Consider the following 56,889-nt stretch of genomic DNA (forward strand, 5'->3'; position numbering starts at 1 on the left):
CAGGTAGCACGTTCGCGTTGGCATCGATTTAAGTTGTCTTGGTGTGGCGTTGTGTGTGACGGATGGCTCCGGGGTGCTGGAGCATCCGTAAATTCTGAAAATCTGAGTTTTTGCGCCAACTTTCGTTAGCGAGGTAGTGTCCTGCTGGCAAAATTCCCACTCATGTTCTGATGCGCTCTCCCCCCGGAGCGCAATGACTGTCGATGAAGCGGGCGAGTATGACTCGGTCGTGATCGGTACATACAAAGGGGGAATTTTGGCTCAGAAGTACACAAACCTTAGGCTTACCGGCGAGCAAAAGAGCGCCCTCCGGCCGCTGTATAAGAGAAGCAATCTGCGTGGTTTATTTTCGATTGTTGTCGATTACTTGTGGATAGGCATGGCTTGTGCGCTAACGCTTTGCGTGCACCCGCTGCTGTACCCATTGTCACTACTGATTATTGGCGCCAGACAGCGTGCATTGGCCAGTCTATTTCACGACGCGGCGCATCGAACATTATTCAAAACGAAGTCGTTAAACAGCAGTCTGAGCAGGGTGCTCTGCGGATGGCCGATCCTACAATCCCTGTCGGCATACCATCAGTCTCATGTGCGTGAGCATCATCCGTGTCTGGGAGACCCCCGTCGCGACCCCGATCTCAGAGAAATGAAGAATGCGGGCGTGTATGAGATACCTCAAGGCCGTGACTTCTTCCGAAAATTCGTTTTAGGCTCACTTTGCGGTCATTGGACTCTGCGCTATGCCAGATCCTTAATTCTTAACCGCCTGTCGATTTCGCCTCGAAGGGGCGACCTCAAGGTCGAATCATGGTGCCTTCTGAGCTTTCATGCCGCGCTCATAACCCTTTGTTTCCTGTTTGACAGTCTCGGGATCCTCGTCTTGTTTTGGTGGCTCCCGTTACTAGTAGTGTTTCCGGTAATTGGGTGGCTTAGCGAATTGTCAGAGCACTACCCGTTCATGGACGCTGGTAGCAAATGGCGTTTCAGCGCACGAAATCGATATGCCGGGTGGCTGGAATGCCTGTTTATCGGCATGCATGGCGATTCGCTTCACCTCACTCACCATTTGCTGCCAGGCATTCCTCATTGGAACTTGGCTACTGCGACTGAGATTCTTCGAATGGACGGGGCGTTTGCCGAGTGGGATGACCAATGGGGCGGTATTTTTTCCTCTGACCGACCCGGCCGGGTGACCTTTGTAAGTTTTGTCGGCGAAGCGAGGAGAGCCTGATGATGGCAGGACTCAAACATTCGTCTACAAAGTGGTTCGCCTCGGATGCAAAGGGCTTCGGATGCGAGGTTTTCGCGTTGACGGCCGCCGTTCTCAACGGGACGATCGGCGTACTCACGCGAACGGCGTTCGAACAGGGGGCGACGACGGCGTCGGTGGCATTCTGGAAGTGCTTCGGCGCGTTCGTGCTGGTGTCGGCGTATTGCGCTTGCCGACCTGAACATCGCACCCGCACCGTCAGGCTCGCGTCGCGTTGGCCGCAGCTTGCATGCCTCGCGTTTCTCGGGATCTTTTGTCTTTATTTCTTCGAGACGAAGGCGTTTTCCCAGGCGTCGATTCCGCTCGTCTCTTTCCTGACCTATGCCGCTGGCGGCGCAACCGTCGTACTTGCCGGACGTTATCTCGGCGAGCGACTCACCCGTCGAAAGATCGTTGCGTTCGCAGCGATCGTTGCCGGTGTTGGCGTCATGAGTTTTTCCGAGAGCGATGTTAATGGTACGGCGTCCGGCATCGGACTGGCACTGGTCGGTGGCTGCGGCTACGCCCTGTTCATCTTCTTTTCGAAATGGTTTCGTACCGGTGCGGGCCTGCCGCAATTGGTGTGGCTATTTGGGTTTGGAAGCGTGTTCCTGCTTCTGCCGCTGATTCAGGAGGGCTTCACGATGCCGGACGGCATGCAGTGGGCGACACTCGGTGCGCTTGTTCTGCTGCCGACGATCGGCGGCTTTTACTTCACGACGCGTGCAGTCGAGTGCGGGCAAGCCAGCAAAGTGCAGATTATCGAGACAAGCGATCCGCTGTTCGCCACCGTGTTCGGCTTTCTTCTCTTTGGGGATGAGCTTACCTACGCGGGCGCAGTCGGTGCGGCATGCATCGCCATCGGACTCCTGACCGCTGTCCGGCAACAAACGAAAACCGCCGCCCGGGGGTGAACCTCGGGCGGCGGTTTTGGTTTGTCCGGGCACGCGTCCGTGACGCGAGGTGCGGCTATCATGCCGCCCTGCGTTAAGGGGACGTCACCGGTGTCGTGCGATCAGGCGTCGTCGTCGAGCCAGGGCACTTCGACGTCGGTCAGGAAGGCGACCATCGCGAGCGGACGCGCTTCGTGGCGGCCCATCTTGCCGTCGGCACGATGCCACACGACCTGGAACGTCTCGGGATGTTTGTCTGCGATCAGTTGCACGGTGCGCAACTCTTCTTCGTCTGCGTCTTCGATGGGGCCGTCGAACGACAGCACGAGCGCCTGCGGCCACACGCCGTCTTCCGGATCGTAGACCTTGTCGCCGTTCGGCACGTCTACCACCGCCTCGACGCCGATCGTCGCCGACGCCGCCACGATCATCTCGCCAAGTGCACGCAGCAGCGCTGTCGCTCGGGCGGAGTTGATCTGGCGCATGGCGAGATCGCCGCGCGTCAGGGCCTGTTCCAGCTTGGGGTCGGTTTTTTGTTTGGACATGCGGTTCCTCGGTAAAACGTTAGCCACCTCGCGGCGGCCGTGCCATGTCACTGCGACATCGGCCCACACGCGGGGTTCCGATGCTACCACCGTCGCGCTCGCCGGGGGCGCATTACAATGCGGGTTTTTGTTTCGTCCCGAAGCCCGCCGTCATGGATTCTTCCAAACCCACCGATTCCGCCACGCCCGCCAACACCGATCAAACCGCACAGGCCAGCGAGGTCTACCTGCGCCTGCTCGGCGAAACCGCCAAGATCGACTGGAAGGATCTGGAATCGTTCTTCGCGCGCGGTGTCCTGCTGTTCGTCTCGCCCGGCGTCGATCTGGTCTCGGTCGCCGAAGCCGTCGCCAATGACGACAAGACAACCGTCACGCAATGGCTGACGTCCGGCATGGTGCAGCGCATGCAAGCCGAACAAGCCGCCGATTTCGCCGCGCGTACGCCGGAATTGTGGGCCGTCGTCGTGGCGCCGTGGGTGCTCGTGCAAGAGCGCGGCACCGCCGCCTGATCCTTCCAGACGTAGCAACCGCAGGCAATGCGCGTCGATTTCCAAGACGCGCGCGCCGCCGCGTTGTGATGCGTCCGCGCGGCGCATCCATCCGTGTCGTTTTACTCGGTGATGCCCGCCTCGACGAGGCGTCGCGTGCAATCCTCCAGCAGATCCTGCGCCACGACCGACGCGTAGGCATAGTCCGCGTCGAGCGATTCCGTCATTTCATGTGCGGTGTACAGGCCGGCTTCCCGCGAAAGCGTACCGGCCAGTTCGCGCGCGAAGTCGTCGCTCAGCGACGAAAGCAGACGCCGCTCGTCGAGCGGCAGTTGCAGCTTCGAGCGCGACAGCCACATCTGCGCCAGCGTGGCCCCCTGCTTGTCAGTCATCCATTGCCCATGCTCGTAGAACGCTGACAAGCGCTCGGCCGTCAGCGCGAACAGCAGCGCGCGGCGGGTGTTGAAATTCAGACGAATCGGTTGATTAGGTGTGGCTTCCGGCATGACGGCACCCGCAATTAGCGGACTTAAAAAGGGGGATGAAATGGGGGATGAGATCAGCGGCAAAGGTATCACGCGAAGAGCCGCAGCAGCGCGTTGCGCGCATGTCGGATCAGGTCGGTTTCGTCGGCGCGCCCCGGCAGCAGGTGGAATTCCGCGCGCGGCAACGGCGGCAGGCCGAGCGACGGCGGGCACACGATCAGGTCCGGCGTGAGTGCCGATTCGTTCAGGCATGAGATGCCCAGACCCGCGCCGAGCGCCAACTGCATGCCGGCCACGCCCGCCGCCGAGTGCGAAACGCGATATGCTACCTTGTGCCGCTCCAGCACGTTGACGACGAGCGTTTGCAGCGCACAGGGGCGCGGCAGCGTCACCAGCGGAAGCGGCGCGTCGACCGGCTGGGCCAGTGTCGACGACATGGCCCACACGAGACGCTCGCGCCGCACCAGCGTGGCCGATGTGCCCGGCGTTGCCGCGTCGCCCGTGACGTCGTCACCCTGACTCACATCCTCATTGAGCAGACGCAACGCCAGCCCCACGTCGAAATGCTCCCCGGTCAGCGCGGTGCGCTCGATCTGCGAGCTTTGCATCGCGCTGACGTGGAGCCGCAAACGTGGGTAGAGATTCGTGAAGCGCTTGAGCACGCGGCCAACGTCGTGCGGACGGTAGTAGTCGGTGATGGCGATGCGCAATTCGCCGTCGAGCAACACACCCTGAAGGTCTTCGAACGCCGCTTCGGACAGCGCCGCGATCTGACGCGCATAGCCGACCAGCCGCGTGCCCGCAGGGGTCGGACGCATGCCCTTGCGCGAACGCACCAGCAACGGTTGCCCGGCCCGTTCCTCAAGCTTCTTGAGTTGCTCGCTCACGGTCGACTGGGACAGGTAGACCTGCTCTGCCGCCGCTGAAATGCTGCCGGCATCGTGAATGGCGATAAACGTGCGTAACTGTGTCAGATCGAAGGCGCGGGCATTCATGGCGGCTCTCTGGAAATAGGGCATCGACGCTCAGGCGGGACGCCGGGACAAGCGGTGCCGGACATGACATCGGGGACGACCCCGCGGGCGGTGTCATCCTCAACGGATCGTGCGCCGGCCGAGGGACGAAGCGTGGCGATCCGTGCCCTTCTGAGTTAATCCGGAAAACACGATATAAGTCATCGAATTTTCCCGCTTTTCCGATGAATTGTACCTCCGTACGATGCGGAGCATGGCGTCCCGATCCCATGCATAGGTGTGAGGGGGGATGCCGCTGACTTCCTCCTCCTGAGTCGCGACTTCACCGCCGCGCATCGTGTCACACATGAACGAACGTCTATGTACTGCGCCCGCCGCGTCGGCCAACGCAGCGGCGAACCACCGTCCCGCGGCTGCGGCCCCGGAAGCTACCCCTCACCCTCCGCACGTCAGCCAGGGCCTCGGACGTAACCATCGCTGGAAGGTGCTCGGCGTGGGCGTCGCGGCCAATGGCAGTTTCGCGGCCGCCATGGGTGGCATTCCCGCCACCGCCGTGCAGATGCGAAGCGATTACGCGCTGGCGACCGGTGATCTCGGCCTCGTGCTGGGCATGATCGGCCTCGGGATCGCCGTCTCAGAACTGCCGTGGGGCATGCTGACCGACCGCTGGGGCGACCGGCGGGTATTGCTCGTCGGATTGCTGGTGACGGCGGCGGCGCTGCTGGGACTCGGCCTGTGGGGGGTGCCGACGGCGCATTTCATCCCGTCGATGCCGACGCTCGCGGTCGGCATGCTGGCCATCGGGGTGCTCGGCGGCAGCGTGAACGGGTCGAGCGGGCGCGCCGTCATGCGCTGGTTCCACGACAGTGAGCGCGGACTGGCGATGAGCGTGCGGCAGTGCGCCGTGCCCATGGGGAGCGGCATCGGCGCGCTGATCCTGCCGGGCACCGCGTTGCACTTTGGCTTCGGCGCGGTGTTCGTCGGGCTTGCCGTGGCCTGCGTTGCGGCGGCGGGAATGGCATGGCTGTGGTTGCTCGAACCGCCGGAGGAGCCGCATGAGACGGCGCGAGCCGTCGGCACCGCAGCGGGCGCGTCAGGCACATATCGCGCCGCCAACTACTCGCCCCTGCGCGACGCCCGTCTGCTGAGCACTGCGCTGGGCATGGCCGTGCTGTGCATGCCGCAGGTCGCCGTGGTGACGTTCGGGACGGTGTTTCTCCATGACTTTGCCCACGTGAACGTGCTGACCATCTCGCTCACGCTCGGGGCGGTGCAGACGGGCGCCGCGATCACTCGCGTATGGAGCGGACGCTTCACCGATAAGCGTCGCAATCGTCCCGCCTATCTGCGTGCGTGTACGGTGGCCGTGGGCGTCGTGTTCGCGATGCTGGGGTTGCTCGTGGCGCTGCTTTCGATGCGTCCGGACTGGCTGGCCCACGGCACGCCGTTGATGATCGCGCTGCTGATTGCGGGCGGCGTGGTGGCGTCGGCGTGGCATGGCGTGGCCTTCACGGAGCTGGCGACGCTGGCCGGCGCATCCCGTGCCGGGACGGCGCTGGGCATCGGCAACACGGGCGTCTTCATGACGATGTTCCTCACGCCGCTATCGATTCCGGTGCTGCTCTCGATTGGCGGCTGGGGGCTCGTCTGGGCGGGTGGTCTGATCTGCGCCGCGCTGGCCTGGCCGCTCTTCGTCTGGTCGCATCGCGAGCGTAAGCCCGCCTGAGTGTCCCGCCGCTGGTTGGTGTCGACCAACGGCGGCGATGTCTCAACAGGACAGGTGCACGTTGTCCACGAGGAAATCGAGAAACGCGCGAACGCGCGCGGGCAAGTGACCGCCCTGTCCGACATAGACCGCGTGTACCGGCTCGAGATCGCCGGGGTCGTAGTCTTCGAGCACGGTGACGAGGCGGCCGTCGCGCAGATCGGCGTCGACGTGATAACGCGAATGGCGCGCCACGCCAACGCCCTGAAGCGCGAGCTTGCGCATGGTTTCACCGTCGCTCACGAGCAGATTGCCGGCAGGCGGGTACAACGTGACACCGCCCGCGCCGTCGCGAAACGGCAACCCTTCGATGTGACGCTCGAAATTGAACGCCATGACGTTGTGAGCCTGACGCGACACGGCGTCGGGCGATCTTCCGATGGGTTTCAGGCCATCACGCCGATGATGACGCTGACGGCGGCGAACGCGGCGGTTGCGCCGACACCGACCGTCAGGCCCCGCGCGGTGAGCGTCTCCTGCGGCATGACGGCGGCGAGCCGGGTGCCGCCGGGCAGCGCGAGTATCACTTCGGCCTGCCCCGCGTCGTCGGCAATGGCGTCTACCGTCCCGGACAGACGATTGGCCGTCGGCAGCCCGGCGAGGTCGGCCCCGCGTGCGACCTCGATCCAGGGCGCCTTGATGAGGGCGAACGCCTGTCCGCCCGTCGCCAGCCCGAGCGATTGGGCGCTGTGGTGCGTGAGCGATGCGGTAATCGCTTCGCCGCCGGGCAGTGTCAGCGTGACTTCGTCGTTCACACCGCAGCGCCGGATCCCGGTGATCGTTCCGTGCAATTGGTTGCGCGCACTGGTCTGAAGCCCGAGCCGTGCGATGACCGGCCACTGCTCGTCGAAATGCTCCAGATCGTTGGCTACCCGCGCGAGAAACTGCTGCTGGGCGGCTTCCACGGCCCGAAACGCGGCCACCAGCTTCGCGCCGCGCGCGGTGAGGCGCGTGCCGCCACCGCCGCGTCCGCCGGTGCTGCGCGCGACCAGCGGCTCGCCCGCGAGCTGGTTCATGGCGTCCACGGCATCCCATGCGGCCTTGTAACTCATACCGGCGGCCTTTGCGGCAGCGGTGATCGACCCATGCGAGGCAATGTGTTCGAGCAACGCGATCCGGGCTTGTCCGCCAAGCGACGATGCACCGCGATGCAGCCACAGCGATCCGCTGACTTGCAGGGCGTCGCTCGTCTCGTTGCGCAAAAAATTATCCGGTGTTGAAGACGGTTCGGAAACCATAATGATTTTTTCGATCAAACACAGCAGGTGGCCGCATTGTAGAGGGTGGGCGAACCAGTCGGAACGACGGCTGGCCGGGGAACTGTTGCGGCGCACCAACGAAGCGCGCTTCGAACGTCCGTTTGGGGGACGAATGGGGGACGTTTCTCCTCTACATTGAATTTGCCGCATGCCCCCCCAATGCCGGTTCGTATTGCTTCAGGCGCCGAAGTATTCAGGCCTGACGCGGGATGACCGGGAATGCGACGTTTACCGAAGTGCCCACTCACCTGACACAACAGAAACGGGGTGAAATGATGCGCGTCAGGAATATCAAGGAAACGGTTGACGGGGCTCGATACTATCGTCTGGTTCGCACGCTGCCGAACGGCAAGCGACATCAGATGCAAATCTCTTTCTCCGCGGGTGAAATGCGCTTCAGAAGTTTCGTCGCGCAGCGATTGTGGCTGCTGCGCGCCGAAATGCGAGACAGCACACGGGCGGCTGCTGCGCCCGCGCCACGCAGCAACATGCCGCAGTTAGTCTTCTGATCCGACTGTGGTATCGCCGGACAAAGCGCCGGGCCGGTGTTTTCACGGGTCTGGCGCTTTCGTCGTGTCTGCATTCCCTGCATTTCTCTAGCCTGCCTTACGTGGCGTAAGCGGCGTGACGGGCGACGTCGCCTTTGTCGCCGAACCGTGCTTCACCGCCCTGAGTCCCGTGCCTGCGTGAGCGATCGCGTATTGCACCAGTTCATCGAACGCAATCGGACGGGCGAACAGATACCCCTGTGCATAAGTGACGTTACGGGTACGCAGGTAACTCGCTTGCATCTCGTTCTCGACCCCTTCCGCCACGATCGTCATGTCCAGCCGCTCGGCCAGATGGATGATGGAGTCGCAGATGTTGCGCGTGACCACGTCGTCTTCCGTCACGGGCAGGAATTCCTTGTCGATCTTCAGATAGTTGAAGTCGTAACGCTTCAGATACCCGATGGAATTGTTCTCGGCGCCGAAGTCGTCCAGTGCGGTTTCGATGCCGCGCCGCTGAAGCTCGGCCATCACGTTGCGCGCGGCGGCCGTGTCGCGAATCACATACCGCTCGGTGATTTCGGCGACCATCGGATACGTGTTGTTCAGCGAGCCGTAATAGCGCTCGATATCGTGAAGGATGGTGGTGTCGCGCAGGTGCCGCTCGGCGAGATTGATGCCGATGTGAAAGCCTTGCGGCAGCGCCCCCTTCGCGACGTCGTTGCGAATCTGGCGCAATAGCGAACGTGTGAGCTCGACGATCAGGCCGTTGTCTTCGGCAATGGGGATGAAGGCGTCCGGGCGCACCAGTCCGGCCACGGGGTGATGCCAGCGCATGAGTGCTTCGGCGCCTGCGCAACGCCCGGAGGCCAGCTCCATGACCGGCTGGTAATACACCTTGAATTCGTTGCGCTTGATGCCGTGCGCGATCTGCCGCTTCATGAACTGCGCCGGACCGAGATGGCGGAACGTCAGGATCCCCAGCAAGAACGCCACGATGCCGCCGAATGCCAGGAAGATGGGCACTTGCTGCGTTGCCAGCGATTGCATCAGCGACGGGCTGCCCGCCAGCGACGTCGTAAAGTGTTCGGACACCAGCGAGACCTGCGCCCCGCGCGTCGCAATCCCCGCCGATTCCAGGTGCGGGCCTTCCGAGGTGAGCGCGACGTTGCCCACGGTCATGGCCGTCCAGGCCAGATCGCTGTTCTTGACGCTGTGCAGCGTCTCGGTGAGATAGATGCCGTCGACAAAGCCGAGCACGCCGTCGGTGGCGGACGTCGGCACATAGAGCGCCAGCGCAGGTGTGTCGCGCACGTAGGGCGAACCGCCCACGAGCAGCGTTCGCGTACCGGTGAGCATCGGCACGAGATCCGCCGGCAGGGGCATATTCAGGGCGGCGTCGGTACGAATGACAGACGAGCAATAGAGCTGCCCGCGCGAGACGAGCCAGATGGAGCGGAAATAGGGACTGAGGGTGCCGGCGGCCTGAAGCGACGTGCTGACCTCGCTGCACGAGCGCCCTACCCAGGGCGTGGCGCCGCGCAACGTGTTTTCGGCTTGGGAGACGATGCGTTCGAGGGCGTCGCGCTGACGCTCCGCTTCCTCCTGAAGGATCGACTGCGACATGTGATAGATGCGCAGCCAGCCCAGAAACAGGACGACAGCCAGCGTGACCGCCACGACAAGTCCGGTCACCAGCCACTGCACGACTCTGGAGTGTTGAATCATGTTTGCTGCCAACCAAGGGAGGAGTGGGGCCCTACGTGTACTGCGGTGCATTGCGATGCACGGCGTGTTGCACGGCACAACTCGTCATTTGACTCTACACGAATCCCTGACGGTGTCCGACCCCCGATAAACCCGCACAACGCCCGGCAGACGTGCGTGAACGGCGCGCGCCAGGCATGCGTGAGATGGCCTTCCGGCGGCCATCCGCCGCCCTGCAACGTGGCGTTGATGCCGCATTTCGCGTGGCACTCGGATGGCGTAATCGCGACAAAACTTGGCGTAACGGCGATTTACGCATGCTCTACACTTCACTCATTAACTTTCCGGCAGAAATTGGGATCAATCCCAACTTTCCTGCATAGATTGGTCGACGCGCCCGGCATTGAGCGGCGCAGACCAGCGTAGACCGGAGAGCACACGTTTTCCCAAGCCTTTGACGTCAATTCATCCATCCCATGTCGAGTCAACCTGCCACGTCCCTCCCCGGCGCCAGCGCGTCGGCCGTGCAGGGCACCGCGTTTCGCGTGCTGTCTGCCATCAGCTTCTCCCACTTGCTCAACGACATGATCCAGTCGTTGATCCTTGCCATCTACCCGCTGCTCAAGTCCGGCTTCCATCTGAGCTTCGGACAGGTGGGGTTGATTACGTTGACGTACCAGATCACGGCGTCGCTGCTGCAACCGCTCGTCGGTCTGTACACGGACAAGCACCCCAAGCCTTACTCGCTGCCGGTCGGCATGGGCTTCACGCTCGTGGGGCTGTTGCTGCTGGCGGTGGCGCCGAACTTCGGCATGCTGCTCGTGGCGGCCGCGCTCGTGGGCATGGGCTCGTCGGTGTTCCATCCGGAGTCGTCGCGTGTGGCGCGCATGGCCTCGGGCGGACGTCACGGCATGGCGCAGTCGTTCTTCCAGGTCGGCGGTAACGTCGGCTCGTCGCTCGGCCCGTTACTGGCAGCGCTGATCATCGTGCCGAACGGCCGTGGCAGCGTGGCGTGGTTCTCGGTGGCGGCGCTCGTCGCGATCTTCGTGCTGTATCACGTGAGCCGCTGGTACGCGGTGCAACGCGCAGCGAGCAAGGGCAAGCCGGCGGCGCGCCGGGGCGGCACCGTGCATCTGTCGCAGGGCAAGGTGCTGTTTGCCATCGGCATTCTGCTGGTGCTGATCTTCTCGAAGTACTTCTACCTCGCGAGCATCAGCAGCTACTTCACGTTCTATCTGATCAGCAAGTTCCACGTGTCGGTGCAGAGCGCGCAGGTGCATCTGTTCGTCTTCCTGTTCGCCGTGGCGGCCGGCACGATGATCGGCGGTCCGCTGGGCGACAAGATCGGCCGCAAGTATGTGATCTGGGGCTCGATCCTCGGCGCGGCGCCGTTCACGCTGATGCTGCCGTACGCCAATCTGTTCTGGACCGGCATTCTGACGGTGCTCATCGGCCTGATTCTCGCCTCGGCGTTCTCGGCGATTCTGGTCTACGCGCAGGAGCTGATGCCGGGCAAGGTCGGCACCGTGTCGGGGCTGTTCTTCGGCTTCGCGTTCGGGATGGGGGGCGTGGGCGCCGCCGTGCTCGGCCAGTTGGCCGACTCCACGAGCATCGACTTCGTTTATCACGTGTGCGCATTCCTGCCGCTGCTGGGGATCGTGACGGTGCTCCTGCCGGACGTCGAAGGACACAAGAAGACGGCCGCCGCTTAAGCGAACGGCATGACCTGACTTCACGTCGGTCGTGTCAGAACACGGCAACGAAAAACGCCGGCCCGAAAACTCGGAGCCGGCGTTTTTTGTCTGGACAGACGTGTCGCCGTAGACCGGCGAGCCGTCCTGAATTACGGCGTGCCGCGCTTTTGCAGTTCCCAGCGGGCTTTCTCGTTCGCCTTGCACGCGGGCAGCTTGAGCGTGACTTCCTGACCCTTGGCCGTGAGCAGCACGACCAGATCGCGACACGTCCTGTCGCCGTCTTTCTGGGTGTTGGTCGGCGTGATTTGTGCGGCGATGGCAACCGGGTTGCGCGTGCCCTGGTTGGTCCACTCGGTGGTGTCGTTGTCCTGCTTTTCTTCGAGCACGACGCGGGCGGCCTTGGCGAACGACTCGTTGTCCGCCTTGCGCAGGTAGGCCAGCGGCGAGTTGCTCATGAAGGAGAGGTTCGACGCGGCGAACGCGGGCGCGGCCACGCCGGCGCCAATGGCGAGCGCGGTGCCGAGCACCAGCGAGCGGGCGCGAGAGGAGCGGATAAGCGACATTCGGAGTCCTTGGTATTGTCGACGGGGACGAAGCCTGCGCGATGCCGTGCCGGATGATGCCTTGGATCGGTTCGTCGGGCACGGCCGCAGGGAGCACGTCGATCATAAAAGAATCTGACGACGGCGTCATCTCAGCAGGATGGCGCTACTGCCTGCCATCGGGTGGCATCGACGCCCCGCGGCAGGCATTTCGCAGACATCGCCCGGACCGATCACGCGCGGTGGCGCCCCGAGACGACATCGGCCACCTGGATCAGCGCGGCTTGCAGTGTGGCGTCGGTGTCCGGCGAGCCCAGGGCAACGCGAATGGCCGACGGCGCGGTTTGCCCTGGCGCGGCGAAGGCATCGACGGGCGTCACGGCGACGCCTCGCGTCTGAAGGGCCGCCACGACGTCGTCGCAGCGCATCGGTGCCGGCACCGGTAGCAGCCTGTGAAACGCCCCGGCATAGCCCGCCGACCCCAACCCGGTGAGGCATTGCAGGGCGATGGTCTGACGTTGTGCGGCCAGCGCTCGCTTGCGTACGATCCAGTCGTCGAGCGTGCCGTCGTTCAGCCAGCGCGACGCCAACTGCGCCATGAACGGCGCGGCACTCCAGACGCTGGCCCGCATCGCGGCATGCACGCGGGCGCGCCACTCGACCGGTGCGATGAGATAGGCGATGCGCAGCCCCGGCGCGGCGGGCTTGGAGAGACTGCATACCTCGAAGGTGCGCTCGGGCGCGAGCAGGCGCAGCGGCGGCGGGGCATCTGCCACGAGAAAGCCATAGGCGCTGTCGTCGATCAGGAGCAGGTCGTGACGGCGTGCGACCTCCACCAATGCCATGCGTTGTGCGAGCGGCATCACGCCGCCGAGCGGGTTGTGCAGTGTCGGCATCGTGTAGACGATGCGCAGGCGTCCCGCATGCGAGCGGCACAGCTTGTCCAGCGCGAGCGGGTCCAGACCGTCCGGTGTCATCGATACCGCGACGAGCGGCACGTCGCGCATGGCCGCCAGCGCTTTCCAGCCGGGGTACGTCAGGGCTTCGACGGCGACCGGTTCGCCCGCGCGGCACAACGCGAGCTGCAACACGTCGAGCGCGTGCTGGCCGCCCGCACAGACGACCAGCGCATCGGGGGAGACGGCGACGCCGTCGCGCCGCGAGAGCCACTGCGCGGCGGCGCGACGGTCGGACAGATGACCGTCGTGCGGCGTGTGGGCGAGCCATGCGCTCAGATCTCCGCCGGATGCCATCTCGCGCAGCGCCTGCCGGAGCGCCTCGGCCTGCTCGGGCAGCACGGGATAGTTGAACGCCAGATCGACACCTTTGAGCACGCCCGGCGACGGTGCCCATTGTGCGAAAGCGGCGGCGGCACCCACCGCCGGTGAACGCACGAAGGTGCCCCGTCCGACCTCGCCCACCGCCAGACCGCGCCGCGCGAGTTCGGCGTAAATGCGGGTGACGGTGGAGGTGGCGAGGCCGTGCGTGTCGGCGTAATCGCGTTGCGGGGGCAGGCGCGTGCCGGAGGCGAGATCGCCGGTGGCGATGGCTTCGGTGAGACGCTCGACGTGATCGAGATAGCGGGCGGGCGCGGGCATGGCAAAGGTGTGTTGAAAGACGCGATGCGCGAGATACGGAAATTGATTTCAGGACAATTCAATAATTGCACTGGATTGATGAGGCCGCAATACTGGCTTCGGTGCGGCCTGCTCGGCCTCATCTCCCCCGGCGTCTCCCGCGTCTGTGCCGTTTGCGCTGTTTGGGCCGTCCGCAATTTCATTCGCACGCCCGGCTGAACGGGTCGCACCCTCGCTTCGATACCTCTTCGGTTGACCTCATGCCTCATCACGCTGCCTCCACGACATCGCCGGATCGCCAGTCGTCGAATCCGTCCCGCTGGCCCGTCGCGCTGCTTGCGCTGCAACTGTTTCTCGTGACGTTCGCCGTCAATCTGCAAGCGCCGCTGGTGCCGCATTACGCGGCGGCGAGCGGCCACGGTGCGGGTGCGCAGGCGTTGGCCTTCGCGTGTTACGTGGGCGCACTCGTGCCCGCGTTGCTGTTTCTCGCGGGACTGTCGGATCGTGTGGGACGCCAGTTGCCGCTGGCGGCGGCGTTGCTGCTGGGCCTCGTGGGCACCTGGCTGACGTTGCGCTGGCCGACGCTCGTCGCCCTGGGCGGCGCCCGTGCCTGTTATGGGCTGGCGACGGGGCTGGTCGCGGGCAGCGGCACGGCCTACATGACTGAGTTGTACGGCGAACGGGACGATGCCGCCACGCGCGGCGCGGCGCTGGTGGCCGCAGCGACGTCGCTCGGCTTCGGCACGGGGGCGCTGGCGACGGGGGTATGCCTGATCGTTGCGCCGTCGATGTTGCCGCCCGCGAGTCTGTGGGCGTATCTGCCGTTCGCGTTCGTCGCGGCGCTCGCGGTGGCGGGGCTCCCCGCCCCTGCCCGTCACCCGAACGTGCCGTGGCTGCGCTGGCCGGTGTTGGCCCCCGGCACGGTGCCGTTGGGGGTGGCGATTCTGCTGGCGTGGGCGGCAGTGGGGGTTGTCATCGGGGTGGTGCCGTCGGCGCTGGCCGCGCACGGTCATGCGGCATGGGCCGGTTTTGCCACATTCTTCGTCGTCTCGACAGGATTGCTGTTTCAGCCGGCCGCGCGCGGTATGGCGCCGGTGCGGGCGGTGCGCGCCGGTCTGATACTGGTGCCGCTCGGCTTCGTGGTGCTGGCGCTGGGCGTGGTGTACGTCAATCTGCCGGCACTACTCGTCGGCGCGATCATCGCGAGTTCGGCATGCTATGGATTCACGTATCTCGGCGGCCTGGCGGCGGTCAATGCAGCGGTCGCACCGGCATTGCGGGCGCGCGCGGCAGCGGGGTATTTCCTGTTCGCCTACTTCGGCTTCTCGGTGCCTGTCGTGACCAGCGGATGGCTCGCCGATCACTTCGGCATGCCCGTGGCGCTCGCCCTGTTCACTGCCGCGTTGATCGCGGGGAGTATGGCGTTGGCGATATCGCTGCGCCGCGAGGGCGCCGCGTCCGCAACGCTCAGGCGTCCGGTTTGACGCGCGGCATGCCGCCGCCCGCTGCGGGGCTTCCCGTCGGGCTGACGTAAGCCCCGGTGCCGTGCAACTGATCTTCGGCCAGTTCCAGTGCGCGCACTGCGCCGCGCCCCTTGCGGGCGAGCAGCATTTCGACGAGCGTCTCCACCACGGCAATGCCTGCCGTGATCGACGGGAAGAACGACGGGCTTTCATGCGAGAACAGCACCGTGACGTCGGCGTCGAGGGCAAGCGGCGAGACGGTCGAGTCCGTGAGGGCGAGCACGCGCGCGCCGGCCGCGTGCGCCGCCCGGGCGACGATCAGCGCCTCGTTCGAATACGGTGCGAAGCTGATGACGACCACCACATCGCGCGCCGATAGCGCCCGCAATTCCATCTCCAGCGTGCCCGCCTCGCCACGAATCAGATGCACCGTCGGCCGGAACAGACGATAGACGTACTGAAACGTGAAGGCGATGGGAAAGCACGCGCGAAAGCCCGCCACGTGCACGGTACCTGCGCTGGCAAGCAAATCGACCGCCGCCCCCAGCGACGCATTCGCCCCCGCTTCCGTCAGGTCGAGGTTGTTGTGCTGCACGCGAAACATCTCCGGCACCATGCGCGCGGCGTCGCCCTCGCGAATCACTTGCCGCGCACGGCTCGCGTAAGGCTGCGGCCCGAGCCGGATCGATTCCAGAAACAGTTCACGAAGCCCGTGCCAGCCGTCGAAGCCGAGATGCTGCGCAAGGCGCACGAACGTGGCCGGTTGCACGCCCGCTTCGGCAGCAATCGCGCGCATGGAACTGATCGGCACGCGTTGCGGATGATCGAGCAGGAAACGCGCGCCCGCCTGAAATTGCGGACTGAGTTGGGGGTAGCGCTCGCGCAACAGTGTGTTCAGTTGGTCGAGCGTCTGCGGCAGCGCTGTGGCTTGTGTCATTGGGGGATGGCAACACGGCGACGAAAGAATGTAACGATTGTTGCATGAAAAGCCGTCGGTGCGCACGGGCTTTCCCTCGCGACTGTGGCCTGTGATGAAACAGCGAGTGTGGTAAGGGTGTTGCGTAAAGTGTTGCGACGTAAAAATGAATGATACATATGTTGCAATGAGGGGGCGATACGCCTACACTGAGCGTCATCGTCCGGGGCGACGGCGGCTGTCCGGCCGTCGTGCACTGCGACATCGCCACACGACATTCACTACCGTCTTGCAGCCAATTTTCGTCAGAGGTCCAGGCATGACTCACGTGTTTCACCGCAACCCGCGCCAGACGTTGCCCGTCGCGGTCGGCGGCAAGGGAATCGAGTTGATCGACAGCAATGGCAAGCACTATCTCGATGCTTGCGGCGGCGCGGCGGTCTCCTGTCTGGGTCATGGGCATCCCCGCGTGATCGAGGCGATGCAGCAGCAGGCGGCGCAACTGGCTTATGCTCACACGTCGTTCTTCACGACGGAAGTCGCGGAGCATCTGGCCGACACGCTGGCGACGAGCGCGCCCGGCGATCTAAATCATGTCTACTTCGTGAGTGGCGGCTCGGAGGGCGTGGAAGCGGCGCTCAAGCTGGCGCGTCAGTATTTCGTCGAGATCGGTCAGCCGCAGCGTCAGTACTTCATCGCGCGTCGTCAGAGCTATCACGGCAATACGCTTGGCGCGCTGGCCATCGGCGGCAACGCGTGGCGGCGCGAACCGTTCCTGCCGCTGCTGGTGCCGGCGCATCACGTCTCGCCGTGCTTTGCCTATCGCGAGCGTGTCGATGGCGAGAGCGATGCGGCCTATGTGCAGCGTCTGGCGGACGAACTCGAAGCGAAGATTCTGGAGCTCGGCGGCGACAAGGTGATCGCGTTCGTCGCGGAGACGGTGGTCGGCGCGACGGCTGGCGCGGTGCCACCGGTCGGCGACTATTTCAAGCGTATCCGTGCCGTGTGCGACAAGTACGGCGTGCTGCTGCTGCTCGACGAAGTCATGTCCGGCATGGGCCGCACCGGCCATCTGTTCGCGTGCGAGGAAGACGGTGTGACGCCCGACATTCTGGTCATCGCCAAAGGTCTCGGCGCGGGGTATCAACCGATCGGCGCGATGCTCTGCACCGACAGGATTTTCGACGCTGTGGTCGGCGGCTCGGGCTTCTTCCAGCATGGACACACCTACCTCGGACACGCGATGGCGTGCGCGGCGGCGCTGGCCGTGCAGCGCACGATTTCCGAAGAGAACCTGCTGGAGAACGTGAAGGCGCGCGGCGAGCAGTTGCGCGCGCGTTTGCGCGAGGTCTTCGCCGATCACCCGAACGTGGGCGATGTGCGCGGTCGCGGACTGTTCGTCGGTGTCGAATTCGTTGCGGACCGGGCGACGAAGCAGACCCTGCCCACGGCCGACAGGACGCACGCCCGTTTGAAGGCCGCTGCCAAGGCGCGCGGCCTGTTGATCTATCCGATGGGCGGGACGGTCGATGGCGTGCATGGCGACCATGCGTTGATCGCGCCGCCGTTCATCTGCCAGCCGGACGACATCGACCGTATCGTGGAGCGTCTGGCGCTGTCGGTGGCTGACGTGACCGGTGTGAAGGCCGGAGGTCTGGCATGACGCGGGCCTACGCGCTGGCCGTCGCTCCCAACGGCGCGCGTCGAACGCACGCCGACCACGCGGCACTGCCGATGACACCGGACGAACTGGGCGCATGCGCCAAGGCATGTCTGGACGCGGGCGCTGCGATGATCCACTTGCACGTGCGCAAGCCGGACGGCACGCACAGCCTTGAAGTGCCAGACTACACGGCCGGGATCGCCGCCGTGCGTCGCGCCGTCGGCAACGCGCTCGTCTTGCAGGTGACGACCGAAGCCGTCGGCATCTACACGCCCGAGCAGCAGATCGCGACGGTGCAGGCACTGCGTCCCGAGGCCATCTCCGTGGCGCTGCGTGAAGTGTTGCCCGATGCGGCGCACGCGCCGGCGGCCGAAGCGTTCTTCGCATGGCTCTGGCAGGAAAACATCGTCACGCAATACATCCTGTACGACACCGAAGACGTTGCGCATTACTGGCGTCTGCGCGCGAGCGGCGCGATTGCTACGGGTCGTCACTGGGTGTTGTTCGTGCTGGGCCGCTACAGCAAAGGCCAGTTGTCCTCGCCGTCCGACCTGCTGCCGTTTCTCGGCGCCTGGCAGACGGGGGCGCAGGCGTTGGGCGAAGACGTGCACGCTACGCCGTGGGCGATGTGCGCTTTTGGTCCGCGCGAGGCCGAGTGCGCACTGGCCGCCGTGTTGCAGGGCGGCCACGCCCGGATCGGCTTCGAGAACAATCTCTACCTGCCGGACGGCAGCGTCTGCCCGGACAATGCGGCGTCGCTCGGCGCTCTGACGTCCGCAGCCACCCCGCTGGCGCTCGCCCCCATGACGGCGGACGCGCTGCGCGAACTGACCCGCTGATCCCCTGACCGCCGGTGCCGTCACCCGGCATCCGAATCGTGGTTCACCCGGGCGCATTCTGTGCCCGGGAATGCGCATCGAATCAGAAATAAACCCAAATACACGGCCTGACCGGCGTTGCCCGGCCGGGCCGCTGTAATAGAATCGGCGTAACCTCAAAAAGGCCCGCGTCGCCCCCTTTGGCACCGGGCATGAACCCGAACGGGAGCGCGGCGTGAAACACTGGTCGATCCGACATCGCATTCTGGCCAGTTTTGGCCTGATCCTTGCCTTGATGGCCCTGATGGCAGGCATTGCCTATACGCGGCTGTCCGCCATCGAAGCGGAGGCCCGCAGTGTGGAAGACGATTCCGCGCCCGGCCTCTACTACAGCACGATGCTTCGTGGCGCGTGGTTCGAAAGCTACCAGTTGCTCCAGCAGGTCGTCGCCATCGACGACAACGATCGCACGCGTGCCGTCGACCTCGACGCCCTGCGCGCTGCCGATACCCGCATCGATGGCTGGCTCAAGGACTATGGCAAGACAGTCAATCGCCCGGTCGACAAGATGCAATACGACGAAGTGCGCGGCACACGCAGCCAGTACAGTCGCATCAGCACGCAGGTGCTCAAGCTCGTCGCCGACGGTCAGATGCCCGCCGCGCGCGCCATGCTCACGGAGCAGCTCTACCCGGAATGGGGACGCGGACGTGCGGCCATTCAGCGCCTCGTCGATGCCAACAAGACCTACGCCGACGACGCCACGCACAACATCGGCGAAGCGGTGACGGCAGCCAAGGCCACGATGCTCATCACGCTGGTGGTGGCGCTGGCGGTGGCTGTGCTGGCCGGCTGGTTGCTGTTCCGCGCGATAAGCGTGCCGCTTGCGAGCGTCATGCAGATTCTGGAAGTCATGCGCGCGGGCGATCTGACCAAGCGTCTCGATCTGGAGCGCCGAGACGAATTCGGCGCCCTGGAGTCGGGCTTCAACCGGATGACGGACGAACTGACGGGCCTCGTCGGACAGGCGCAGAAATCGGCGCTCCAAGTCACGACATCGGTGACCGAGATTGCCGCGACGTCGCGTCAGCAACAGGCGACGGCATCGGAGACGGCAGCGACCACGACCGAGATCGGCGCGACGTCGCGTGAGATTTTCGCAACGTCACGCGATCTGGCGCGCACCATGACCGAAGTGGCGGGCGTTGCCGAACATGCGGCATCCCTCGCGGGCACGGGCCACATCGGCCTCACGCGCATGGAAGAGGCGATGCGTCACGTGGTGGAAGCGGCAGGCTCCGTGAACGGCAAGCTCGGCATCCTCAACGAGAAGGCCGGCAACATCAATCAGGTCGTGACGACGATCACGAAGGTGGCGGACCAGACCAACCTGCTCTCGCTCAACGCGGCGATCGAAGCCGAGAAGGCCGGGGAGTACGGGCGCGGCTTCGCGGTGGTGGCGACGGAGATCCGTCGTCTTGCCGACCAGACTGCCGTGGCGACCTACGACATCGAACAGATGATCAAGGAGATCCAGTCGGCCGTGTCGGCCGGGGTCATGGGCATGGACAAGTTCTCCGAGGAAGTGCGTCGCGGCATGGACGAAATGCGTCAGGTCGGCGATCAGCTCGCGCAGATCATTTCGCAGGTGCAGACGCTGCCGCCACGCTTCCAGGTCGTCAATGAAGGCATGCAGGCGCAGGCGACCGGTGCCGAGCAGATCAATCAGGCGCTGGTGCAACTCTCCGAAGCTGCGCAGCAGACGGCCGAGTCGTTGCAGCAATCGAGTCAGGCGATCGAAGAACTCAATCATGTCGCCAACGGGCTCAAGAGCGGGGTGTCGCGCTTCAAGGTGCAGGCGCTCCCGCCCTCGGGTCTGGTCTGACGTTACCGATACACCGTAACCTCGTCGTCACTCGCGGACACCGACATGCTGTTCCTGCGTTTTGCTATCGCGACCGATCATTACGTCATCGAAGCCAGTCATGTGGCCGAGGTGCTGCCGTGGCTGGCGCTCAAGCGCCTGCCTGCGGCGCCTGCCTGGGTCGCGGGGGCGTTCAGCTACCGGGGCGAATCCGTCCCGGTCATCGATCTGACGTGTCTGGCCACGGGGCACGGCGCGCCCGAGCGACGCTCGACGCGACTGGTGCTCGTGCACTACCCCGCACCCGGCCCGCAGGCGCGTCGGCTCGGCGTGCTCGTCGAGCGGGCGACCGACACCTTGCGCGCGGACGCCGCCGCCTTCAAGTCGAGCGGCATCGATCTGCCCGAGGGCCGCTATCTCGGCCCGGTGCTCGATACGGAAGACGGGCTCGTGCAGTGGGTGCACATCGACCAGTTGCTGAGCGACGACGCTCGTGCGCTGCTGTTCGACGCCGCGAAGGATGCGCTGGCGGATGAGGCGGCCGATGCCGCTGCCGCCGACGGTGACTCGAACGGGGCCGGCGAAGTGAACGAAGTCAACGCAGCGAGGGCGTCGTCATGAGCCACGTGCAGGACATCGAACGTTTGCTGCGCGACACGATGGGACTCGATGCCGAAACGCTCGGCGTCAATGCCATCGAACGCGCGGTGCGTGCACGTCTTGCCGCCCTCTCTGCCGAGATGCAGGACACGCCGCCCTACTCGCGTTACTGGCAGCGACTGCAACAATCGCCGCAGGAACTTCAGGCGCTGATTGAAGCGATCGTGGTGCCCGAAACATGGTTCTACCGACATCGCGAAGCATTCACGGCGCTGACGCAGATGGCGCAGGAGGCGCGCGCGTCGCGTCGCGGCACACCGCGCGAAGCGCAGCCCATCCGCTTGCTGAGTCTGCCGTGCTCGACCGGCGAAGAACCCTATTCGATGGCGATGACGATGTTCGACGCGGGATTCGCGGCGAACGACTTCACCATCGATGCGCTCGACATCAGCGAACGTGCGCTCGCCGTGGCGCGTGAGGGGCGTTACGGGCGCAACTCGTTTCGCGGCCCGCCGGGCACGATGCTGTTTCGCGACCGCTATTTCACTCCGGAAGACGAGAACTTCCGTGTCATCGGCGCTCTGCGTTCGCAGGTGCGGTGGCACGCGGGCAATCTCTTCGACGCGTCGCTCGTCGACCGGCTGGGCACGTTCGATTTCGTCTTCTTCCGTAACGTGCTGATCTATTTCGATCGCGACGGGCAGCGTCGTGCCATCGCGGCGCTCGAACAGCTTATGCGCATGGGCGCGACGCTCTTCGCCGGACCGGCCGAAGGGGGAACGCTCACCAGCAACGGGCTGGCGCCGACCGGGCACGTGCAGGCGTTTTCGTTCCGTGTCGCAGGGCCGGTGCGCGACGTGAAGGTGCCGCCGGCCGGGACGTCGCGTCCGACGGGCACGCTCGAGACCTTCCATGCGAGCGTGCCGCGCAGCCCCGTCGACGCTATCGCGCAACACCGGCCGACGCACGCGGTGCAAGTGGCTCATGTGGCGCATGCCGCCCCAGCCGCCGCCGCAGCGTCGAGCGTTCGATCTTTCGCGCCACCCAGCGCTGCGTCACCGGAGCCGGCGAGACCCGCTGCGTTCGAGAGCATCGATGCCGCCGCCCGCGCTGACCTTGCTGCCCAACTGGCGCAAGCCGGGGCCGCCGCCGATGCCGGCGACTTCGTGCGTGCCGTCGCGTTGTGTCGCGCTGTACTCGCTACGGACCGCGCCAACGCACAGGCGGAATATCTGCTGGGGCTGGTCGAGGATGCTCGCGGCGACGCCCAGGGTGCGCTCATTCACTACCGTCGCGCGTTGTATCTCGACCCGGGACACTACGAAGCGCTCGTTCACTGCGCCGCGCTGCTCGACGCGCGTGGCGATGCGGCGGGCGCGAAACGTTTGCTGGAGCGCGCCGACAGAGCCGAACGTGCCGAACGCAACGCGACGAACACTACGACGACTTCCGAATCGCATGACCAGAGGCATCGCCACGGGACACGACATCGATGACCGATCACGAAATTGCGCCTGACGCCGGTCCCGTGTCCGGCGAGCGCTCCCACACTGCCGGGCCGCCCGGATCTCCCGGTACGCCGCCCGCCGGTTCGCTGCACCGCAAAGCCGCCGAACTGCTCGACCGTCTGCCGGTCGTGCCTGTCGACCCTACGCCGTGGCGCGCCAAGGCTGACGGACAGGAGATGGTGCGCGGCACGTCGCTGCTGGTTTTCCGTCTCGCCGACGAATGGCTGGCGCTGCCTGCCGCTACGATCGAAGAAGTCGCGCCGATGCGTGGCTGGCATTCGGTGCCGGGGCATCGTCAGCGCGCGCTGCTCGGACTCGTCAACCTGCGTGGCGCGCTTGTGCCGTGCCTGTCGCTCGGCGAACTGCTTGGCGTGCAACCCGCACCGCAAACGCAGACGTCCGCCACGAACACCCTGCGTGCGAGCACGGCGCGATTGCTGGCGTTGCGTCATGGGCATCACCTGAGCGCGTTTCCCGTAACGGAGGTGCACGGTACGGTCACCCCCGCGAGTACGGCGTTGGGGCCGGTGCCCGCGACGGCGCTGGGTGCGTCGGATGGGTTTGCCGTGGCAGTGCTGCCGTGGCGCGACCATATCGTCGGCGTGCTCGACCCGTTGCGCGTGGGCGCGGCGTTCGACCGGAGCCTCGCATGAGCGACGATCTGCAAAACGCCACGCTGCTCGACCTGTTCCGCATGGAGACGGAGACGCAGGCGCAAGTGCTCGGCGACGGGCTGCTCGCGCTCGAACGCGCCCCGACCGATGCGTCCCGGCTCGAAGCCTGCATGCGGGCGGCACACTCGCTCAAAGGCGCTGCGCGAATCGTCGGCGTGGAAGCGGGAGTGTCGCTCGCTCACGTGCTTGAAGACGCCTTCGTCGCCGCACAACGCGGTGCGCTCGTGCTGGACGTGCCGATCATCGACCGGCTGTTGCAGGGCGTGGATTTGCTGATGCGTCTCGCGCATCCGCCGGGGCGCGATCCGAACTGGGCGCAAGGCGCTGGTCGCGCAGAGATCGACACCTTCGTGAGCGCGCTCACGCAAACGCTGGCGTCGCTTGCCGGCGATGGCGCGCAGGCCGCCGCGTCGTCGCAAGCGCCGGAGGCGTTCGACTACGCCAGCTATGGCCTGTCGACCCGTGACGCTGACGAGACACCTGCCCTCTCTGACGACACGACGTCGCCAATGACACCGACGGCACCACAGCCGGTGTCTACGTCGATGCTGTCCACCTCGACACCTTCGTCACAGACGCAGTCGCTATCACCATCCCCATCGCTGTCTTCGCCACCTGACACGACCGGCAAACGCGAGACGTTCGATGCACCGGGTAGTGCCGACACCGCGGGCAACGCCGATGCCTCGGACAACGCCACGCGTGCGCTGCGCGTCTCGGCGGACAACCTCGATCGTTTGTTGCGACTGTCGAGCGAGGCGCTGGTGGCGTCGCGCTGGTCGCAACCGTTCGCCCAATCGTTGCAGCGCCTCAAGCGTCATCAGCACGAGGCGGGCGATGCGCTGGATCGCGTGAGTTCGGCGCTCGCGCAAGTGGCCGACCGTTCGGACGAAGACCGTCAGGCGATGCTCTCGGCGTTGGCGGATCTTCGCCGCGCGCTGGGCGGGGGCGCTCAGTTGCTGGCGCAGCAGATTCACGAACTCGACGACTTCGACCGGCGCTCGACGCAACTCTCGCAGCGTCTGTATGACGAAGCGCTCGCGTGCCGTATGCGGCCCATCGACGATCGCCTGGGCGGCTTCGCCCGCATGGTGCGCGATCTGGGCCGCTCGCTCGGCAAGCCCGCGCGACTCGAAATTCGTGGTGCCGATACGCAGGTCGACCGTGACATTCTCGACCAGCTCGAAGCGCCGCTCGGACACTTGCTGCGCAATGCCGTCGACCACGGGCTGGAAAGTCCGGAGGGGCGCGCGGCGGCGGGCAAACCTTCCGAGGGCGTCATTACCCTGAGCGCGCGCCACAGTGCGGGGCTGCTGCTCGTGAGCGTGGCCGACGACGGCGCGGGTATCGACATCGCGCGTGTGCGCGACACCGTCGTTAAGCGGGGACTGGTCGCACCGGACACCGCGCAGTGTCTGGACGACGACGAACTGCTCGAATTCCTGATGCTGCCGGGCTTCACGCTGCGCGACACGGTCACGGATGTGTCGGGGCGCGGGGTCGGCCTCGATGCCGTGCGCGCGATGGTGGCGATGGTGCGTGGCACGGTGCGTATCGAACATTCGCCGGGGCGCGGCACGAAGTTCATTCTGCAATTGCCGCTGACGCTTTCGGTGGTGCGCAGCCTGCTCGTCGAGGTCGCCGGTGAGCCGTACGCGCTGCCGCTTGCGAACCTGTCGCGTACGCTGGCGTTGCCGCAGGAGCATATCGACATGCTCGAAGGCCGTCCGCATTTCACGCTGGACGGCAGACAGATCGGACTCGTGAGCGCGCAGCAGGTGCTGTGCGGCACGGAGCCATCGGGCGTTTCCGGCGATCAGCCGGTCGTGGTCTTTGGCGAGGGCGAGGCGCGCTACGGTTTAGCCGTCGATAAATTCCTCGGCGAGCGTATGCTGGTCGTGCAGCCGCTCGACGCCCGGCTCGGCAAGGTGCCCAACATCGCTGCGGGGGCCCTGGCCGAAGACGGCTCGCCGTTGCTCATCATCGACACGGCCGATCTGGTGCGCTCGATTGCCAAGGCCGTGGAGATGGGATCGCTGGAACGGCTGCCGATGCGGGCGGCGCAGACGAGCGGGCGCTCACGCAAGCGGGTGCTCGTCGTCGACGATTCGCTGACCGTGCGCGAGCTGGAGCGCAAGTTGCTCGCGGCGCGCGGTTACGACGTGAGGGTGGCGGTAGACGGCATGGACGGCTGGAACGCGGTGCGCAGCGAGACGTTCGACATGGTGATCACCGACGTCGACATGCCACGCATGGACGGTATCGAGCTGGTCACCCTGATCAAGCGCGATGCACGCACGGCGGAGCTGCCGGTCATGATCGTTTCATACAAGGATCGTGAGGAAGATCGACAGCGCGGACTCGATGCGGGTGCCGATTATTACCTCGCGAAGGGCAGCTTCCACGACGACGCGTTGTTGCGCGCTGTCGTGGATCTCATCGGGGAGTCGGGGTCATGAGAATCGGCATCGTCAACGATTCAGTCATCGCAGTAGAAGCCCTTCGCCGTACGCTCGCGCAGCGGCCGGGTCTGGAGGTCGTCTGGGTCGCGCACGACGGCGAGCAGGCGGTACGCATGTGCTCACCCGTGCCGCCCGATCTCGTACTGATGGATCTCGTCATGCCGGTCATGGATGGCGTGGCCGCCACGCGCGAGATCATGCGCCGCACACCGTGCCCGATTCTGATCGTGACGTCCGACGTGGGGCATCACGCGAGCCTCGTCTACGACGCCATGGGCGCAGGCGCGGTCGACGCGGTCGACACGCCGGTGCTGGGGGCGTCGGACCTCGCACGTCCTGCGTCGTCGCTGCTCGCCAAGATCGAAGCGATTGCCGCACAGCAGGCCGATGCGCGGGTGCCGCAGACGAGTGCGCCGCCGCGCGTCTCGTCCGGCACTGACGCGCTGGTGGCCATCGGCGCCTCGGCGGGCGGCCCGGCAGCGCTGGCCACGTTGCTCGGGCGACTGCCGGCGAACTTCGGTGCGGGTGTGATCGTCGTACAGCATGTGGACGATGCCTTCGCGCCGGGCATGGCGGCGTGGCTCGATCAGCAGACGCCGCTCAAGGTCCGGTTGGTCGAGGCGGGAGAGCGCCCGGTCGCCGGGGCGGTGTTGCTGGCGGGCGGCAACCGGCATTTGCGAGTGGACGCGAGCGGGCGCTGCGTGTATACCGACGAACCCAGAGATGCGGTGTATCGTCCGTCCATCGACGTGTTTCTCGGCAGCGTGGCCGAGCACTGGCGCTCGCGGGCGGTCGGCGTGCTGCTGACCGGGATGGGGCGCGACGGCGCCGCAGGCCTCGGCGCCATGCGCACGCAGGGTTTCATTACGATCGCGCAGGACCGCGCAACGAGTGCGGTGTACGGCATGCCCAAAGCGGCAGCCGAAGCGGGTGCGGCCTCGCAGATTCTGCCGCTGCCGAGCATTGCGCCACAGTTGGTGACGCTATTCGGCACCGTGTGAGCAGAATAACGAGATGAAAGAATCAGAGGGACGAACAACGATGACGACAACCCCGCGCCAACCCAAACCGGACCCGCAGCCGATCGGCAGCGAGAGCAGCCTGAGCGAATCGTCTGCCATGGTGCTGCTGGTCGACGATCAGGCGATGGTCGGCGAAGCGATCCGCCGTGCACTGGCCGGCGAGCCGAACATCGACTTCCACTATTGTTCGAGTCCGGAAGACGCGTTGCGTGTGGCTGAACAGACACGCCCGACGGTCATTCTTCAGGATCTCGTCATGCCGGGCACCGACGGCCTTTCGCTCGTGCGCCAGTACCGCGCCAGTCCGCTCACGCGCGACATTCCGATCATCGTGCTGTCCACGAAGGAAGAGTCGACGATCAAGCGCGAAGCCTTCTCGGCGGGCGCTAACGACTATCTGGTCAAGCTGCCCGACACCATCGAGCTGGTCGCCCGCATTCGTTACCACTCGCGCTCCTACATGAACCTGCTGCAACGCGACGAAGCCTATCGCGCGCTGCGCGAGAGTCAGCAGCAGTTGCTGGAGACGAACCTGGAGCTGCAACGGCTCACGCATTCCGACGGCCTCACCGGACTCGCCAATCGTCGTTACTTCGACGAATACTTCGGCGCGGAGTGGCGCCGTGCCTTGCGCGAGCAGCGCGAGATGGCGCTGCTGATGATCGACGTCGACAACTTCAAGATCTACAACGACACCTACGGGCACATTGCCGGTGACGACGTGCTGCGTCGCGTGGCGCGCACCATCGCAGACGCGGCGTCACGTCCGGCCGATCTGGCGGCGCGCTTCGGCGGCGAAGAGTTCGTGATGGTGTTGCCGAACACGTCGGCCAGCGGGGCGGCGGCGATTGCGGAGAAGGTGCGCGCGCAGATCGAAGCGATGGCAATTCCGCACGTGGGCTCGGCCAACGGCCGGCATGTAACGATCAGTCTCGGCGGCGCGGCGTTGGTGCCGCGCACGCACATGGCGTCGACCTCATTGATCGAGTCGGCGGATCTGGCGCTGTACCGCGCCAAGCAACAGGGCAAGAATCGCGTGGAGATGCAGCCAGGCGCTTCCTGAGCCTGAGGAGGGTGCATGACCTTCGAGCTGTTCTATTGGCCGGGCCTGCAAGGGCGCGGCGAGTTTGTCCGTCTCGCCTTCGAGGCCAGCGGCACACCGTATGTGGAGATCGTTCAGGGTGACGAACCCGGGCAGGGCATCGACGGGCTTCTGCATACGATGGACGATCCCGGCTGCGTCGACCCGCCCTACGCCCCGCCCTTCCTGCGTGTGCGCCACGCCTCGGGCGACGAGCTGATCGGGCAGACCGCGAACATCCTCGGCTATCTCGGACCACTGCTGGGTCTGGTCGGCGAATCGCCGCGTGCGCGCCGCTGGGTCAATCAACTGCAACTCACGCTTGCCGACCTCGTCGCCGAAGTGCACGACGGCCATCATCCCATCTCCAGCCGTCTCTATTACAGCAACCAGCGTGCGGAGGCGCGCAAGCGCACGGCCGATCTGATCGACTACCGGCTACCGAAATTCTTCGGTTATTTCGAACGTGTACTGGCGAATAACCCGAACGCGGGCGGATGGCTGTCGGAGGGCGCGATGTCGTATGCCGACCTGTCGCTGTTTCAGGTGATCGAGGGGCTGTATTACGCGTTTCCACGCGCCATGTCGGGCTTTGCCAGGGCGTTTCCTCGCTGTCAGGCGGTGCGCGACGCCGTCGCGGATGCGCCGCTGGTCGCGGCGTATCTGAAGTCGTCCCGGCGTGTCGCGTTCAACACCACCGGTATCTTCCGTCACTACAAGGAACTGGATCGCGCCTCGCCGTTTTGATGCGCGATCGGGCGATCACTCCGGCAGCGTCGTATCCCCGGCGTTCAGCGGGCGTTGCATCAGCACGGTGTCGACCCAGCGCCCGAATTTGAAGCCGACGGACTTGAGCATGCCCGCATGCTCGAAACCGCACGCCGCGTGCAGCGCGAGCGACGCCCGATTGCCGCTGTCGCCCACATTCGCGATCAATTGCCGCCACGGGCCGCCTTCGCAACGCGCGATGAGGGTGAGCAGCAATGCGCGGCCGACACCTTGCCCGATAGCGTCGGCGGCGATATACACCGAATCCTCCAGCGTGAACCGATACGCCGAGCGCGGACGGTAGTGCGTGGCGTACGCGTATCCCAGCACCTTGCCGTCGCGTTCGGCGACGAGATACGGCAGACCGGCGTCGCGCACCTTCGCGCAGCGCGCGCGCATCTCCGCTTCGTCTGGCGGGACTTCTTCGAACGACGCCGAACCGGTGCGCACGTGGTGAGCGTAGATGGTCGTGATGGCGGTCAGATCGTCGTCACGCACAGGCCGCACGGTGCAAGCGCTGCGCGCGAGTTCGGTGCCGATGCGACGCGAAGCCCCCACGTCGGACGCTGCCGCCGACGAAGACGATGCCGGGGAATGAGACGGATGAGAGGGGTCAGGCGACGACATACGAGCGAACCGGAGCATGAGATGTCAAGACGGACCGGCGTTCCGGTCCGCGAATGTCAGTAGTGTGCGCCGACCCTTGTCATAAGAAAAGCTTGTGTCGATTATGAATTGCATAAGCCTTTCTTTGAGATGAGCGTCATGCGTCTTTCGACTGTTGCCCGCCCGTCTTGCCGTCGCCGTCATCACCTTCAGCGGGCGCGGCGGGGACGCCGCCGGCACGCCGGACAGCGTCACCGGTGGGGGCGACGGGCTCCGCGTTCATGGCGTCGAGCCGTTGCCGCACGAAGCCGATGTGTTCACGCAGCACGTAGAACTGGTCGGCATAGGCGAGCGGAATCTTCAGCCGGTTGACGGCAGCCTCCACGGCGTCGAGCCGGTGCCGCAGGTTCTGATATTCCGTGTGGGCGTTGTCCGCCAGCGCCTCGCGTTCCAGCGCGATGAGCGCGCCGTACCAGCGATACAGCCGCGACTTCACACGCCAGCTATACAGCGACGGCACCAGCCGGAAGGCCGGGATCAGCACCACGATGATCGGCACGAGCAACACGACGATGCGATCGGCAAGGCTTGCAATCCAGAACGGCAGATGCCGGTACAGGAAACCCTTGCCCGACTTGTAATAACGCGCGGCGTCGTCCGAGATCGGGAATTCGTGTACCTGCGACGACGGAAACTCGTCCGCACGTTGCAGCAGATTTGCCTTGCCGTGCACTTCGCGCGCGGCCTCGATCAGCAGATCGGACAGCGCCGGGTGCAGACTTTCCCGGGCGACGAGTTCGACCGTCGGGCTGATGACGTGCACCGGCTGGGCGGGCAGGTTGCGTCCGAGGTCGAAGACCCCGCGCGGCAACGTCAACACGTTGAGATAGGTAAAGCGGCGTGTATAGGCGTCGGCCTGTGAGAAGTCCATCAGCCGGACGCCGGGCGTGCGGATGAGCTTGCCCATCGTCGGACCGGTGGCCGTGTCGCCGGTGAGCATGGCGGCGTCGACGCGACCGTCGATCAGCGCCTGCGCGGCCTCCTGTCCGTCATAGGCCGTGAGCGTGGTCGCGCCGCCCGGCTCGATGCCGTTCGCCTTGAGTAACGTCAGCGACAGCGCGCGTGCACCACTGCCCTCGCGGCCGATGGCGATGCGCTTGCCGGCGAAGTCCGAGAGCTTGGTGACGCGCGGACCGCTATAGAACACTGAAATGGGCGCGTAGAACATGCTGCCGAGTGACACGAGGCCGTCGGTATCGAGGCCCTGCGACACGCCCCCCTGCACGAGGCCGAGGTCGACGTTCTGGTGGTCGTCGGCAAGACGCTCGACGTTCTGACGCGAGCCTTCCGAGGGCAACACGTTCAGGGTGATGCCATCGCGCGCGAGGATGGTCTTGTAGCGCTGCGCCGCATTCCAGAACGAGCTGCCTTCCGGTCCGGCACTGATGGTGACGGTGCGTGGCGGCGCCGGTTGTACGAGCCACACGGCAAGCCAGATGGCCGCAATCGCGATCAGGACCACGGGGCCGAAGGAGACGGCGAGATCTCGCCAGGAAATCGCGACGAAGCGCGCGCGGAGTCGCCGGTGGGCGGGTTGGTTCGAGTCAGTCGTCATTACTTGATCAGGCGGGCTTGTCCAACACCCGGCCGATCATACGCCATCTACGGACACCCTTTTCAGTGCAGGACCAAAACGGCAGGGCGTCCGGAAGGGTCAGCGATTGGCGAGACTTTGTGCGAGCTGCTTCCAGAGGTGATCGGCCGCGGGCGAGAGACGGCGTCCGACGCGGGTCATCATCTGGCTGGAGAACCCCGCAGCAATCGGATGATCGATGGGCACCGCGACCAGTTCGCCGAGTTCGATGCCGCGTCGCGCCGTGATCGCCGACATGAACGCCACGCCGAGACCGGCGGCGGCGAGCGTCTGCGCCGTATTGAACAGGTCGACGCGATAGGCGGGCATTACGTTAAGCCGGGCAGTATCGAGCACCGAGTGCACGAAATGCTGCACGCCGTGCGCTTCCGTCATGAAGATGAGCCGCTCATGCACCAGTTCCGATGGCGGCACGCTGGTCATCTTCGCGAATCGGTGCGTGGGGGCGACCACGGCGCACAGCGCCTTCGCGGCGAAGGGATGGATGCGCATGGCCGGGTCGTCCTCAGAGCGCGCGCACAGGCCGATGTCGACCACATCGTCACGCACGAGCGAGAGCACCGCAGGCGTGGGACCGGAGCGGATCTCGACGAGGATGTCGGGATAGCTCATCGAAAAGCGCTGCAACGCCTGCGCGATCAGCCGCCCGATGAAGCCCTCGCCTACGCCGATCGCCACCCGTCCCCGCTTCAGATGCCGGTATTCCTCAAGGCGCGCCGACAGATCGCGCTGGCGGCGCTGGCCGTCGCGGTAGTAGTCGATGAGTACCTGACCGATTTCGGTGACGCTCACGTTGCGTCCGCGTCGCTCGATGAGCGGGAAGCGCAGACGCCGCTCCAGCGCCGCGATCTGACGGCTGACCACCGAGGGGTTCACGCCGAGCGATTCGGCAGCCATGCGCACGCCGCCGGTCGCGGCAATTTCGGCCAGGTATTTGAGCGCACGCTCGCCGATGTCGTCCATCCATGAATCGCCGGTCATCATTGGTTTCATCGTTGTTTCACCGCTACGCTCGGGCGAATGGGCCGATTGGTTTGCCAAGTCCTTGAATCGACGTTGGTTTTTGCTGTCGATACAGACATCGTGCCGATAGCCGGATACCCGCAACTGTTGCCTTGAAAGCAACATTCTGACGTGGTTTGCGTCATGGGTGCGAAATTTCGTCGGTGCAATACTCCGCGTTATTCAAAAAGAGAGGAGCCCCCGATGAGCGAGATTCGCTATTGCGAGGTGAGCGATCTGGCCGATGCGCGCGAGCAGTTGGCCGATATTCGTCACCACATCCATCAACACCCCGAACTGTCCTACGAGGAAGTCGACACGTCGCGTTACGTGGCCGAGAAGCTGGAGAGTTGGGGGTATCGGGTCACCCGTAACGTCGGCGGTCACGGCGTGGTGGCCTCGCTCACCGTGGGCACGAGCCCGCGTACGGTCGGCGTGCGTGCCGACATGGACGCGCTGCCGATCCTTGAACAGACGGGACTGGCGTATGCCAGCGTTCATGACGGCAAGATGCATGCGTGCGGCCACGACGGTCATACGACCGTGTTGCTCGGCGCCGCCCAGCAACTCGCGAAGACGCGCAACTTCGACGGCACCGTCAATCTGATTTTCCAGCCGGCGGAAGAAGCCGGTTCGAACAGCGGTGCGGAGCAGATGATTGCCGATGGCCTGTTCGAGCGCTTCCCGTGCGAAGCGATCTTCGGGCTGCACAACCATCCGGGTATTGCCACGGGCACGTTCGGTTTCCGTGCCGGCCCGCTCATGGCGGCCTGCGATACCGTCAAGATTCGCATTCACGGCCGTGGCGGTCATGCTGCGCGTCCGCATCTGGCCATCGATCCGGTGATGATCGGCAGCAGCCTCGTCATGGCGCTGCAAACGGTTGTCGCGCGCAACATCGACCCGACCGAAGCGGCCGTGGTAACGGTCGGCACGTTCCACGCGGGTTTCGCGCCGAACGTGATTCCGGAAGAGGCGACGATGGAAATGAGCGTGCGCTCGTTCTCTGCGAAGGTGCGCGCCACGCTCGAAGAGCGCATCCGTGCACTGGTGAAGTCGCACACCGAAGGGTATGGCGCGAGCGCCGATATCGAGTACATCCGCGGTTATCCGGTGCTCGTGAACAGCGAAGCCGAGACCGAGTTCGCGCACAGCGTGGCGAAAGAGCTGGTCGGTGACGAGCACATCATTGCGCCGTTCCCGCCGATCGCGGGCAGCGAAGACTTTGCGTACTACCTGCAGAAGGTGCCGGGCTGCTTCATCCGCCTCGGTAACGGCGAAGGCCGCCCGATGCTGCACAACGCCAAATACGATTTCAACGACGACAATCTGACCATCGGTGCCGCCTTCTGGACGCGTCTGGTCGAACGCTTTCTTGCCAAGGACCGCGCATGAGCATTGCATCGCAAACCCAATCGCCGTCGTTCGCAACTGACGGCGCCCCGTCGTCGACAGCGTCGCAAATGTCCGCCGCGCAGCAACGCAAGATCGTTTTTGCCGCCGTCATCGGCAACCTGCTGGAGTTCTTCGACTTCACGGTCTACAGCTATTTCGCGCTGACGATCGGCAAGCAGTTCTTCCCGGCGGACGACCCCATCATGTCGTCGCTGCTCGCCTTCGCGGTATTTGCCGTGGGCTTCGTGATGCGCCCGCTCGGCGGCATCGTGCTGGGTCGCTACGCCGACCGCGCGGGCCGCAAGCCGGCACTGACGCTGACCATCTTGCTGATGGCGGTGGGATCGGCGGCCATCGGACTGGCGCCGACGTATGCGCAGATCGGTCTCGCGGCACCGCTGCTGATTGTGAGCGCGCGCTTGCTGCAAGGCTTTGCGCAGGGCGGCGAGTTCGGTGCAGCGACGGCGACGCTGCTGGAAGTGGGCGGCGCGAAGAGCCGTGGCTTCCGCGCGAGCTGGCAGTTGGCGAGCCAGGGCGCAGCCGCCCTGCTCGGTTCGGGTCTGGCGGCAAGCCTCGGCTTCCTGCTCTCGGACGACACCATGCACAGCTGGGGCTGGCGTATCCCGTTCCTGCTGGGCACGCTGATCGCGCCGGTCGGTATCTATCTGCGTCGTCACATTCAGGAAGAGCCGCCGAAGGCGAAGGCTGTCGCCGGTCGCGACGACCCGAAGCGTGGCGTGTACGTGCGTAACTGGTTCCTCACGATCTTCTCGATCGCGGGCATGTCCGTGTCGACGTACGTGATGATGTACTACATGCCGACGTACTGCATTCAGTACCTGGGTCTGCCGCCGAAGATGTCGATGCTCGCGGGCGTGGCTGCCAGCACGATCTCGCTGGTGATGTGCCCGATCTACGGCGCGTGGTCGGACAAGATGGGCAAGCGCAAGCCGCTCACGATGGCCGGACGCGTGGCGCTCATCGTCCTGCTCTACCCGGCGTTCTGGATCATGACGCACTACCCGTCGCTGCCGGTCGTGCTGGCGGCGCTGATCGTGCTGATGTTCTGCTACACGATGGGTTCGGCCCCGGCATATGCGCTGATGCCGGAGAACTTCCCGAAGCATCTGCGTGCCGGTTACATGTCGAGCGCGTATGCGATTTCGGTGTCGGTGTTCGGCGGCACGGCACAGCTCGTCGCGGGCTGGCTGATTCGCGTGACCGGCAACAAGATGGCCCCGGCGTGGTACATGATCGTTTGCGTGGTCGTCTCGCTTATCGCCGTGTCGATGTTCGAAGAGACCGGGAACAAGGTGCTGGACGAGTAATCACGCGGGGCCTGCACGCAGGTGCGAGCCCCTGCTTCTGAGTTGTACGCAAAAACGAGCGCCACGCATTACTGCGTGGCGTTTGCTTTTGGGTGATTGAAATCATGCGGCGTTGGGACGACAGTCGTAACAATTGGCCGCGCACGGTTGGCGCGTTCAGATGAACAACGGCGAGACGATCATGCGTCGAGAGTGTCGACCTTCAACTGTTGGCATTCACAGACGAGTTCGACCGTCATGTCACCAAGCTCTTCGAAGATCGCGAGCAGAAACCGATGAGGAATTGCCTTGCCGGTGTCTGTGACGGTACAAGTCGTAAGCGCAAGAATACGTTCAGAGAGATTGCTCAGTTTGTCGATAAACGAGTGGGCTAAAGACGTTGCGGGGAGATGAAGTGTCATGCGGAGCACCTTTATCTAGTCGATCTGCGATTCCCGCCACCTGCTGCATTGCGCAGGGGTGGGCGGGCACTGGACTAGGTTGGCGAACCGCCGATGTACTAGGATTAACGGCACACCCGAAGGTGTCCCAATCCAGGCCCACCCGTAAAGGTGAAGCGCGAGATCGCGTGCACAGCGAAGCCGCGACTAAACACGGCTGTGTGCCCTAGAAAAAACATCGATTGGGTCGCCAAACCCGGCCGCGTTTGAGGCGCGACGGAACAAGATTAAGGATGCGACGGCAAGGGCACCACGCGTTCGGAGTCGCATTCTAGGGCACTTATTGATTTTCAGAACATTCCGATGCTTCGATAGGGAATATCCTTGGTCGGCGGATTCGGGGTTCGGGGATGCCGTCGCAAGCACTCGATTCCCGCTAAATGTGAAGAATCTCAGATTCGTTTTTGCGGTTCGTTTGCATCACCTTTCAAGCACGAACCTGTCGGGTGGAGACTCGACACGCTTGATGGCCACAGGTTGGCCTCACGCTATACTTGCCAAGCTCGGCCCTGCCTCAAGGTCGCCAGCTCTTACTCATTCGATACACCGAAGCGACTTCCGGCTCCGAACATGCTGATTACTCGACTCAGACTGAAAAATTGGCGTAACTTCAAACACCTCGATGTTCCGCTAGGGAGTCGAACGTACATCATCGGTGCGAACGCTTCGGGGAAATCGAACCTTTTGGATGTGTTTCGGTTTCTCCGTGACATCTGTCGGCCCGCTGGCGGTGGTCTTCAAAAGGCTGTTGAAGACCGAGGGGGCTTAAAGAAGCTTCGCTGTTTGCAGGCGCGAACCGACAATGAGGTTGAAATCTTCGTTGCGATCGCTGACGACGTAGATTCTCCGCCGATATGGGAGTACACCCTTGCGTTCAAGCCGGAAGGCAAAGGTCTGCATCGGGTTCTGGTAACCCGTGAAACGGTTTCTCGCGCTGGGAAATCGGTGCTGAATCGGCCCGACAAATTAGACAAGTCAGACAAGCTGCGACGGACGCAAACGGCAATCGAGCAGATTAACTCAAACACTGAGTTCCGCGAAGTTGCCGATTTTTTCCATGAGACCACGTACCTTCACCTCGTCCCGCAGTTACTTCGACATACCGAAATCTCCTCTCGTATCGCAGAGGGTGATCCGTTCGGACAAGGATTGTTGCAACGGATAGCAAAAACGCCCCAAAAAACGCGGGACGCTCGCTTGCGCAGAATCCAGCAGTCCTTGGAAAAGGCGGTCCCTCAGTTCAATCAACTCAAGTTCGAGCAGGACAAAATTACTGGCCTTCCTCATTTGATGGCGTCTTATCAGCATTGGCGGACGCACGGGGCCTGGCAACGAGAGGATCAATTTTCGGATGGAACGTTGAGACTTCTCGGGCTCCTTTGGATGTTGCAAGAAAACAATTCGCTGTTGCTTCTTGAAGAGCCGGAGCTTTCGCTGAACGACGCGATTGTGGCGCATATTCCTCTGATGATTGATCGTGTACTTAGAAAGCAGAAGGCCTCTGGCCGACAAGTGATTATTACGACTCACAGTGAAGCGCTTCTTAGTAATCCTCTCGATGGAAGAGCGATCATTCTGTTGGAACCAGCAAACGACGGCACGCTTGCCCGGGTCGCCGACAAACAAGAACTTGGTTTGATGGAAGCAGGATTAACACCAGCGGAGGTTTTGTTGCCCAAAACGCATCCGCAAGGTATCGATCAACTCGGATTGTTTGAATGACGGCCGTTTTTGTCGTCGGTGAAGACGAGCTGTGCTGTGTTCTGGCGGAAGCGATTCTCGCGCATGTGGGATTGCCATTCGAGGTCAAGCAACGTCTTGTCTCGGGTGGCGAAAGCAAGTTCAGGCAAAAGATCCCCGCGATGAACAACGTCGCGGAGAATGTCATGCCTGTCCTGATGGTCGCTGATGCGGATCAGGCGGCGTGCGTTGTGGAACAGCGCGACCTGTGGCTTCCGAGGCATCCGAGTGAACGTCTCGCGATGCGCTTGGCGGTCCGGGAGGCCGAAGCGTGGGTCTTGGCCGATCATGTGGGCCTTTCACATTTTGCGAACGTGAGCAAAGATGTGTTCCCCGCGCAACCGGAAGATGAGATTGACCCGAAGCAAACCCTTCTAGGAATCATCAAAAGATGCAAGCGACGCGAACTCCGCGACGAGATGTTGCCGATGAAAGGGGCAACGTCTCCCGTGGGACTTGGCTACAACATCCACATGAGCGACTTTGTACGGACGTGCTGGAGCGCCGAAAGAGCCGCACGGCGAGCGCCCAGTTTGGCCCGAGCCATTCCCAGAGTTGAGTCGCTCCTAACGCCCTAGGCACCGAGTGCGCTGGCCAAGATTCTTAGAATCAACGCGAAGCTTCCCGGCGGCTTCGCTAACGTCGCCACAAACTACAACCGCTCAAAAATAGCCGCAATCCCCTGTCCGCCACCAATGCAGGTCGTCACCAGCGCGTAGCGCGCACCGGTGCGCTGCAATTCGTAGACGGCTTTCGTCACCATCATGGCTCCCGTTGCGCCGACCGGATGGCCCAATGCGATCGCACCGCCGTTGGGATTGACGCGTGACGCGTCGAGCGACATCTCCTTCAGAAATGCGCCGACGATCGATGCGAAAGCTTCGTTAATCTCGATAACGCCCATGTGCTCGATGCGGAGTTCTGCGCGCCTGAGCACTTCGCGCGTCGCCACGACAGGGCCGATGCCCATCTCTTCCGGCAGGACGCCTACCCGTGCATGCGCGATGAGACGTGCAAGCGGGCGCAACCGTCTCAATTGTGCGTTGCGCACCGTCGTCATCAGGACAGCCGACGCGCCGTCGTTGATGCCGGACGCATTGGCGGCGGTAATCGTGCCGTCTTCGCGACGGAACACAGGCTTGAGGTGAGAAAAATCTTCGTGGGACGGCGCGACCCGTACGCGTTCGTCTCGCGTGAAAGTCGCCGGCTTGCGCGCACTGCCCACATCAACCGGCACGATCTGCGCGTCGAAGTAACCGGCATCGATGGCATGGGCGGCGCGCTGATGTGAGGCGAGCGCGATGGCGTCCTGCTGCGCGCGGTCGATGTCGAAGCGTTCGGCGATGCGCTCGCCCAACTCCCCCATATGAACCCCTGTCATCGGATCGGTGAGACCGCCCATGAGCGTGTCGGTGGCGACGACATCGCCGGGGCGCGAGCCGAAGCGATTCGCGGGCAGCAGGTAGGGCGCGAGACTCATGGTCTCCGCGCCACCCCCGATGGCGGTCTGCGCTTCTCCCGAATCAATGAACTGTGCGGCGAGGAGCACGGCTTCCAGTCCTGAACCGCACAGGCGATTGACGGTCAATGCACCGGCGCGTGGCGCTACACCGCCGCCAATGGCGGCGCGCCGGGCGAGATACATGTCGCTTGCCGAGGTCTGATGGACGTTGCCGAAGACGACTTGATCGACGGCGTCGCCGGAGGTCCCGGTGCGATTGAGTAACGACTGGACGACCGTACTACCGAGATATGCGGGCGTCTTCTCCCGCAACGTTCCGCCGAATTCGCCGATAGCGGTGCGAACGGCGTCGATGATGACGATGTCGTGTTGCATACGGTCGCTCCCTCGGACACCGTCGTTCGGGCGCGCGCCGTGTGGCGTCACCCGGGACGGTCTAGGTAGCTTAGAACGCAACCTCTCGCGCATCACCTGACAACGTTGACAGGTCGGGCGCCATCTCAGTACCGATCGTACGTGCCGATCAGCGCTCGCCGACGCCGTGTGCCACGCCAACCCGCGCATCGGCTCACACGGTCACTCGCCGAATGTCGCTCCCGCATCCAGCGGATACACAGGACGGTTCACGCGCGAGAACGGAAAGAGCGCGTAGTTCGAACTCGTCACGCCGTCGCTGTCGCATTCGACCAGCCCGGCCGAGATCGGGACGAACACGGGGCGGCAGTACATCCGTGACTTGAGCAGCAGGAACCGCTCGCGGTGCGGGTCGAGCCCCACGCACGTGAATACGCCGTGATCCCACGGCTCATGCGTGCGCTCCGTGACGACGATGCGTGCCGGTCCGATATCGAACAACACAGTCCGGCCCATGCAGCAGCGCTGGCCCGTGTAGGTCGGCCCGGAGACGATGTACTCGCCGTCGCTGATCTTGCGCACGATGCCGGTAAGCACCGGCGGTGTCTTCGTGATGCCCAGTTGCGTGAGCGGACGTTTGTTGCCCACGGCCAGCGTGACCTCGGCGCCCTCGCCTGCGGCGATCAGCGTCGCTACCGCTTCGGGGTCGCACAACGGACCGACGCCGATGCCTGTCAGCCCGCCAGCCAGCGCGGCTTCCAGCACGTCCATCGTGTCGCAGGTGCCGCCCGACATGCAGTTGTCGCTGTGGTCAAGCAGCAGCACCGGCTTGTCGGCGCCTTCGGCCAGTTGTCTTGCCTCGGCAATCGAGTCAGCGAGCGGCGCACTGCGATAGACGAAATCGTCGCGGTCGTCCCAAATCTGTCCGGCGATGCGATCTGCCACCGCCTGTGCACGGGCGACGCCGCCCTCGCCCGCCTCCGCCGTCACCACCACGCTGATGCATGGCGCGGGAATATCGGCGAGCGAAAAGCCGGAGAACACCGAGACGGCAGGGATACCCTCCTCCGCTTCGGCACGCCGAGCGGCATCCAGCGCGCGTTTCATCGCACCGCCATGGCTCGTGCTGCGCAGCGTATGCACCATCAACGGCGGTTGTTGCCACACGACCGTCGGACGGCGCTTGCCTGCGAGTCGCTCGAACAGCAGACGTCCGGCATGCTCGCCTGTCTCGTACATGTCGATGTGCGGATACGTCTTGAAGCCCACGACGATGTCGGCGTTCGCCACGATCTTCTCGGTGACGTTCGCATGCAGATCGAGGGCGACGGCAATCGGCGTGTCCGGCGCGGCCGCGCGCACGCGTTCGAGCAGGTCGCCCTCGCCGTCGTTGCTGTTCTCCGCCACCATGGCGCCATGCAGGTCGAGCAGGATGGCGTCGACCCCCGTGGCGGCTGCCACGATGCGATCACACAGTTCATCGTAGGCGCTCGCCGCCACAGGGCCGCTGGGATTCGCCCCGGCCGACACGGGCGTCACCATCTGCGCGCCCGCGGCTTCCGCCAGATCGATGAACGCGGCCATCGCCGTGCGCATGCCCTTGTTGTCGCGATAGGCCTCGGCGTCGTAGGTCGGGCCGTGATTGCCGAAAGCGTCGAGCGGCGTGGGCACCGGCGAGAACGTGTTCGTCTCGTGGTTCATGCGCGCGATCATCACCTTCATGCCGCACCTCCCGCGCGTTGCAGCATGGCTTGCAGCAGCACGTTGCAACCGGCTTCGAGGTGCGCCGGATCGGCGTCTTCGATCTCGTTGTGGCTGATGCCGTCCTTGCACGGCACGAAGATCATCGCGGTGGGTGCGACGCGCGCGAGATACACGGCGTCGTGTCCGGCGCCGCTGATGGCGTCCATCGAAGAATAGCCGAGCGTCTGCGCACCGGTGCGGATCGCGTCGACGAGCTCCGGTGCGAACGGTTGCGGCGGGAAGTACACGACCTGCTCGATGGCGACGTCGATGCCGTCAGCGCTCAACGCCGTGCACTCGGCGCGAAGCTTGGCGTTCAGGGCGTCGAGCGTGGCGTCGTCGGCCGCGCGCAGATCGACGGAGAGCTTCACGCGCCCCGGAATGACGTTGCGCGAATTCGGATAGTTATCAAGCCAGCCAACCGTGCCACGGGCATGCGGCGCATGCTCACACGCGATGCGGTTGACAGTCTGAATCAACCGGGCAGCCGCGAGCAGCGCATCGCGGCGCAGTTCCATCGGCGTGGGGCCTGCGTGCGCTTCCATGCCGGTGATGGTCACGTCGTACCAGCGCTGGCCGAGTGCGCCCTGCACGACGCCAATGGTTTTGTCATGCGCTTCGAGCACCGGGCCCTGCTCGATGTGCGCTTCGAAGTACGCGCCGACCGCACCGTGCTGCCCCACGGCAGACGTCGGACCTGCATAGCCGATGCTGCCGAGCGCTTCGGCCACGCTCACGCCGTCATGGTCCTTCTGGGCGAGGGCGTGCTCCAGTGTGAATGCGCCCGCGTAGACGCCGGAGCCCATCATCACCGGCACGAAGCGCGAGCCCTCTTCGTTTGTCCACACGGCGACTTCGAGCGGCGCTTCCGTCACGATGTGGTTGTCGTTGAGCGTGCGCAGCACTTCCAGCCCGGCGAGCACACCGTAGTTGCCGTCGAACTTGCCGCCGGTCGGCTGCGTGTCGATGTGGCTGCCGGTCATTACGGGCGGCAGCGTATCGTTGCGTCCCGCGCGGCGCGCGAAGATGTTGCCGATGGCATCAATGCGCACCGTGCAGCCGATTTCCTTCGCCCACGCGACGAACAGATCACGACCCTGCCGGTCGAGATCCGTCAGCGCCAGACGGCACACGCCGCCCTTGTCCGTCGCACCGATTTGCGCGAGTTGCATGAGGCTGTCCCACAGGCGCGCACCGTCGATGCGCACTGCGGCAGCCGGTTGGTCGAGACGTTCCATGTTCCACTGATCCTTGAGAGTTGCGCGCTACGCCACGCCCACGCCGAGATAACGGTCCTTGACGACCTCGTCGGCGAGAAACGCGGCATTGTCCGCGCCGTACACGATCACGCCCTGCTCGACGATGTAATGCCGGTCGGCAAGCTGCGTGCAGACTTCCAGATTCTGTTCGACGAGCAGGATGGCCACACCCGCCTGCTTGATGAGCTTCAACTGCGCAACGATCTCCTCGACGATCACCGGCGCGAGACCCTCGACCGGTTCGTCGAGCATGAGCAGGCGCGGATGATTCATCAGCGCGCGTCCGATGGCGAGCATCTGCTGCTCACCCCCGGACAATTGCGCGCCGCCGTTCTTGCGACGCTCCTGCAAGCGCGGAAAGATGCGATAGATGTCGGCCAGTTGCCACGGCGAGTCGCGTCGCGCACCGAGCTTCAGGTTCTCTTCCACGGTGAGCAGCTTGAAGATGCCGCGATGCTCGGGCACGAAGCACACCCCGCGCGCCGCGATGCGATGCGCGGGCTGCCCGGCCACCGGCTTGCCCATGAACGTAATGCTGCCCGCCTTGGGCGGCACCACGCCGGCGATGGTCTTGAGCGTGGTCGACTTGCCCGCGCCGTTGCGGCCCAGCAGGGTGACGAGTTCGCCGTCGCCGATGTTCAGCGACACGCCTTGCAGGATGTGGCTCTTGCCGTAATAGCTGTGAATGCCAGCGACGTCGAGAATCATGCGCGGCCTCCGGTGATCATGTTGCCGAGATAGGCGGCGCGCACACGGTCGTCGGCGCGAATGGCGTCGGGCTTGCCCTCGACGAGCACGCGACCCATCTGCATGACGGTGATCGTGTCGGAGATGTCCATCACGATGTTCATGTTGTGCTCGATCAGTACCACGGTGTGATCGTCGCGCAGCCCCCGGATGAGCTGCTTCATGTCGTCGAGATCGTCGATGCCCATGCCGGACGTCGGTTCGTCCAGAAAGATCGCCTTGGGACGTGCAGCGAGCGCCATGCCGACTTCGAGGCGTCGCTGCTGACCGTGCGAGAGCGAGCCTGCGGCGGTGTCGGCGTGACGCGTGAGGGCGAGTCGCGTGAGCACGTCGTCCACGACGGACGCGCACGCGCGCGGCCCGTCGGCCTTGCGCCAGGTCGAAAGGGCGTGGCGCGGTGTGACGCCAAGCGCAGCGAGTCGCAGGTTCTCGCGCACCGAGAGGTTCTGGAACAGCGCCGTGACCTGGAACGAACGGGCGATGCCGCGCTGCACGCGGCGGTAGTCGGCTTCGGTGGTGACGTCGTGTCCGTCGAACATAATGCGTCCGCCGGAGACCGGCACCGTGCCGGTAAGCATGTGAAACAGCGTGGTCTTGCCTGCGCCGTTCGGGCCGATGACGGAATGCACCGTGCGGGGCGCTACGCGCAGGTCGACGCCATGCAGCGCAGTGAACTTGCCGTAGCGTTTGACGATGCCCGAGGCTTCGATGAGAGCGTCGCTCATGTCGGGTCTCCCTGCGTACTCTGTGTGTCCAGTTTGCCGTCGGCCGCAGGGCGTTTGCCTGTGATGCGATGCCACAGCGTTTCGCCCACGCCCCACAGGCCGCGATGCATGAACAGGCTCACGGCGATCAGCAGCAGGCCGAGCAGCAGCAGCCAGCGCGGCCAGAGGGTCGAGAGCCAGTCGGCGGCAAGCACGTAGAACGCGGCACCCAGCACCGACGCGAACAGGTTGCCCGTGCCGCCGATCACCGTCATCACGAGGATCATCTCGCTCGTGTGGTACTCAATGTTCGACAGCGGCGCGATGCCCGTCATCAGCGCATGCAGTGCGCCGGCAAGCGCCGTGACCGCGCCGGAGATAGCGAACGCCACGAGCTTGAAGGTCTTCACGTGATAGCCGATGGCGGCGGCACGCGTTTCGTTGTCGCGAAGGGCGAGCAGCGTGCGTCCGAACACCGAGTCCGCCACGCGCAGCAGCCAGGCGAACACGATCAGGAAGACGACGGCCACGAAGGTGTAGTACTGCCAGGGCGTGTCGAGCGGGATCAGCGTCTTGCCGCCCAGCGTGAGCGACTTGCGCGGAATATCGAGCAGGCCGTTGTCGCCGCCCGTCCAGTCCGTTGCCGTGTACGCGAGGAAATAGAACATCTGCGCGCAGGCGAGCGTGAGCATCACGAAGTAGGTGCCCTTCTGCCGGATCGCGAAGCTGCCCACGATCGTGGCGATGGCCGCGCCGAGCGCGATCGAGGCGACGATCGCCACCGGCATCGGCAGCGACCAGCGCGTGAGCAGAATGCCCAGCGTGTAGCTGCCCAGACCGAAGAAGATGCCTTGTCCGAACGACAGCAGACCCGTGTAGCCAAGCAGCAGGTTGCAGCCGAGCGCCGCGAGCGCGTAGATCAGCACTTCGGTGGCGAGCGTGCCCGACGAGAGCGTGACCGGCAGGATCAGCGTGACGGCCGCGGCGAGCAGCCAAAAACGGTAACGTACCAGCATCATCCCCTCCCGAGCAGGCCGTGCGGGCGCAGGAGAAGCACCGCCGCCATCGCCACGTAAATCATCAGTCGTGCGCCTTCCGGCCAGATCGTGCTCATCAGACTCTGCACGATGCCGATCACGAGACCGCCCACGAGTGCCCCCGCAAAGCTGCCCATGCCGCCGATAACCACCACGACGAACGCAATGCCCAGCGCTTCGATACCCATGAACGGCTCGACGCCGCGCACCGGCGCCGCCAGTACCCCGGCCAGTGCCGCCGTGCCTGCGCCCAGCGCGAAAGCGAAACTGAACACGCGAAACACGTTGATGCCGAGCAGCGAGACCATTTCCGACGACTCGCTGCCCGCGCGCACTGCGCTGCCCAGTCGCGTGCCTTCGAGCAGCCACCACAGCACGACCGCGAAGACAGCCGTGAAGCCGATGAGGAAAAGACGGTACTTCGGATAGATGAAGCTGCCCCACATGACCACGCCGTCGAGGATTTCCGGCACGGCGACGTTATCGCCGAGCGGCCCCCAGACGATGATCACCAGTTCCTGCACGACCAGTGCAAGACCTACGGTGACGAGGATGTGGAACTCATGTGCCTTCTCGTAGATATGCGAGAGCAGCACTTTCTCTGCGATCCATGCGAGCGCGCCCACGACGATCGGGCACACGATGAGCGCAAGCCAGAACGACATGCCCCATTGCAGCGCCTGATAGCAGAAGTAAGCACCGAGAAGATAGAAGGCGCCGTGCGCGAAGTTCACGAAGCGCAACAGGCCGAAGATGATCGACAGGCCGACGGCGAGCAGGAAGTACAACATCCCGATCCCGACGCCGTTGATGACTTGCAACAAATAGACGTTCATGCGCGTCCCGGAGAGCTTGGGTGCAGACGTGGAACACCTTGCGCCGGGCGACTCACGTCGCACGGCACAGACGACACATGCGGGGACCACGCAACGTGTCCCCGCGAGCGACAAACGACGGAACCGCCGGCACTTTGTCTTCTTTGTCTTATTACGTAGCGCGAACGGGTGAGCGTCGCGCTACGTGATCCGATGAGGTCTTGTATCGGCCTCGTAACAGTGCCGGTGCTTCAGTACTTCAGTACGTCAGGCCATCTTGCACTCGGTCTTGTCGAGCGGCAAGAACGACTTCCCGGCGTTGACGATGTCGGCGTAGTCGTCGGCGTTCTTCATCTTCGACTTCGCCTTGCCCTTGAGCAGATAGTAGTTCTTGAGCACCTGATGGTCGCCCTTGCGGATCTCTTCCGGTCCGGTGAGCCCGTCGTACTTCATGCCTTCCATGGCGGCGATGACTGCCTTCGGATCGGCGCTGCCCGCCTTGATCATGCCGTCGAGCATGAGCTTGGTGCAGATGTACGAGCCGGCAAGGCTGTAGTTCGGGTTCTGCTTGAATCGTTCCTGCGTGCGCTTGACCAGATCGAGGTTGAGCGGCGAGGCCACGGCGTGCCAGTATTGCGCGCCGAAGTACACGCCGTCGCACAGATCGGCGCCAAGCGTCTCGAACTGTTCCAGCCCGGACGCCCAGGCCATCAGGATCGTGCAGTTCTTCTTCATGCCGAAGCTCACCGCCTGACGCAGCGTGTCGGACGATTGCGAGCCGAAGTTCAGGATCAGCAGCACATCCGGCTTCGCGGCAGCGGCGTTGGTGAGATAGCCCGAGAATTCCTTTTCCGTGAGCGAGTGGTAGCTGTTGCCCACGTGCTCGATGCCCTTTTCCTTGAAAATGTTCTTCGCGGCGGTGAGCAGCCCTTCGCCGAACACGTACTGCGGCGTGATCGTGTACCAGCGCTTGGCCTTGGGCATCGATTCGATGAGCGGACGCACCGTCTGTTCGATCGCACCGAAGGTCGGCACCGACCAGCGGAACGTAGACGGGTTGCAATCCTTGCCCGTGATTTCGTCGGCGCCTGCCGTGGTGATGAAGATGCCGCCGGCCTTCTCGGCTTCCTTGCCCATGGCAAGCGCCTCCGACGACAGAATGCCGCCGGCGAAGAAGCGAGCGCCCTTTTGCTGCGCGATTTCCTGCACGCGGCGGATCGCCGTGGCGGGCTTACCTTCGGTGTCCAGCGTGGTGTAGGCAAGCGGTCGGCCGAGTACCTTGCCGTACTGCTCGACGATGAGTTTCATGCCGAGGTCGGCAAACTTGCCGTTGGCGGCGAACGGCCCCGACATGGGCACCGGACAAGCCAGTTGAATGGCTCCGGTGCTTTGCGCGAACACGTCGCGAGCGGAGAACAGGGAGCCAGGCAGAGACGCCGCGGCGGCGAGCTTCAACAGTTCACGACGATTCAATTGGATCTCCATGCGGGGGAGGAATCGGACCTTATCCCTATCCGTCATATTTATCATGATAAATAGGATGGATTTAATCGTAGGTATAATGGTTTTTCGTGTCAATCGGAAAAAATTCCGATCGGGCGTGTCCGTACCGCGCTGTTGTACGCCAGGTATTACGCGGGTTTACGCGGATTTCGCACGACACCCGTCCGAACCGACTTCTGAGGCGCCACATGGCATTGGATGCGCAAACGGTGCGAGAACCGTTGGAAATCAAACAACAAAAACGTGGCGATCTGGTTGCGGAAGCCATCAAGCGTCTGATCACGGAAGGCAACCTGTTGCCCGGCGATCGGCTGCCACGCGAAGTCGAGTTGCAGCAGATGTTCGGCGTGTCGAAGAGCACGATTCGCGAAGCGCTCAAGTCGCTCGAAGTGCAGGGGCTCATCAAGGTGAGCACCGGACCGTCTGGTGGCGGCATGGTCGTGGAGGTGCCGCTGGAGCGCACGTTCCAGCTCTTGCAGAACTATCTCTTCTTCAAGGAAGTCAGCATCGACGACATCTATACGGTGCGTCAGTTGCTGGAACCGGAGCTGGCCGCCGGTGCCGTGCCGCATCTGACCGAGGCGGACTTTGCGGCGTTGGAGAACAACATGTCGTGTTGCAGTCCGGCGTCGCACGATCGCCGCGAGTTGCTGCGCCAGCGTCAGGCGGACGTCGACTTTCACGACATTCTTGCCGCCGCCAATCCCAACAGTTTCCTGCGCTTTACCTGCGAACTCGTCAACGAGATGATTCGCCAACTGATCGTGTTCGGTAACGAGACACCGCGTCGCGAACACGAGAAGTTCGGCACGGCGAACGTCAACATCCATCGTCAGATTACCGATGCGGCGCGTGCTGGCGATGTCGCTCGTGTGCGTGAACTCATGCACTTCCACATGCAGGAAGCGCGCACCTATATCAAGCGCATGAACGGGAAACTGCGCGGGCGTCTGATTCTCGATTCGGATATCGCCGACATGCAGCAGCGCGTGCGTTCGCAGCTCGGCGCGAATGCGTCGCCGGTGTCGCGTCGGAAGGCGCCCGCGAAGGTCGCGGCGCAGGACGACGCGGCGACGCCCAAGCGCAGCACGCGCAAGGCGACCGACGCGCAGGAAGCCTCGGGCGAAAGTCGCCGGAAACCGGCCACGACGAAGACGTCCGCCGAAGGGAAGTCGAGTCGGGCGACCCCGGGGAAGGCGACCAAGGTAACGAAGGCAACGAAGGCAGCGGCAACGAAGACAGCGTCGGCCAGACGGGTTGAAACGTCGACGCCTTCGGCCACCCCGCGCAAGCGGCGTGCGCCGTCAGCTTGATCGGATTCGCACCGACGAAGTCACGACGACGGCTTAGGGCCGCCGTTCACCGATCCCTGGGTGAAGTCGGCGTCGTCAGAAGGCCGGGGGTTCTGCCAGATGGACGGTAAGCCGCTTGAGTGCACGCACCTGACGCAGCGCCACGCGCAGATCGCACGTCGAAATCAGGCCGATGCCGCCTTCGTCGTCACCCAGCGGCTGTCCGTCACGCTCGTAGACGACCAGCGCACCGACGCCGATCGGTGTGTTGTACAACTCATGCCAGGAGAACATGACGGTGTAGCCGTCAGCGCCTTGTGCCAGCACATAGGCTCGCGTGAAATCGCGCGCCTGTGGCAGACGCCATTGCGCGACGTCGAGCAACGCGGTCAGTCGTACGCCCTTGTAGTCGCTTGCGCTGCGCACTTTGCGACCCGACAGGCAGACGACATCGAGCGGGCCGGTCAGTTGCGTCGGCAAGCGCATGAGCGCGCACAGATCGAAGGAGTGGCGACGTTTGACGGCGCCGGAGACGATGACTTCGCGTGACGTGAGCGGCGGTGTAACGAGTGAGGCGGATGACACCGGAGGGCTCACGAGTGTGAGCGGCGCGCCGTTGGCGGTGAGGCGGGCATCCGGCGCGCGCAGAGGGTCGATGGACATGGTGGATTCGGTATGTCGGCCTGGGGGAGCCGGTCGCCTCAATATAGCGGCCGGACTTCGCGCGGACATACGAAGTGTCTGATAGCGGCTATTCACACGGCCTGAGACGGCATCGCATAGGCACCGGCTTGCCGATTTGCTGATTGGTCGGCAAGCCAGTGGATGTCGCGTCTAGCTGCCGTAGCGCGCCGTGCGGGTGTTACGCGCGGCGACTTCGGCCAGCGTGGCGCGGGCTTCCTGAACGTCGGCAAGCGTCTCGCCGCCTTGCAGGGCGTCGAGGGCGTCGCGCAGCACGGACATGCATTCGGCGTCGCTCAGGCTGTCCGGTGAATTGACACCGCCCAGCCGCAGCAAGCTGTGCGCGGCGCGCAGCGTGAGCATCGGCGACGCCTGCGCACGCGCGACCTGCAAGGCGTGTTCGAGCCACGGACGCACGGCATCGTCAGGATGATGGCCCGCGCGCAGGAAGTCGCCCTTCTGACGCAGGAACTCGGCTTGCCAGTGTCCATCGTTGCGACGCGCCGACAAATGCGCGCCGCGCTCCGCGGCGTGCAGGCCGAGGGCGATGTCGCCCGTGCCAGCACACGCTTCGACGAGCAGGCCGAAGAACATGCCTTCGACGCCGCCCATGATTTCGCTCAGACGGCCAACGCTGTCGGTGATGCGCTCCAATCCGTTCACGTCGCCACGCGAGGCGATCGCCCAGCCGCGAATCGTCTGGCCCGCGAGCGCCCACAGGGCAACACCGGTCTCAGAAGCCACTTCGGTCGCTTCGCTCGCCAGCGCTTCGGCCGGTGCGACTTCACGACGCAGGCGTCGCAGCATCGCCGCAAACACCAGCGCGAAGGCGAAGGAATAGCGGCGGCCTTGCTGACGTCCCAGCGCGAGGGCGTCTTCGCTGGCAGCGAGCGACGCGTCGTGGCGTCCCGTGAACCAGTACGCCCACGACAGGAACGACAGACCGGTGATGCGCGCGTCTTCGCCAAGGCCGGTGTCTGCATGCTCGGGACGGTAGTGCGCGAGCCCGGCTTCCAGCGCGGCGATGGCGCCGCCGAAGTCGCCGTGACAGCACAGGCTGTTGCCGAGCGCGTAATAGGCGTGCGCGAGCAGCGGCGAGGAGCCGGCCTGTTCCGCAATGAGGATAAGCTTGCGCGCGAGATCGATGCTGCGCTCGAAGTCGCTCCACGAACTGGAGCCGAGCCACAGCCCCCAGTAGACGGGGAAGAGCGTGATGTCGTCGCCCATCGGTTGCGCGAGCGCCAGCGCCGTCTCGAAGTTGTGACGCGCCGGTTCCGAACCATAGCCGTGCAGCGAGACGAGCGGCACGCCCATCGCCATGCGCAGTTGCAGTTCGCGCGGGGCGGTCTGGGCGCTGGTGCCGGTCTGACGCAACACATCGAGCGCGCTTTGATAATGCGCGCATGCTTCACGAAACGCCTGCCGTCCCGTCGCATACTCGCCTGCGAGACGATAGTGCTCGATGGCGGCGTCCGGTTCGTCGGCCTGACGGAAGTGCCACGCGAGCACTTCGGGTTCGGTCTGCACCGAGTCGTGGTCGCGCATCGCCAGCGCGATACGACGGTGCGCGTCCTGCCGGCGCTCTTGCGGCTGTGCGTCGTAAGCGGCCTTGTGCAGCAGCGCGTGACGGAAGACGTAACGTCCGAGATCCTGGCGCTGCACGAGGGCGCAGGCGACGAGCGTGTCGAGCGAGCGCTCCACGAGCGCCATCGAACGACCGCTCGCGGCAGCCAGCAACTCGGCGTGGAACTCGTGACCGAGGCAGGACGCGAAGTGCGCGACCGGCTTGGCGCTGCCCGCAGCGTCAATGCGCGCCATCATCAGTTCCTGAAGGCTCGCGGGCATCGGCATGGCCGTCGCGGCACTGCGTCCGCCTTGCTGCGCCGCCGTGGCTCGCGCCAGCTCCTGAAGGAACAGCGGCACGCCTTCGGCCAGATGCACGATGCGCTCGCGCATGGCGGCGGGCAAGGCTACGCGAGGCGTTGCCGCGCGCACGATGGACGCGGCGGCGCCCGGGTCGAGCGGCGCGAGGTCGATGCGCCGCAAGCCTACGGTGTGCCGCCACGGCAACTCGAATTCGGGGCGCGCGCCCACGATCAGCAGACGTCCGCCCGGGGCGTTCTCGGCCATCGCCGCGAGCAATTCCTGCGTGGACGGATCGGCCCAGTGCGCGTCGTCGAGCGCGATGACACCGCCGTCCGGCAGCAACGATGCGAGCAATGTCGGCGCTTCGTCGAGTACCGCCTGCTTCCACGCGTGAGGCACGTTGCCGTCGGCATGCATGTCGAACAGGGCGCGCAGACGACGATGGGCGAGCAGGGCGGGTTGGGGAAGCTGCGAAGCCTCCGCGGTCGATTGCGAGCGCAGCCAGCGGGCAATCGGATGGAACGGGGTGCCGGCGCCGTCTTGCGCGCACGCGAGATCGATGGAGCGCAACCCGCGCGCCTCGACGAAGTGACGCACCAGCGCCGTCTTCCCGATGCCGGCTTCGCCGATCACGAGGGCGAGCACACCGTGGCCGGTGCTCGCGTCGCGCATCGCCGCGTGGGCGGCGGCGAGTTCGGCGAGGGCGGCGTCGCGCCCGAAGAGCATGGCGGCACGGCGGCGCGAACGACGCTCGGGCGTGGGATCGGGATTGACGCGGAACACAGGAATTTCGCGATTGCCGTGACGCTCGCGCACGCTGCCGTGCGCCGTCGTCGCGATGGCAACGCCGATGAGGCGCTGCGTGGCGTCGCAGATCACGACTTCGCCGGGCAAGGCCATATCGGCGAGTTGCGTGGCGGAGCGCGAGACCCGTCCGCCGGTGTCGGGACTGTCGTCTGCCGCCGAGCTGATGACGAGTCCGGTGTGAACGCCCACACCGATGCCCACGCGTACGGTGTTCGCCTGCGCACAACGCACGGCGGCTTCGACGGCGTGACGTCCCGCGCCTTCCAGTGCGGTCGGGTAGCCGAAGTAGCCGAGCAGGCCGCCGGTCGGCGTGCGCAGGGTGTAGCCCCACGACTGACGCAGGATCGTTTCGCACTGCACGAGGGGCGGGCGCATCATCGCCACGAGCTGATCGGGATCGTCGACGCCGGTCGGCGCGAACTCGATGGCCACGACCGTGATCTGCCGACGCTCGGGGCCCGTTGCGCGCTGTTCGATGCGTGCGGGTGGCGTTTCGAGCAATTGCGTGAGCGCTTCGCCGGGCAACTCGCCGAGTTCTTCATGGAGGATGTCGCACAGCCGCCGGTATTCGGTTTCGGCGTCGTCGCGACGCCCGGCGCGCAGCAACAGCGCGAGCAGGCAATGCCACCCGGTTTCGTCGAACGGCGCCAGTGCCACCAGTTGACGCGCATGCGCGAGCGCCTGATCGAGGTCGCCGAGTCGCGCGTAGCCGTCGGCCAGCAAGCGTTCGCCGAAGACACGGCGGCGCTGGTATTCGTCGCGCTGCAACTCGATCCACTGTTCGAGATCGGGCGTGTCGCGCACGGACAGACCATGCAGGAACGGCCCCTGATAGAGCGCGACGGCGTCGGCCAGATGTTGCAGATGCGCGGCGAGATCCAGACCGGTGACGCCGTCGAGCGTGCGATGGGCCTGCTCGATCATGCTGGCGAACACGTGGGCGTCGATCCAGAGCCCGGTCTCGGGGCGCAGACGCACGACCTGACGGTCGGATTCGAAGAGTTCGTCGCCGAGGGTGTCGCGCAGATGGAACAGCATGCGCTTGAGCTTGTCGCGTCCGCCCTGGCCGTCTTCCTCGGGCCAGAACAGGTCGGCCAGCGCGCCGCGTGTGTGATAGCCCGGTTGCAGGGCGAGATAGGCGAGCAGGCCGCGCGCTTTCGTGTACTTCACGGCGCAGGCCTGTTTGCCTTGTTCGACCCGCATCGGTCCGAGCAGGTAGAGCGATCTGTTGGCTTGCATTGTCCCTGGACGGCAAATAAGCAAAACCGGCGGGCCTCGCGGGCGTTCGCCGGTGTTGCGAATTTCATGATGTCATCGCGTCAGATCGACGCGCCCGAAGCGCCCGCGTGACAGTCGATGCTGCCGTCGGGAACCGGATCGCGACCCAGCTGGCGAGACGCCAAGGCCGTTCCGGGGGGGCTCCGGCCGAATGCTTTAGGTATTACATACGGAAGTATAAACAGGAGTATGAAATCCGTCGGAAATACCTTCAAAAATCATCCGTGATTACCCGCAGGGAAAATAGCGTGACGATCAGGCCGGCGCTTGCCAGATCGCCGCATCGGCCGCGTCGACGTTGCCGCTCGCGAAGGCAGCGCGTCCGTCGGCCGGAGTGAGATAGGCGGGCTGCACGTCGTTGATTCGCAGACCAACACTTTGCAAGGCCGCGATGAGCAGATAGTGCACGCCCGCGCCCTTCGTCACGGCGATGCGTTTGCCCTTGAGTTCCGAGAGCGTTTTGATGGGTGAATTCTGCGGCACCAGTATCGCCTCGGCATCCGGCGACAGCGGTGGACGGTGACTGGGCAGACGTGAAGGAGACGGAGTCGGGCTGGCGGGTCACGAGCGAGGCGAGGTGACGACGATGGCCGAAGGATTCGGAAGAACTCGCCTTGTATCGCGATGTCCCGCCCCGGCGCCAATAAGCGATCCGACTTTGCATAGCGAGACGGCCGTCATATGGATATTCGTTTTGCCGTGTCACGCAGCCAATGGCCCGTCTCGGTCCATCTCGTGTCATCTCGCGATTCACGCTTCTCCCAACGCCCGCAACCCCTCGATATCGACAGTCGAAACCGGCGCGTGTCGCTAAAAATCGCCCGGATGGCCGAACGTTCCCCGACCGTTGCGTTCGTGCCCTTGGGGAAAACCCGCATATCGATGTGCCGACTCCGGGTAATAGCGATTCGATGTCGACAAAACAATTCGAATGCTTTCATCGCCTTATCGCACACGCGCACCATTTAGGTGCTGATGTGTTACGACGTATTACAAAATGTCTTGAGAATTCATGAGGTTACCGTCGTGCGGGTATCTTGTAATGAAAATCATTCCTATTTATATTCGCGCCCCAGATTGTTCCCCATGCATTTCCGCTCATTCCGTTAGGACGCACCTGAACATCATGATGCAACGCAAGCCGCTGGCTCTGGCGATGATGGCGCTCTTCGCCGCGCCGCTCGCCGTTACCTATGCCTCACCCGCGATGGCGCAGAGCACCGCGCCCAATGCTGCCGCAACGCCGGATGCCAAATCTGCGGGTTCCGCTGCGGCGCCTGCCGCACCGGCCGCAGCGTTGCCGCAGACCGACGTCTCGGGGGCCTCGATTCGCGAGGAGTATCAACGCGACATATCGAGCGTTGGCGGCAAGGTGCCCACGGCGATTCGCGACATTCCGCAATCGGTGACGGTCATCGACAAGGCGGTGATGCAGGCACAGGGCGCCACGTCGTTTTCCGACGCGTTGCGCAACTCGCCGGCCATCACGCTCGGCGGCGCGGAGGGCGGTCAGATCGGCAACAACATCAACCTGCGAGGCTTCTCGGCGCGCACCGACATCTATCTCGACGGCTTCCGCGATCGCGGTCAGTACTATCGCGATACGTTCTATCTCGACTCCATCGAAGTGCTCGAAGGCCCGTCGTCGATGCTCTTCGGTCGCGGCTCGACCGGCGGCGTGATCAATCAGGTGAGCAAGCAGGCCAACCTCAAGCCGCTCAACGAAGTCTCCGGCACCATCGGTACCAATGACCGCTATCGCGGCTCGTTCGACTTCAACCGTCCGCTCTCGGATACCGCCGCCTTCCGTATCAACGGCTTCGCGCAGGACATTCACACCACGCGCGACGTCATGTACAACCAGGACTGGGGCGTCGCGCCGACGCTCAAGCTCGGTATCGGTACCCCCACGGAAATCACGCTCTCCGCGCTCATCGAACATAACCGCGACATGCCGGACTACGGCATCGTCGGCTACAACGGCAACCCGCTGCCGGTCTCGAAGAACCAGTTCTACGGCCTGACGACCGACCGCACGGTGCAGGACGTGCTGAGTGTTTCGGCCAAGATCAAGCACAGGGTCGACGACAGCCTGACGATCACCAACCAGACGCAGTACAGCCGCTACGTGATCGACGCCATCGAAACGTCGCCGCACGCGGTCGGCATTTCCAACGGCAAGGGCGGCTTCACGGCGCTCCCGGTGGGGCCCACGGCAGGCATTCCGTCGTACTCGCTCGATCAGTTGTTCGTGCAGTTGCAAAGTCATGATCGTCAGATCACCGACACCGCGCTGTTCAACCAGACCGACATCGTGAAGAAGTTCGATACCGGGCCGTTCAAGCACACGCTGATCGCCGGGGCGGAACTCGGTCGCGACACGTATGAGAACCAGACGTACCTGCGCACCGGCGCCGGTCAGGCGTCTGGCTTCCTCGGCTGGATTCCTGCCAATAGCACGGCGTACTTGTCGAGCCTGCCGAACGTGACGACGTCCACCGGCAACCTCGCGCAGGGGTCGGCGGAGACGGTCGCGTTCTACGCGAACGACACGCTTGAGCTCAACAAGCACTGGAAGGTCGTGGGCGGGCTGCGCTGGGATCGCTACAAGGCGCAGTTGTCGAACAGCATCAGCGCGCCGGGTTACTCGACGCAGACCGTCAGTTACACGAGCGTTCGTACCGGTCTGATCTATCAGCCGAGCGAGGCGCAGTCGTACTACTTCTCGTACGGCACGTCGTTCAACCCGTCGCTCGAAGCGCTGACCGTCACGAACAATACGCAGGCGTTGCCGCCGGAGACGAACGAGTCGTTCGAGGTCGGCAGCAAATGGAATCTGTTCGACGACAACCTCTCGATCAACACCGCGCTGTTCCAGGTGACGAAGAACAACGCGCGCACGCAGACCGGTACGTCGGGTGAATTCACGAACGCGGGCAAGGTGCGCATTCGTGGCGCGGAAGTAAGTGCCACGGGCCACATCACGTCGAACTGGCAGGTGATGGGCGGCTACATGTTCCTGAATTCGCAGGTCGTTCAGGCGAACGACGGCACGCAGGGCAATGTGCTCGCCAACACCCCGCGTCACTCGCTGACGCTGTGGTCGACGTACACGCTGGGGCATTGGGAAGTGGGCGGCGGCATGAACTACATGTCGATGCGTTACGCGGCGAACACGAACCTGATTCGGGTCGGCGGCTACACCCGCTGGGACGCCACGGTGGCGTATCATCAGCCCAAGTACGACATTCGTTTCAACCTGCTCAACGTCTTCAACAAGACGTATTGGGACGGGCTGATTCAGTCGGACGGTGGCCGTGCCACGCCGGGGATCGGACGTACGGCGTTGCTCACGGGCACTTATCGTTTCTGATTGCTTCTGACCGCTTCCGACGTCGTTTCCGATACGGCTTCCGCTCTCGAAGGACACCCGCCGATGCTGCTGCGCATACCCAACGTTCTCTCCGTCGATCAGGTGCGATGGGTTCGCGCGAAACTCGATAACGCGGGCGACGCCTGGGTCGACGGGCTGGCCACGGCGGGCTATCAGGGCGCGCCCGTCAAACAGAACCAGCAGATCGATGAACGCTCGGCCGTCGCCCGAGAGTTGGGCGACGTGATTCTTGGCGCGCTGGAGCGTAATCCGTTGTTCATCAGCGCTGCGCTGCCGAACAAGGTCTACGCGCCGATGTTCAACCGCTACGGCGAGGGCATGCACTTCGGCAACCATGTGGACGGCGCGATTCGTCTGCAACCGGGCAGCGGCATGCGCATTCGCACGGACATCTCGGCGACGCTGTTTCTTGCGTCTGCCGAGGAGTACGACGGCGGCGAGCTCGTCATCGAGGATCAGTACGGCGCGCATCAGGTCAAGCTGGCGGCGGGCGACATGGTGCTGTATCCGGCGACGAGTCTGCATCGCGTCAATCCGATCACGCGTGGCGTGCGTGTCGGCTGTTTCTTCTGGGTGCAGAGTCTGGTGCGCGACGACACACAGCGCACGCTGCTCTTCGACATGGACAATGCGATCCAGCGATTGAATTCGACCGATGCGGACGAGATGGCGCGTCGCACGCTCGTGGGCTGTTATCACAACCTGCTGCGGGTCTGGAGCGAGACCTGAACGAAAAAACGCCCGCCCCCGGTGAGGGGGACGGGCGTTCCACAACATGCCGGGCAGGCGTGCCCGGCGGCGCTGGCCTCGCGCTTATTGTGCCTGGCCGGCAGGGGCCGGTGCCGGGGTCGGCGCCGGTGCACCCTTGTGCATCTGGCCACGATGCTGCATCGCCTTGTCGTGCCACGCCTTCATCTTGGTCCAGCGTGCTTTGATGGCATTGCTGACGATCGTCTTCTGATCGTTGTTCAGTCCGTTATAGACATTCAGCCATGCATCTTCGGTCTGGCTGCGAAGCTGGCGGTTCTGATCGAATACCTTCTCGCGCGCGGCACGCATGCCGGCCAGATCCAGCACCTGCTGGTCCTTCGTCTGCGCGATCATCTGACGGAATTGCTCGCCGTTCTTGCGCATGGCGTCGCGATTCTGTTTCGAGGTCGCGACCGCCTGTTGCCAGGCTTGCTCCTGCTGGGCGTTGAGCTTCAGTTGATCGTGCAGTTTGCTGATGTTACCCAGCCCCCAGGGGCCGTGGTCGCCGCGCATGTGGTGCATGGCAG

General features: G+C 64.3%; 49 protein-coding genes and 1 pseudogene (2 of these 50 cut by a window edge). 25 read left to right on the forward strand and 25 right to left on the reverse strand.

The window, feature by feature from the left end; translation table 11 throughout:
* The 3 genes from pepE to PCA20602_RS07505 all read left to right on the forward strand — a co-directional run.
* Positions 1-32: the 3' end of a dipeptidase PepE gene (gene pepE / locus PCA20602_RS07495; protein ID WP_246182075.1), read on the forward strand. 682 nt of this gene lie to the left of the window's left edge; the window shows 32 of its 714 coding nt (coding positions 683-714); its start codon lies off the left edge, out of view; the stop codon is at positions 30-32.
* Positions 33-193: 161 nt separating this feature from the next.
* Complete coding sequence (locus PCA20602_RS07500; protein ID WP_150720694.1) at positions 194-1,231, forward strand: fatty acid desaturase family protein; 1,038 nt, start codon at positions 194-196, stop codon at positions 1,229-1,231.
* Positions 1,231-2,163 (forward strand): DMT family transporter, encoded by a 933-nt coding sequence (locus PCA20602_RS07505; RefSeq protein WP_246182076.1) that lies wholly within the window; start codon positions 1,231-1,233, stop codon positions 2,161-2,163. The genes PCA20602_RS07500 and PCA20602_RS07505 overlap by 1 nt, the downstream gene beginning before the upstream one ends.
* A 101-nt stretch (positions 2,164-2,264) precedes the next feature.
* On the opposite strand, the gene PCA20602_RS07510 is transcribed toward PCA20602_RS07505, so the two are convergent.
* Positions 2,265-2,687 (reverse strand): hypothetical protein, encoded by a 423-nt coding sequence (locus PCA20602_RS07510; RefSeq protein ID WP_150720695.1) that lies wholly within the window; start codon positions 2,685-2,687, stop codon positions 2,265-2,267.
* A gap of 152 nt (positions 2,688-2,839) precedes the next feature.
* On the opposite strand from PCA20602_RS07510, the gene PCA20602_RS07515 reads away from it, so the two are divergent.
* The gene (locus PCA20602_RS07515; RefSeq protein ID WP_150720696.1) at positions 2,840-3,196 is read left to right on the forward strand and encodes a DUF2288 domain-containing protein; all 357 of its coding nucleotides are present in this window, start codon (positions 2,840-2,842) and stop codon (positions 3,194-3,196) included.
* A 101-nt stretch (positions 3,197-3,297) separates the two neighbouring features.
* Here the strand turns inward: PCA20602_RS07515 and PCA20602_RS07520 are convergent, their stop codons facing one another.
* Positions 3,298-3,681, reverse strand: coding sequence for a hypothetical protein (locus PCA20602_RS07520; protein WP_039394469.1), 384 nt, complete (start codon positions 3,679-3,681; stop codon positions 3,298-3,300).
* Positions 3,682-3,749: 68 nt separating this feature from the next.
* Positions 3,750-4,655 (reverse strand): LysR family transcriptional regulator, encoded by a 906-nt coding sequence (locus PCA20602_RS07525; protein ID WP_150720697.1) that lies wholly within the window; start codon positions 4,653-4,655, stop codon positions 3,750-3,752.
* Between the two features lie 325 nt (positions 4,656-4,980).
* On the opposite strand from PCA20602_RS07525, the gene PCA20602_RS07530 reads away from it, so the two are divergent.
* On the forward strand, positions 4,981-6,360 hold the full coding sequence (locus PCA20602_RS07530; RefSeq protein WP_150720698.1) for an MFS transporter: 1,380 nt from the start codon (positions 4,981-4,983) through the stop codon (positions 6,358-6,360).
* Positions 6,361-6,402: 42 nt separating this feature from the next.
* Here the strand turns inward: PCA20602_RS07530 and PCA20602_RS07535 are convergent, their stop codons facing one another.
* Positions 6,403-6,735 carry a LysR substrate-binding domain-containing protein gene (locus tag PCA20602_RS07535; RefSeq protein WP_246182077.1) on the reverse strand — a complete coding sequence of 111 codons (333 nt, stop codon included), beginning with the start codon at positions 6,733-6,735 and terminating at the stop codon, positions 6,403-6,405.
* A gap of 50 nt (positions 6,736-6,785) precedes the next feature.
* On the reverse strand, positions 6,786-7,637 hold the full coding sequence (locus tag PCA20602_RS07540) for a TOBE domain-containing protein (RefSeq protein ID WP_150720699.1): 852 nt from the start codon (positions 7,635-7,637) through the stop codon (positions 6,786-6,788).
* Between the two features lie 230 nt (positions 7,638-7,867).
* On the opposite strand from PCA20602_RS07540, the gene PCA20602_RS07545 reads away from it, so the two are divergent.
* A complete protein-coding gene (locus PCA20602_RS07545) occupies positions 7,868-8,167 on the forward strand; it encodes a hypothetical protein (RefSeq protein WP_069340523.1) in 300 nt (99 codons plus the stop codon).
* Positions 8,168-8,254: 87 nt separating this feature from the next.
* On the opposite strand, the gene PCA20602_RS07550 is transcribed toward PCA20602_RS07545, so the two are convergent.
* Complete coding sequence (locus PCA20602_RS07550) at positions 8,255-9,874, reverse strand: EAL domain-containing protein (protein WP_174980890.1); 1,620 nt, start codon at positions 9,872-9,874, stop codon at positions 8,255-8,257.
* 455 nt (positions 9,875-10,329) lie between these two features.
* On the opposite strand from PCA20602_RS07550, the gene PCA20602_RS07555 reads away from it, so the two are divergent.
* Positions 10,330-11,565 carry an MFS transporter gene (locus PCA20602_RS07555; protein ID WP_069340525.1) on the forward strand — a complete coding sequence of 412 codons (1,236 nt, stop codon included), beginning with the start codon at positions 10,330-10,332 and terminating at the stop codon, positions 11,563-11,565.
* Between the two features lie 131 nt (positions 11,566-11,696).
* On the opposite strand, the gene PCA20602_RS07560 is transcribed toward PCA20602_RS07555, so the two are convergent.
* Positions 11,697-12,110 carry a hypothetical protein gene (locus tag PCA20602_RS07560; RefSeq protein WP_174980892.1) on the reverse strand — a complete coding sequence of 138 codons (414 nt, stop codon included), beginning with the start codon at positions 12,108-12,110 and terminating at the stop codon, positions 11,697-11,699.
* A gap of 212 nt (positions 12,111-12,322) precedes the next feature.
* On the reverse strand, positions 12,323-13,687 hold the full coding sequence (locus tag PCA20602_RS07565) for an aminotransferase-like domain-containing protein (protein WP_150720701.1): 1,365 nt from the start codon (positions 13,685-13,687) through the stop codon (positions 12,323-12,325).
* 239 nt (positions 13,688-13,926) lie between these two features.
* Here PCA20602_RS07565 and PCA20602_RS07570 point away from each other — a divergent pair, with 239 nt between their 5' ends.
* Positions 13,927-15,150, forward strand: coding sequence for an MFS transporter (locus tag PCA20602_RS07570; RefSeq protein WP_217432387.1), 1,224 nt, complete (start codon positions 13,927-13,929; stop codon positions 15,148-15,150).
* Here PCA20602_RS07570 and PCA20602_RS07575 read toward each other — a convergent pair.
* Entirely contained in the window at positions 15,134-16,066 is a 933-nt protein-coding gene (locus PCA20602_RS07575; RefSeq protein ID WP_150720702.1) for a MurR/RpiR family transcriptional regulator, read from the reverse strand. The two genes, PCA20602_RS07570 and PCA20602_RS07575, sit on opposite strands and share 17 nt — an antisense overlap.
* A 298-nt stretch (positions 16,067-16,364) precedes the next feature.
* On the opposite strand from PCA20602_RS07575, the gene PCA20602_RS07580 reads away from it, so the two are divergent.
* From PCA20602_RS07580 to PCA20602_RS07625, 10 genes are all read left to right on the forward strand, one after another.
* The gene (locus PCA20602_RS07580) at positions 16,365-17,708 is read left to right on the forward strand and encodes an aspartate aminotransferase family protein (protein ID WP_150720703.1); all 1,344 of its coding nucleotides are present in this window, start codon (positions 16,365-16,367) and stop codon (positions 17,706-17,708) included.
* Positions 17,705-18,547 (forward strand): beta-keto acid cleavage family enzyme, encoded by an 843-nt coding sequence (locus PCA20602_RS07585; protein WP_150720704.1) that lies wholly within the window; start codon positions 17,705-17,707, stop codon positions 18,545-18,547. Before PCA20602_RS07580 ends, PCA20602_RS07585 begins: the two co-directional genes overlap by 4 nt.
* A 214-nt stretch (positions 18,548-18,761) precedes the next feature.
* Positions 18,762-20,411 (forward strand): methyl-accepting chemotaxis protein, encoded by a 1,650-nt coding sequence (locus PCA20602_RS07590; protein WP_150720705.1) that lies wholly within the window; start codon positions 18,762-18,764, stop codon positions 20,409-20,411.
* 45 nt (positions 20,412-20,456) lie between these two features.
* A complete protein-coding gene (locus PCA20602_RS07595; RefSeq protein WP_150720706.1) occupies positions 20,457-21,011 on the forward strand; it encodes a chemotaxis protein CheW in 555 nt (184 codons plus the stop codon).
* A complete protein-coding gene (locus tag PCA20602_RS07600; protein WP_150720707.1) occupies positions 21,008-22,486 on the forward strand; it encodes a CheR family methyltransferase in 1,479 nt (492 codons plus the stop codon). The genes PCA20602_RS07595 and PCA20602_RS07600 overlap by 4 nt, the downstream gene beginning before the upstream one ends.
* Positions 22,483-23,151 carry a chemotaxis protein CheW gene (locus tag PCA20602_RS07605; protein ID WP_150720708.1) on the forward strand — a complete coding sequence of 223 codons (669 nt, stop codon included), beginning with the start codon at positions 22,483-22,485 and terminating at the stop codon, positions 23,149-23,151. Before PCA20602_RS07600 ends, PCA20602_RS07605 begins: the two co-directional genes overlap by 4 nt.
* Positions 23,148-25,631 (forward strand): hybrid sensor histidine kinase/response regulator, encoded by a 2,484-nt coding sequence (locus tag PCA20602_RS07610; RefSeq protein ID WP_150720709.1) that lies wholly within the window; start codon positions 23,148-23,150, stop codon positions 25,629-25,631. The genes PCA20602_RS07605 and PCA20602_RS07610 overlap by 4 nt, the downstream gene beginning before the upstream one ends.
* Positions 25,628-26,635 (forward strand): chemotaxis response regulator protein-glutamate methylesterase, encoded by a 1,008-nt coding sequence (cheB, locus tag PCA20602_RS07615; protein WP_150720710.1) that lies wholly within the window; start codon positions 25,628-25,630, stop codon positions 26,633-26,635. Before PCA20602_RS07610 ends, cheB begins: the two co-directional genes overlap by 4 nt.
* A 40-nt stretch (positions 26,636-26,675) precedes the next feature.
* Positions 26,676-27,719, forward strand: a complete 1,044-nt coding sequence (locus PCA20602_RS07620; RefSeq protein ID WP_484549319.1) for a diguanylate cyclase — start codon at positions 26,676-26,678, stop codon at positions 27,717-27,719.
* Between the two features lie 15 nt (positions 27,720-27,734).
* Complete coding sequence (locus PCA20602_RS07625) at positions 27,735-28,484, forward strand: glutathione S-transferase (protein ID WP_150720711.1); 750 nt, start codon at positions 27,735-27,737, stop codon at positions 28,482-28,484.
* Between the two features lie 15 nt (positions 28,485-28,499).
* Here the strand turns inward: PCA20602_RS07625 and PCA20602_RS07630 are convergent, their stop codons facing one another.
* From PCA20602_RS07630 to PCA20602_RS07640, 3 genes are all read right to left on the reverse strand, one after another.
* A complete protein-coding gene (locus PCA20602_RS07630) occupies positions 28,500-29,150 on the reverse strand; it encodes a GNAT family N-acetyltransferase (protein WP_246182078.1) in 651 nt (216 codons plus the stop codon).
* A 118-nt stretch (positions 29,151-29,268) separates the two neighbouring features.
* Positions 29,269-30,726 (reverse strand): TAXI family TRAP transporter solute-binding subunit, encoded by a 1,458-nt coding sequence (locus PCA20602_RS07635; RefSeq protein WP_150720713.1) that lies wholly within the window; start codon positions 30,724-30,726, stop codon positions 29,269-29,271.
* 99 nt (positions 30,727-30,825) lie between these two features.
* The gene (locus tag PCA20602_RS07640; protein ID WP_246182079.1) at positions 30,826-31,758 is read right to left on the reverse strand and encodes a LysR family transcriptional regulator; all 933 of its coding nucleotides are present in this window, start codon (positions 31,756-31,758) and stop codon (positions 30,826-30,828) included.
* A gap of 213 nt (positions 31,759-31,971) precedes the next feature.
* Here PCA20602_RS07640 and PCA20602_RS07645 point away from each other — a divergent pair, with 213 nt between their 5' ends.
* Together PCA20602_RS07645 and PCA20602_RS07650 are read left to right on the forward strand one after the other, a co-directional pair.
* Positions 31,972-33,162 (forward strand): M20 aminoacylase family protein, encoded by a 1,191-nt coding sequence (locus PCA20602_RS07645; RefSeq protein ID WP_150720714.1) that lies wholly within the window; start codon positions 31,972-31,974, stop codon positions 33,160-33,162.
* Complete coding sequence (locus tag PCA20602_RS07650; protein ID WP_425495653.1) at positions 33,159-34,490, forward strand: MFS transporter; 1,332 nt, start codon at positions 33,159-33,161, stop codon at positions 34,488-34,490. Before PCA20602_RS07645 ends, PCA20602_RS07650 begins: the two co-directional genes overlap by 4 nt.
* A 179-nt stretch (positions 34,491-34,669) precedes the next feature.
* On the opposite strand, the gene PCA20602_RS07655 is transcribed toward PCA20602_RS07650, so the two are convergent.
* Complete coding sequence (locus tag PCA20602_RS07655; protein WP_150720715.1) at positions 34,670-34,891, reverse strand: hypothetical protein; 222 nt, start codon at positions 34,889-34,891, stop codon at positions 34,670-34,672.
* Between the two features lie 609 nt (positions 34,892-35,500).
* On the opposite strand from PCA20602_RS07655, the gene PCA20602_RS07660 reads away from it, so the two are divergent.
* Complete coding sequence (locus tag PCA20602_RS07660) at positions 35,501-36,652, forward strand: AAA family ATPase (protein ID WP_150720716.1); 1,152 nt, start codon at positions 35,501-35,503, stop codon at positions 36,650-36,652.
* Positions 36,649-37,248: a hypothetical protein gene (locus tag PCA20602_RS07665; protein ID WP_150720717.1), complete on the forward strand. Its 600-nt coding sequence runs from the start codon at positions 36,649-36,651 to the stop codon at positions 37,246-37,248. The genes PCA20602_RS07660 and PCA20602_RS07665 overlap by 4 nt, the downstream gene beginning before the upstream one ends.
* Before the next feature lie 74 nt (positions 37,249-37,322).
* Here PCA20602_RS07665 and PCA20602_RS07670 read toward each other — a convergent pair whose 3' ends face one another.
* The 8 genes from PCA20602_RS07670 to PCA20602_RS07705 form a co-directional block, all read right to left on the reverse strand.
* The gene (locus tag PCA20602_RS07670) at positions 37,323-38,507 is read right to left on the reverse strand and encodes an acetyl-CoA C-acyltransferase (protein ID WP_150720718.1); all 1,185 of its coding nucleotides are present in this window, start codon (positions 38,505-38,507) and stop codon (positions 37,323-37,325) included.
* Between the two features lie 201 nt (positions 38,508-38,708).
* Positions 38,709-40,208, reverse strand: coding sequence for a M81 family metallopeptidase (locus PCA20602_RS07675; RefSeq protein ID WP_150720719.1), 1,500 nt, complete (start codon positions 40,206-40,208; stop codon positions 38,709-38,711).
* Positions 40,205-41,467, reverse strand: a complete 1,263-nt coding sequence (locus PCA20602_RS07680; protein ID WP_150720720.1) for a Zn-dependent hydrolase — start codon at positions 41,465-41,467, stop codon at positions 40,205-40,207. Before PCA20602_RS07680 ends, PCA20602_RS07675 begins: the two co-directional genes overlap by 4 nt.
* A gap of 27 nt (positions 41,468-41,494) precedes the next feature.
* Positions 41,495-42,196: an ABC transporter ATP-binding protein gene (locus PCA20602_RS07685; protein ID WP_069340544.1), complete on the reverse strand. Its 702-nt coding sequence runs from the start codon at positions 42,194-42,196 to the stop codon at positions 41,495-41,497.
* A complete protein-coding gene (locus PCA20602_RS07690) occupies positions 42,193-42,960 on the reverse strand; it encodes an ABC transporter ATP-binding protein (protein ID WP_150720721.1) in 768 nt (255 codons plus the stop codon). The genes PCA20602_RS07685 and PCA20602_RS07690 overlap by 4 nt, the downstream gene beginning before the upstream one ends.
* Positions 42,957-43,955 carry a branched-chain amino acid ABC transporter permease gene (locus PCA20602_RS07695; protein ID WP_150720722.1) on the reverse strand — a complete coding sequence of 333 codons (999 nt, stop codon included), beginning with the start codon at positions 43,953-43,955 and terminating at the stop codon, positions 42,957-42,959. The genes PCA20602_RS07690 and PCA20602_RS07695 overlap by 4 nt, the downstream gene beginning before the upstream one ends.
* Complete coding sequence (locus PCA20602_RS07700; protein WP_150720723.1) at positions 43,955-44,812, reverse strand: branched-chain amino acid ABC transporter permease; 858 nt, start codon at positions 44,810-44,812, stop codon at positions 43,955-43,957. Before PCA20602_RS07700 ends, PCA20602_RS07695 begins: the two co-directional genes overlap by 1 nt.
* 246 nt (positions 44,813-45,058) lie before the next feature.
* Complete coding sequence (locus tag PCA20602_RS07705) at positions 45,059-46,264, reverse strand: ABC transporter substrate-binding protein (protein WP_150720724.1); 1,206 nt, start codon at positions 46,262-46,264, stop codon at positions 45,059-45,061.
* Between the two features lie 218 nt (positions 46,265-46,482).
* On the opposite strand from PCA20602_RS07705, the pseudogene PCA20602_RS07710 reads away from it, so the two are divergent.
* Positions 46,483-47,298, forward strand: a pseudogene (locus PCA20602_RS07710) (FadR/GntR family transcriptional regulator); the annotation flags it as partial.
* Between the two features lie 384 nt (positions 47,299-47,682).
* Here PCA20602_RS07710 and PCA20602_RS07715 read toward each other — a convergent pair.
* The 3 genes from PCA20602_RS07715 to PCA20602_RS07725 all read right to left on the reverse strand — a co-directional run bounded on the left by PCA20602_RS07715 (position 47,683) and on the right by PCA20602_RS07725 (position 52,701).
* Positions 47,683-48,249 carry a molybdopterin-dependent oxidoreductase gene (locus tag PCA20602_RS07715; RefSeq protein ID WP_174980894.1) on the reverse strand — a complete coding sequence of 189 codons (567 nt, stop codon included), beginning with the start codon at positions 48,247-48,249 and terminating at the stop codon, positions 47,683-47,685.
* A gap of 171 nt (positions 48,250-48,420) precedes the next feature.
* Positions 48,421-52,179: an AfsR/SARP family transcriptional regulator gene (locus PCA20602_RS07720; RefSeq protein WP_150720726.1), complete on the reverse strand. Its 3,759-nt coding sequence runs from the start codon at positions 52,177-52,179 to the stop codon at positions 48,421-48,423.
* A 294-nt stretch (positions 52,180-52,473) separates the two neighbouring features.
* A complete protein-coding gene (locus PCA20602_RS07725) occupies positions 52,474-52,701 on the reverse strand; it encodes an ABC transporter substrate-binding protein (protein ID WP_425495654.1) in 228 nt (75 codons plus the stop codon).
* Between the two features lie 643 nt (positions 52,702-53,344).
* Between PCA20602_RS07725 and PCA20602_RS07730 the strand changes: the two genes are divergently transcribed.
* On the forward strand, positions 53,345-55,591 hold the full coding sequence (locus tag PCA20602_RS07730) for a TonB-dependent receptor (protein WP_150720728.1): 2,247 nt from the start codon (positions 53,345-53,347) through the stop codon (positions 55,589-55,591).
* Positions 55,592-55,654: 63 nt separating this feature from the next.
* Positions 55,655-56,341 (forward strand): Fe2+-dependent dioxygenase, encoded by a 687-nt coding sequence (locus PCA20602_RS07735; RefSeq protein ID WP_150720729.1) that lies wholly within the window; start codon positions 55,655-55,657, stop codon positions 56,339-56,341.
* 84 nt (positions 56,342-56,425) lie between these two features.
* On the opposite strand, the gene PCA20602_RS07740 is transcribed toward PCA20602_RS07735, so the two are convergent.
* On the reverse strand, positions 56,426-56,889 hold the 3' portion of the coding sequence (locus PCA20602_RS07740) for a Spy/CpxP family protein refolding chaperone (RefSeq protein WP_150720730.1). It continues 106 nt past the right edge of the window; only the last 464 of its 570 coding nucleotides appear in the window; its start codon lies off the right edge, out of view; its stop codon occupies positions 56,426-56,428.

Origin of the sequence: Pandoraea capi (genome assembly GCF_902459735.1) — a bacterium.
GTDB lineage: Bacteria > Pseudomonadota > Gammaproteobacteria > Burkholderiales > Burkholderiaceae > Pandoraea > Pandoraea capi.

Excerpts from the sequence above, each read along its gene's own strand:
- PCA20602_RS07505 (WP_246182076.1), top strand. The coding sequence starts at position 1,231 with ATGATGGCAGGACTCAAACATTCGTCTACAAAGTGGTTCGCCTCGGAT.
- PCA20602_RS07715 (WP_174980894.1), bottom strand. The coding sequence starts at position 48,249 with ATGTCCATCGACCCTCTGCGCGCGCCGGATGCCCGCCTCACCGCCAAC.
- PCA20602_RS07580 (WP_150720703.1), top strand. The coding sequence starts at position 16,365 with ATGACTCACGTGTTTCACCGCAACCCGCGCCAGACGTTGCCCGTCGCG.
- PCA20602_RS07700 (WP_150720723.1), bottom strand. The coding sequence starts at position 44,812 with ATGAACGTCTATTTGTTGCAAGTCATCAACGGCGTCGGGATCGGGATG.
- PCA20602_RS07565 (WP_150720701.1), bottom strand. The coding sequence starts at position 13,687 with ATGCCCGCGCCCGCCCGCTATCTCGATCACGTCGAGCGTCTCACCGAA.
- PCA20602_RS07730 (WP_150720728.1), top strand. The coding sequence starts at position 53,345 with ATGATGCAACGCAAGCCGCTGGCTCTGGCGATGATGGCGCTCTTCGCC.
- PCA20602_RS07525 (WP_150720697.1), bottom strand. The coding sequence starts at position 4,655 with ATGAATGCCCGCGCCTTCGATCTGACACAGTTACGCACGTTTATCGCC.
- PCA20602_RS07570 (WP_217432387.1), top strand. The coding sequence starts at position 13,927 with ATGCCTCATCACGCTGCCTCCACGACATCGCCGGATCGCCAGTCGTCG.
- PCA20602_RS07735 (WP_150720729.1), top strand. The coding sequence starts at position 55,655 with ATGCTGCTGCGCATACCCAACGTTCTCTCCGTCGATCAGGTGCGATGG.
- PCA20602_RS07670 (WP_150720718.1), bottom strand. The coding sequence starts at position 38,507 with ATGCAACACGACATCGTCATCATCGACGCCGTTCGCACCGCTATCGGC.
- PCA20602_RS07585 (WP_150720704.1), top strand. The coding sequence starts at position 17,705 with ATGACGCGGGCCTACGCGCTGGCCGTCGCTCCCAACGGCGCGCGTCGA.
- PCA20602_RS07690 (WP_150720721.1), bottom strand. The coding sequence starts at position 42,960 with ATGAGCGACGCTCTCATCGAAGCCTCGGGCATCGTCAAACGCTACGGC.
- PCA20602_RS07695 (WP_150720722.1), bottom strand. The coding sequence starts at position 43,955 with ATGCTGGTACGTTACCGTTTTTGGCTGCTCGCCGCGGCCGTCACGCTG.
- PCA20602_RS07635 (WP_150720713.1), bottom strand. The coding sequence starts at position 30,726 with ATGACGACTGACTCGAACCAACCCGCCCACCGGCGACTCCGCGCGCGC.
- PCA20602_RS07600 (WP_150720707.1), top strand. The coding sequence starts at position 21,008 with ATGAGCCACGTGCAGGACATCGAACGTTTGCTGCGCGACACGATGGGA.
- PCA20602_RS07720 (WP_150720726.1), bottom strand. The coding sequence starts at position 52,179 with ATGCAAGCCAACAGATCGCTCTACCTGCTCGGACCGATGCGGGTCGAA.
- PCA20602_RS07530 (WP_150720698.1), top strand. The coding sequence starts at position 4,981 with ATGAACGAACGTCTATGTACTGCGCCCGCCGCGTCGGCCAACGCAGCG.
- PCA20602_RS07520 (WP_039394469.1), bottom strand. The coding sequence starts at position 3,681 with ATGCCGGAAGCCACACCTAATCAACCGATTCGTCTGAATTTCAACACC.
- PCA20602_RS07500 (WP_150720694.1), top strand. The coding sequence starts at position 194 with ATGACTGTCGATGAAGCGGGCGAGTATGACTCGGTCGTGATCGGTACA.
- PCA20602_RS07680 (WP_150720720.1), bottom strand. The coding sequence starts at position 41,467 with ATGGAACGTCTCGACCAACCGGCTGCCGCAGTGCGCATCGACGGTGCG.
- PCA20602_RS07555 (WP_069340525.1), top strand. The coding sequence starts at position 10,330 with ATGTCGAGTCAACCTGCCACGTCCCTCCCCGGCGCCAGCGCGTCGGCC.
- PCA20602_RS07665 (WP_150720717.1), top strand. The coding sequence starts at position 36,649 with ATGACGGCCGTTTTTGTCGTCGGTGAAGACGAGCTGTGCTGTGTTCTG.
- PCA20602_RS07515 (WP_150720696.1), top strand. The coding sequence starts at position 2,840 with ATGGATTCTTCCAAACCCACCGATTCCGCCACGCCCGCCAACACCGAT.
- PCA20602_RS07655 (WP_150720715.1), bottom strand. The coding sequence starts at position 34,891 with ATGACACTTCATCTCCCCGCAACGTCTTTAGCCCACTCGTTTATCGAC.
- PCA20602_RS07660 (WP_150720716.1), top strand. The coding sequence starts at position 35,501 with ATGCTGATTACTCGACTCAGACTGAAAAATTGGCGTAACTTCAAACAC.
- PCA20602_RS07645 (WP_150720714.1), top strand. The coding sequence starts at position 31,972 with ATGAGCGAGATTCGCTATTGCGAGGTGAGCGATCTGGCCGATGCGCGC.
- PCA20602_RS07685 (WP_069340544.1), bottom strand. The coding sequence starts at position 42,196 with ATGATTCTCGACGTCGCTGGCATTCACAGCTATTACGGCAAGAGCCAC.
- PCA20602_RS07620 (WP_484549319.1), top strand. The coding sequence starts at position 26,676 with ATGACGACAACCCCGCGCCAACCCAAACCGGACCCGCAGCCGATCGGC.
- PCA20602_RS07560 (WP_174980892.1), bottom strand. The coding sequence starts at position 12,110 with ATGTCGCTTATCCGCTCCTCTCGCGCCCGCTCGCTGGTGCTCGGCACC.
- PCA20602_RS07605 (WP_150720708.1), top strand. The coding sequence starts at position 22,483 with ATGACCGATCACGAAATTGCGCCTGACGCCGGTCCCGTGTCCGGCGAG.
- PCA20602_RS07550 (WP_174980890.1), bottom strand. The coding sequence starts at position 9,874 with ATGATTCAACACTCCAGAGTCGTGCAGTGGCTGGTGACCGGACTTGTC.
- PCA20602_RS07675 (WP_150720719.1), bottom strand. The coding sequence starts at position 40,208 with ATGAAGGTGATGATCGCGCGCATGAACCACGAGACGAACACGTTCTCG.
- PCA20602_RS07625 (WP_150720711.1), top strand. The coding sequence starts at position 27,735 with ATGACCTTCGAGCTGTTCTATTGGCCGGGCCTGCAAGGGCGCGGCGAG.
- PCA20602_RS07595 (WP_150720706.1), top strand. The coding sequence starts at position 20,457 with ATGCTGTTCCTGCGTTTTGCTATCGCGACCGATCATTACGTCATCGAA.
- PCA20602_RS07510 (WP_150720695.1), bottom strand. The coding sequence starts at position 2,687 with ATGTCCAAACAAAAAACCGACCCCAAGCTGGAACAGGCCCTGACGCGC.
- PCA20602_RS07545 (WP_069340523.1), top strand. The coding sequence starts at position 7,868 with ATGACCGGGAATGCGACGTTTACCGAAGTGCCCACTCACCTGACACAA.
- cheB (WP_150720710.1), top strand. The coding sequence starts at position 25,628 with ATGAGAATCGGCATCGTCAACGATTCAGTCATCGCAGTAGAAGCCCTT.
- PCA20602_RS07540 (WP_150720699.1), bottom strand. The coding sequence starts at position 7,637 with ATGGTTTCCGAACCGTCTTCAACACCGGATAATTTTTTGCGCAACGAG.
- PCA20602_RS07640 (WP_246182079.1), bottom strand. The coding sequence starts at position 31,758 with ATGAAACCAATGATGACCGGCGATTCATGGATGGACGACATCGGCGAG.
- PCA20602_RS07535 (WP_246182077.1), bottom strand. The coding sequence starts at position 6,735 with ATGGCGTTCAATTTCGAGCGTCACATCGAAGGGTTGCCGTTTCGCGAC.
- PCA20602_RS07650 (WP_425495653.1), top strand. The coding sequence starts at position 33,159 with ATGAGCATTGCATCGCAAACCCAATCGCCGTCGTTCGCAACTGACGGC.
- PCA20602_RS07610 (WP_150720709.1), top strand. The coding sequence starts at position 23,148 with ATGAGCGACGATCTGCAAAACGCCACGCTGCTCGACCTGTTCCGCATG.
- PCA20602_RS07575 (WP_150720702.1), bottom strand. The coding sequence starts at position 16,066 with ATGACACAAGCCACAGCGCTGCCGCAGACGCTCGACCAACTGAACACA.
- PCA20602_RS07630 (WP_246182078.1), bottom strand. The coding sequence starts at position 29,150 with ATGCTCCGGTTCGCTCGTATGTCGTCGCCTGACCCCTCTCATCCGTCT.